This window comes from Sphingobacterium allocomposti (assembly GCF_008124885.1).
Classification (GTDB): domain Bacteria; phylum Bacteroidota; class Bacteroidia; order Sphingobacteriales; family Sphingobacteriaceae; genus Sphingobacterium; species Sphingobacterium allocomposti.
This window is the reverse complement of record NZ_VNHX01000015.1, coordinates 57,672-111,988: the sequence shown is the minus strand read 5'-3', so window position 1 is coordinate 111,988 and position 54,317 is coordinate 57,672. Positions and strand designations below refer to the sequence as shown.

General features: G+C 46.3%; 50 protein-coding genes (1 of these 50 only partly in view). 34 read left to right on the top strand and 16 right to left on the bottom strand.

From position 1 onward, the window contains the following. Positions 1–185 precede the first annotated feature (185 nt). Complete coding sequence (locus BC792_RS18360) at positions 186–977, bottom strand: META domain-containing protein (RefSeq protein ID WP_170250018.1); 792 nt, start codon at positions 975–977, stop codon at positions 186–188. A gap of 519 nt (positions 978–1,496) precedes the next feature. On the opposite strand from BC792_RS18360, the gene BC792_RS11860 reads away from it, so the two are divergent. The 11 genes from BC792_RS11860 (at position 1,497) to BC792_RS11810 (ending at position 14,200) form a co-directional block, all read left to right on the top strand. Further along, positions 1,497–3,497, top strand: a complete 2,001-nt coding sequence (locus BC792_RS11860) for an FUSC family protein (RefSeq protein ID WP_148909225.1) — start codon at positions 1,497–1,499, stop codon at positions 3,495–3,497. A 78-nt stretch (positions 3,498–3,575) separates the two neighbouring features. Next, the gene (gene nuoH, locus BC792_RS11855) at positions 3,576–4,664 is read left to right on the top strand and encodes an NADH-quinone oxidoreductase subunit NuoH (RefSeq protein ID WP_262713450.1); all 1,089 of its coding nucleotides are present in this window, start codon (positions 3,576–3,578) and stop codon (positions 4,662–4,664) included. Then, positions 4,665–5,231: a NuoI/complex I 23 kDa subunit family protein gene (locus tag BC792_RS11850; protein ID WP_148909223.1), complete on the top strand. Its 567-nt coding sequence runs from the start codon at positions 4,665–4,667 to the stop codon at positions 5,229–5,231. A 3-nt stretch (positions 5,232–5,234) separates the two neighbouring features. Further along, positions 5,235–5,777 (top strand): NADH-quinone oxidoreductase subunit J family protein, encoded by a 543-nt coding sequence (locus BC792_RS11845; protein ID WP_148909222.1) that lies wholly within the window; start codon positions 5,235–5,237, stop codon positions 5,775–5,777. After that, positions 5,774–6,079 carry an NADH-quinone oxidoreductase subunit NuoK gene (gene nuoK, locus BC792_RS11840; protein ID WP_148909221.1) on the top strand — a complete coding sequence of 102 codons (306 nt, stop codon included), beginning with the start codon at positions 5,774–5,776 and terminating at the stop codon, positions 6,077–6,079. Before BC792_RS11845 ends, nuoK begins: the two co-directional genes overlap by 4 nt. 1 nt (position 6,080) lies before the next feature. Then, positions 6,081–8,090 (top strand): NADH-quinone oxidoreductase subunit 5 family protein, encoded by a 2,010-nt coding sequence (locus tag BC792_RS11835; RefSeq protein ID WP_148909220.1) that lies wholly within the window; start codon positions 6,081–6,083, stop codon positions 8,088–8,090. A 1-nt stretch (position 8,091) separates the two neighbouring features. Further along, the gene (locus BC792_RS11830) at positions 8,092–9,696 is read left to right on the top strand and encodes a complex I subunit 4 family protein (protein WP_148909219.1); all 1,605 of its coding nucleotides are present in this window, start codon (positions 8,092–8,094) and stop codon (positions 9,694–9,696) included. 16 nt (positions 9,697–9,712) lie between these two features. Further along, positions 9,713–11,176: an NADH-quinone oxidoreductase subunit N gene (locus BC792_RS11825; protein ID WP_148909218.1), complete on the top strand. Its 1,464-nt coding sequence runs from the start codon at positions 9,713–9,715 to the stop codon at positions 11,174–11,176. Positions 11,177–11,242: 66 nt separating this feature from the next. Next, complete coding sequence (locus BC792_RS11820) at positions 11,243–11,848, top strand: DUF4254 domain-containing protein (protein WP_148909217.1); 606 nt, start codon at positions 11,243–11,245, stop codon at positions 11,846–11,848. 167 nt (positions 11,849–12,015) lie between these two features. Beyond that, positions 12,016–13,035: a glycosyltransferase family 9 protein gene (locus BC792_RS11815; protein ID WP_148909216.1), complete on the top strand. Its 1,020-nt coding sequence runs from the start codon at positions 12,016–12,018 to the stop codon at positions 13,033–13,035. Between the two features lie 58 nt (positions 13,036–13,093). Continuing rightward, a complete protein-coding gene (locus BC792_RS11810) occupies positions 13,094–14,200 on the top strand; it encodes a glycosyltransferase family 4 protein (protein WP_148909215.1) in 1,107 nt (368 codons plus the stop codon). On the opposite strand, the gene BC792_RS11805 is transcribed toward BC792_RS11810, so the two are convergent. Next, a complete protein-coding gene (locus BC792_RS11805) occupies positions 14,197–15,135 on the bottom strand; it encodes a glycosyl transferase family 90 (RefSeq protein ID WP_148909214.1) in 939 nt (312 codons plus the stop codon). The genes BC792_RS11810 and BC792_RS11805 overlap by 4 nt on opposite strands. Before the next feature lie 47 nt (positions 15,136–15,182). Then, the gene (locus BC792_RS11800) at positions 15,183–16,244 is read right to left on the bottom strand and encodes a glycosyltransferase family 4 protein (protein WP_148909213.1); all 1,062 of its coding nucleotides are present in this window, start codon (positions 16,242–16,244) and stop codon (positions 15,183–15,185) included. Positions 16,245–16,536: 292 nt separating this feature from the next. Here BC792_RS11800 and BC792_RS11795 point away from each other — a divergent pair, with 292 nt between their 5' ends. The 6 genes from BC792_RS11795 to BC792_RS11770 all read left to right on the top strand — a co-directional run bounded on the left by BC792_RS11795 (position 16,537) and on the right by BC792_RS11770 (position 23,168). Beyond that, positions 16,537–17,319: a glycosyltransferase family 2 protein gene (locus BC792_RS11795; protein ID WP_148909212.1), complete on the top strand. Its 783-nt coding sequence runs from the start codon at positions 16,537–16,539 to the stop codon at positions 17,317–17,319. A 16-nt stretch (positions 17,320–17,335) separates the two neighbouring features. After that, entirely contained in the window at positions 17,336–18,589 is a 1,254-nt protein-coding gene (locus tag BC792_RS11790) for a glycosyltransferase (protein ID WP_148909211.1), read from the top strand. A 52-nt stretch (positions 18,590–18,641) separates the two neighbouring features. Next, positions 18,642–19,940 (top strand): glycosyltransferase, encoded by a 1,299-nt coding sequence (locus tag BC792_RS11785; RefSeq protein ID WP_148909210.1) that lies wholly within the window; start codon positions 18,642–18,644, stop codon positions 19,938–19,940. A gap of 84 nt (positions 19,941–20,024) precedes the next feature. Continuing rightward, complete coding sequence (locus BC792_RS11780) at positions 20,025–20,525, top strand: SixA phosphatase family protein (RefSeq protein WP_148909209.1); 501 nt, start codon at positions 20,025–20,027, stop codon at positions 20,523–20,525. Positions 20,526–20,633: 108 nt separating this feature from the next. Then, on the top strand, positions 20,634–22,655 hold the full coding sequence (locus BC792_RS11775; protein ID WP_148909208.1) for a thioredoxin domain-containing protein: 2,022 nt from the start codon (positions 20,634–20,636) through the stop codon (positions 22,653–22,655). Positions 22,656–22,667: 12 nt separating this feature from the next. Continuing rightward, positions 22,668–23,168 carry an FKBP-type peptidyl-prolyl cis-trans isomerase gene (locus BC792_RS11770; RefSeq protein ID WP_148909207.1) on the top strand — a complete coding sequence of 167 codons (501 nt, stop codon included), beginning with the start codon at positions 22,668–22,670 and terminating at the stop codon, positions 23,166–23,168. Between the two features lie 267 nt (positions 23,169–23,435). Here BC792_RS11770 and mnmC2 read toward each other — a convergent pair whose 3' ends face one another. Beyond that, the gene (mnmC2, locus tag BC792_RS11765) at positions 23,436–24,110 is read right to left on the bottom strand and encodes a tRNA (5-methylaminomethyl-2-thiouridine)(34)-methyltransferase MnmC2 (protein WP_148909206.1); all 675 of its coding nucleotides are present in this window, start codon (positions 24,108–24,110) and stop codon (positions 23,436–23,438) included. A gap of 759 nt (positions 24,111–24,869) precedes the next feature. Here mnmC2 and BC792_RS11760 point away from each other — a divergent pair. Then, positions 24,870–25,721 (top strand): hypothetical protein, encoded by an 852-nt coding sequence (locus BC792_RS11760; RefSeq protein ID WP_148909205.1) that lies wholly within the window; start codon positions 24,870–24,872, stop codon positions 25,719–25,721. 301 nt (positions 25,722–26,022) lie between these two features. Here BC792_RS11760 and BC792_RS11755 read toward each other — a convergent pair whose 3' ends face one another. Beyond that, the gene (locus BC792_RS11755; RefSeq protein WP_148909204.1) at positions 26,023–26,214 is read right to left on the bottom strand and encodes a SymE family type I addiction module toxin; all 192 of its coding nucleotides are present in this window, start codon (positions 26,212–26,214) and stop codon (positions 26,023–26,025) included. A 94-nt stretch (positions 26,215–26,308) separates the two neighbouring features. On the opposite strand from BC792_RS11755, the gene BC792_RS11750 reads away from it, so the two are divergent. From BC792_RS11750 to BC792_RS11725, 6 genes are all read left to right on the top strand, one after another. Further along, positions 26,309–26,527, top strand: coding sequence for a helix-turn-helix domain-containing protein (locus tag BC792_RS11750; RefSeq protein WP_148909203.1), 219 nt, complete (start codon positions 26,309–26,311; stop codon positions 26,525–26,527). Between the two features lie 285 nt (positions 26,528–26,812). Next, positions 26,813–28,048 carry a dicarboxylate/amino acid:cation symporter gene (locus tag BC792_RS11745; RefSeq protein ID WP_148909202.1) on the top strand — a complete coding sequence of 412 codons (1,236 nt, stop codon included), beginning with the start codon at positions 26,813–26,815 and terminating at the stop codon, positions 28,046–28,048. Positions 28,049–28,471: 423 nt separating this feature from the next. Beyond that, the gene (locus BC792_RS11740; protein WP_148909201.1) at positions 28,472–28,891 is read left to right on the top strand and encodes a cytochrome c maturation protein CcmE domain-containing protein; all 420 of its coding nucleotides are present in this window, start codon (positions 28,472–28,474) and stop codon (positions 28,889–28,891) included. Positions 28,892–28,954: 63 nt separating this feature from the next. Next, positions 28,955–31,423 (top strand): cytochrome c biogenesis protein CcsA, encoded by a 2,469-nt coding sequence (gene ccsA, locus BC792_RS11735; RefSeq protein ID WP_148909200.1) that lies wholly within the window; start codon positions 28,955–28,957, stop codon positions 31,421–31,423. Next, on the top strand, positions 31,420–32,187 hold the full coding sequence (locus tag BC792_RS11730; protein WP_148909199.1) for a Rossmann-like and DUF2520 domain-containing protein: 768 nt from the start codon (positions 31,420–31,422) through the stop codon (positions 32,185–32,187). Before ccsA ends, BC792_RS11730 begins: the two co-directional genes overlap by 4 nt. Positions 32,188–32,394: 207 nt before the next feature. Beyond that, a complete protein-coding gene (locus BC792_RS11725) occupies positions 32,395–33,945 on the top strand; it encodes an FMN-binding glutamate synthase family protein (RefSeq protein WP_148909198.1) in 1,551 nt (516 codons plus the stop codon). 137 nt (positions 33,946–34,082) lie between these two features. On the opposite strand, the gene BC792_RS11720 is transcribed toward BC792_RS11725, so the two are convergent. Continuing rightward, the gene (locus BC792_RS11720) at positions 34,083–34,523 is read right to left on the bottom strand and encodes a MarR family winged helix-turn-helix transcriptional regulator (protein ID WP_148909197.1); all 441 of its coding nucleotides are present in this window, start codon (positions 34,521–34,523) and stop codon (positions 34,083–34,085) included. 101 nt (positions 34,524–34,624) lie between these two features. On the opposite strand from BC792_RS11720, the gene BC792_RS11715 reads away from it, so the two are divergent. Next, positions 34,625–34,993 carry a hypothetical protein gene (locus BC792_RS11715; RefSeq protein WP_148909196.1) on the top strand — a complete coding sequence of 123 codons (369 nt, stop codon included), beginning with the start codon at positions 34,625–34,627 and terminating at the stop codon, positions 34,991–34,993. 60 nt (positions 34,994–35,053) lie between these two features. On the opposite strand, the gene BC792_RS11710 is transcribed toward BC792_RS11715, so the two are convergent. Both BC792_RS11710 and BC792_RS11705 read right to left on the bottom strand, forming a co-directional pair. Next, positions 35,054–35,827 (bottom strand): amidohydrolase, encoded by a 774-nt coding sequence (locus tag BC792_RS11710; RefSeq protein WP_148909230.1) that lies wholly within the window; start codon positions 35,825–35,827, stop codon positions 35,054–35,056. A gap of 100 nt (positions 35,828–35,927) precedes the next feature. Continuing rightward, positions 35,928–36,905 (bottom strand): polyprenyl synthetase family protein, encoded by a 978-nt coding sequence (locus BC792_RS11705; RefSeq protein ID WP_148909195.1) that lies wholly within the window; start codon positions 36,903–36,905, stop codon positions 35,928–35,930. Positions 36,906–37,028: 123 nt separating this feature from the next. Between BC792_RS11705 and BC792_RS11700 the strand changes: the two genes are divergently transcribed. Further along, positions 37,029–38,198, top strand: coding sequence for a glycosyltransferase (locus BC792_RS11700; RefSeq protein ID WP_148909194.1), 1,170 nt, complete (start codon positions 37,029–37,031; stop codon positions 38,196–38,198). Next, positions 38,195–38,524, top strand: a complete 330-nt coding sequence (locus BC792_RS11695) for a metal-sulfur cluster assembly factor (protein ID WP_148909193.1) — start codon at positions 38,195–38,197, stop codon at positions 38,522–38,524. Before BC792_RS11700 ends, BC792_RS11695 begins: the two co-directional genes overlap by 4 nt. A 6-nt stretch (positions 38,525–38,530) precedes the next feature. On the opposite strand, the gene BC792_RS11690 is transcribed toward BC792_RS11695, so the two are convergent. Together BC792_RS11690 and BC792_RS11685 are read right to left on the bottom strand one after the other, a co-directional pair. Then, positions 38,531–39,799, bottom strand: coding sequence for a cation:proton antiporter (locus tag BC792_RS11690; protein ID WP_148909192.1), 1,269 nt, complete (start codon positions 39,797–39,799; stop codon positions 38,531–38,533). 4 nt (positions 39,800–39,803) lie between these two features. Further along, positions 39,804–40,283: a cation:proton antiporter regulatory subunit gene (locus BC792_RS11685; protein ID WP_148909191.1), complete on the bottom strand. Its 480-nt coding sequence runs from the start codon at positions 40,281–40,283 to the stop codon at positions 39,804–39,806. A gap of 269 nt (positions 40,284–40,552) precedes the next feature. On the opposite strand from BC792_RS11685, the gene BC792_RS11680 reads away from it, so the two are divergent. Further along, entirely contained in the window at positions 40,553–41,122 is a 570-nt protein-coding gene (locus BC792_RS11680; RefSeq protein ID WP_148909190.1) for a YceI family protein, read from the top strand. Positions 41,123–41,377: 255 nt separating this feature from the next. Here BC792_RS11680 and BC792_RS11675 read toward each other — a convergent pair whose 3' ends face one another. After that, on the bottom strand, positions 41,378–42,217 hold the full coding sequence (locus BC792_RS11675) for an MBL fold metallo-hydrolase (RefSeq protein ID WP_246155016.1): 840 nt from the start codon (positions 42,215–42,217) through the stop codon (positions 41,378–41,380). Between the two features lie 59 nt (positions 42,218–42,276). Here BC792_RS11675 and recJ point away from each other — a divergent pair, with 59 nt between their 5' ends. The 4 genes from recJ to BC792_RS11655 all read left to right on the top strand — a co-directional run bounded on the left by recJ (position 42,277) and on the right by BC792_RS11655 (position 47,536). Then, complete coding sequence (recJ, locus tag BC792_RS11670; RefSeq protein ID WP_148909189.1) at positions 42,277–43,971, top strand: single-stranded-DNA-specific exonuclease RecJ; 1,695 nt, start codon at positions 42,277–42,279, stop codon at positions 43,969–43,971. A 153-nt stretch (positions 43,972–44,124) separates the two neighbouring features. Continuing rightward, the gene (lptB, locus tag BC792_RS11665) at positions 44,125–44,859 is read left to right on the top strand and encodes an LPS export ABC transporter ATP-binding protein (protein WP_148909188.1); all 735 of its coding nucleotides are present in this window, start codon (positions 44,125–44,127) and stop codon (positions 44,857–44,859) included. Positions 44,860–44,883: 24 nt separating this feature from the next. Next, positions 44,884–46,398, top strand: a complete 1,515-nt coding sequence (locus tag BC792_RS11660) for a GH3 auxin-responsive promoter family protein (protein ID WP_148909187.1) — start codon at positions 44,884–44,886, stop codon at positions 46,396–46,398. Positions 46,399–46,468: 70 nt separating this feature from the next. Then, positions 46,469–47,536 carry a branched-chain amino acid aminotransferase gene (locus BC792_RS11655; protein WP_148909186.1) on the top strand — a complete coding sequence of 356 codons (1,068 nt, stop codon included), beginning with the start codon at positions 46,469–46,471 and terminating at the stop codon, positions 47,534–47,536. A gap of 577 nt (positions 47,537–48,113) precedes the next feature. On the opposite strand, the gene miaA is transcribed toward BC792_RS11655, so the two are convergent. The 5 genes from miaA to BC792_RS11630 all read right to left on the bottom strand — a co-directional run bounded on the left by miaA (position 48,114) and on the right by BC792_RS11630 (position 52,957). Next, positions 48,114–49,016, bottom strand: a complete 903-nt coding sequence (gene miaA, locus BC792_RS11650) for a tRNA (adenosine(37)-N6)-dimethylallyltransferase MiaA (RefSeq protein ID WP_148909185.1) — start codon at positions 49,014–49,016, stop codon at positions 48,114–48,116. 242 nt (positions 49,017–49,258) lie between these two features. Continuing rightward, positions 49,259–49,849, bottom strand: a complete 591-nt coding sequence (locus BC792_RS11645) for an IS1096 element passenger TnpR family protein (RefSeq protein WP_148909184.1) — start codon at positions 49,847–49,849, stop codon at positions 49,259–49,261. Between the two features lie 61 nt (positions 49,850–49,910). After that, complete coding sequence (locus BC792_RS11640) at positions 49,911–51,329, bottom strand: CCA tRNA nucleotidyltransferase (RefSeq protein WP_148909183.1); 1,419 nt, start codon at positions 51,327–51,329, stop codon at positions 49,911–49,913. Between the two features lie 170 nt (positions 51,330–51,499). Next, positions 51,500–52,555 carry a 4-hydroxythreonine-4-phosphate dehydrogenase PdxA gene (gene pdxA / locus BC792_RS11635; protein ID WP_148909182.1) on the bottom strand — a complete coding sequence of 352 codons (1,056 nt, stop codon included), beginning with the start codon at positions 52,553–52,555 and terminating at the stop codon, positions 51,500–51,502. Between the two features lie 78 nt (positions 52,556–52,633). Then, positions 52,634–52,957, bottom strand: coding sequence for a hypothetical protein (locus BC792_RS11630; RefSeq protein WP_148909181.1), 324 nt, complete (start codon positions 52,955–52,957; stop codon positions 52,634–52,636). 312 nt (positions 52,958–53,269) lie between these two features. On the opposite strand from BC792_RS11630, the gene rsmA reads away from it, so the two are divergent. Both rsmA and BC792_RS11620 read left to right on the top strand, forming a co-directional pair. Continuing rightward, positions 53,270–54,064, top strand: coding sequence for a 16S rRNA (adenine(1518)-N(6)/adenine(1519)-N(6))-dimethyltransferase RsmA (gene rsmA, locus BC792_RS11625; RefSeq protein ID WP_148909180.1), 795 nt, complete (start codon positions 53,270–53,272; stop codon positions 54,062–54,064). Then, positions 54,039–54,317: the start of an FAD-dependent monooxygenase gene (locus BC792_RS11620; RefSeq protein WP_148909228.1), read on the top strand. It continues 894 nt past the right edge of the window; 279 of the gene's 1,173 nt are visible here — the first part of the coding sequence; it begins with the start codon at positions 54,039–54,041; the stop codon falls past the right edge of the window. Before rsmA ends, BC792_RS11620 begins: the two co-directional genes overlap by 26 nt.

The following is a 54,317-nucleotide window of genomic DNA, read 5'->3' as shown; positions in this document are numbered from 1 at the left end:
CCCTCAGTAAAACAATTAAAAAACAAACTTCCAGAAACCCTTTAAACAAAAATGACCGAGTAAGGGAACACCTATACTCAGTCATTTCTTTAAATATCATTAAAAAATTGAGGCTTTTTCAGTGCCCTCGAGATTTCCGGGACTTTTTTATTGTCTTGTACAATCACAGCGGTTTGTCTTCTCATCTATTTTCTTTGAAAGCGCATTACGGCTGTACCCCCGGCAATAAAGGTCAGCGAGTTCTCCTGTACGTCGAAGGTATCCACTTTTCCCAAAGCACCCATAAAGACGCTTTCCCCATCACCCTGACAGGCCATTTTTGTCATAGCCAACGGAGAAAACTGAATCGTCTGCTCCTTAACCGTCACCTTTCCGGAGAAGTTATTACAACTGCTGTTGCCGGACACGTTACCTAGCCCCGCGTCGAACGTGATCGTCGGCTTCCGTTCCGCGTAAAGCTCGTCGAAACGCTTGCCGTTAGGATCCTGGATGTAATTAAGCTCCCATGTTCCCTGAAGAGCAGCTGCGTCTGCGCTTGCCTCCTCACCGGCCAGTTTGAACTTAGCAATCGCAGCACCGTTCCCTTGCGAAAATATGAGCGTGTCGTTCTCCAGACGATAACGGTCTGCCTTTTCAAACATATGATTTAATCCTCTTTCTGCGGTCATATCCGGACAGGCCATCATTGTAGACATACCTCTGCTAAACTTAACACCGCCATTCTTTGTCCATTCGTATGTGCCACCGATCCCGTTACAACCTCCACTGGCCGAGTAACGTTTATCTTCTTTGCGCAGTTCCAGATAAGGCATTTTCCCGTTCACCCGGTCTGCGACAGGCTTTCCTTCCAGTTCAATTAACTGCCATTTTTTTTCCGTGATATCCGAAGTTGCCTTTTCGGCAACCCGATTCATCGAACAGCTTCCCAACAGCACCAGACCGGCCAGCGCCATAGAACTTAAATTTATTTTTTTCATCCGTTTAAATTATCTAAGAATGTTAAACCTCAACTGTATACATGAGCTCGTTACACCGGGTCTGTTTTTTAGCGACAATGAGGCTATCAGATTTATCACCTGTGTTTGTTTTAGAGTGCCCAAGAGCTCACTTCCTCCGCTTATTCATACCCCTGTGCGGTTTGAATACATCAGGATGGTTTCATCTGCTTAATTGTTATTCATTTAGTGCTAACTTTTAATGGCATTCATGAGGAAACTGCGTTCGGTTAAATCATGTCCTTTTGTTTTACGCCAATTTAGTAATTTTCGTCTGTATTATAATTATTTGATGTCGTATAATCTACTTACGTAATAGAAGGACGCCGTGCTACATGCCGTATAAATAAACTGCATTTCACTATGCTTTTACCTTCGATGACCGCTTAACTCCTCACAAGAAATATGCCATTATTCCAAAATATAATTTTGAACAATCACAAGGAGTAAGAAATTTTATTTTACAAAAATGAATTTTCGTAACTTTGCAAGAAATTCTAGATGAGCATTACGGATTTACATTTGGTTTATCTGCATATTCGCCAATTCTTTGCGAAGGAATCAAGCAGGGACGGGCTACGGAATACACTGGCTATTTGCGTTCCGGCAATACTTCTCTTCTATGCAGCCGAACTGAACATTGCTGTAGCCTTTGCGGTGGGTACGCTACTTTCTTCGTTAACCGATGCTCCCGGCAACAGGGCCGACAAAGCGCAGACCGCATTATGGTGCACGCCACTATTTTTTGTTGCAAGCTCGGCAACAGTTATTACGCTCCACCACGCGATGTGGCTGATGCCCATCCTCTTAATTGTATTCGGCTTTGCCTGCTCGCTGCTATGGGCACTTGGAAGCCGGATGGCCGCCGTCGGCACGCTGACGCTTATTGTCATGAGCTTCACCATCGGGCTGAAGCCCCCGGCTCCCTTCCTGTTTTCAGCATCTTTTCTGGCCGGTACGATCTGGTTCTTTTGCGTGTCGCTGATTCAGGCCTACCTAAAGCCTTATCGCTCGCTACAATATGCTGTCCGTGATGGGTTTGGGGCTCTCGCCGTGCTTTTACGGACGAAAGCCAGATGTTACGACACCAACGTGCCCCTGCCGCAGGTATACCACGAACTGAGCTTGGTTCACATTCAGGTGAGCGAACAACTGGAGGCCGTCCGATCTCTCCTGTTACGGGAACCATCTTTAATTGCCCCGGCAGACGCTACCCCCTCGCAGTGGCTGTCCAGAACGTACAGCCTGATTGACCTCTACGAGCTGCTGATGGCTGTGGACAACGATTATGAAACGATAAGGGAACAGCTAGCCGACACCGGCGCACTACCGATCATCCGGCGGGCGATAAACCTTTTATCCAAAGAAATACAAGCTTGTGATCGTACCGACCATCCGATCAGCAACACCACACAGCGCCGACTGGCACTCCTTTCCTGCTTACAGCGTCTCGACAGCCTGCAGCTGGCCGGACCGCGACACGTGGGCACGTTGATAGCGCCTATCGCAAATCACTTAAAGCACATTCAGAAGATCATCGAAGATATACAGGGCAATCTGTTCCATACGGAATCTCCCGTGGTTCCGCATACGCACTACCAGCATTTCATACCGGCACAGCCAAAAGCCAATGCGTTAAAAAAACAGCTAACCTTACGTTCTCCGATCTTTATCTATTCGTTACGCATGGCACTCTTGTTGGGCTGCGGTGGCCTCATTGGCTACCTGCTGCCCGAATATAAATATGCTTCGTGGATCATACTAACCATCGTCTTGGTCGCCCGCCCGAGCTACAGCAACACGCAGCGACGGAACTATCAGCGCATCGTCGGATCTGTTCTCGGGATCGCTGCTGGTATGACCCTCGCATTTTTCATCGCATCCCCATGGCTCCTGTTGCTCCTGTCTGCCGTAGGCCTATATGGCTTCTTCTTGTTCAATAGGCCGAACTACCTGGTGAGTGTCATATTTATTACGATCACCATCATTCTTTGCCTAAATATCTACGAAGGCAATATCTGGGACATCCTTGGAAGCCGATTGGTCTTTACCTTACTTGGGTCGGCTTTCGCCGTGCTGGGCTGCCTGGCCATACCTGTCAACCAGCGCCGCGTGGTCAGCAGCCTGACAAACACCCTCATAACCGACTTTCAGCGCTACCATCGTAAACTGCAGGAAGCGCTGGAGGGGAAAGCCGTGGATGACTACGAGTTACGGCTGGCACGCAAACATGCACAGACAACCCTGGCTCTATTCTACGATCATGCCGAGCAGCTCCGAAAAGATCTCACACACCGCCGGCAGGTTCGCCTGCATATGAACAGCTTTCAGAGTCTGGCCTATAGGGTGCATGCCCATTTATTAGGCCTCTCGGTCAGCCTGACAAAATCCGCTGTTTCCACGACAGCCCTCGACGAGCTATTGCAGAAACTATCTTTCATAGAAGAACTTCTTAAAGAGCTGCATCATGCTGCACAGCAATTTTCACCCTCTTCAAAATAATCTACCAATTCAGTATATTTATTTAAAAAACTCTTTCTTTTCCACCATTTTCCGTATGTTTGCATCCAATTAAGAATAATTCTAAAAAGTCATTTGACCGAGCTAATCGTCCATATCACCGTGCCTATTGCAATATTTTTATTTATTGCAGGTTTCACATTATTCGCTGTCTATGCCGAGCGCAAAATAGCGGGCTTTGTGCAGGATCGTCTAGGTCCGATGGAGACAGGACGATACGGACTGGTTCAGACGATAGCAGACATCTTAAAACTGCTGCAGAAAGAGTTCATCACACCGTCCGCCGCCGACAAAATCTTGTTTGCAGCCGCTCCCGTAGTGATCTTTTCGGCTGTTTTTATCGGATTCAGCGTTGTGCCATGGGCCCCTGATTTTATACCGGCTAACACCAATACAGGATTGTTCTTTATCATGGCTGTCGTTTCCATTGACGCGATAGGCATCCTGATGGCGGGCTGGGGGTCAAACAACAAGTATTCACTGCTGGGCGCCATAAGAGCAATTGCGCAGATGGTTTCCTACGAGATACCGGTGGGCCTCAGCTTAATTGCAGCGATCATGATTACGCAGACGCTGAATCTAAATGATATTGCCTATTTACAGGGAGTGGAATCGCCCGAACGGATTTTCTTTTTGGGGCTATGGGATGTCACGGATATCGGCGGCATCTTCGCATGGCATATATTTCAGGCACCTCACCTTTTGTTGGTGTATGTGATATTCTTTATCGCCTCGTTGGCCGAATGCAACCGCGCTCCCTTTGATATACCGGAAGCTGAGTCGGAACTGATCGGCGGATTTCATACGGAATATGGAGGAATAAAGTTTGCCTTCCTTTTTTTGGCAGAATACGCCATGATGTTCCTCGTCTCGATACTCGGCGTGGTTGTATTCTTAGGTGGATGGAACACGCCTTTGCCGAATATAGGCAGTTTACGTTTGGCGGATTGGACCACAGGACTCGCATGGGGCCTGTTTTGGACATTGACAAAATCGCTGACGATCATTGGCGTTCAGATGTGGATCAGGTGGACGTTGCCCCGCTTCCGCGCTGACCAGCTGATGACACTTTGTTGGAAGATCTTAATCCCGTTGGCCTTCGTCTGCCTGGCCATATCGGGATTGTGGAGAATCTTGGTAATGTTATAAATTTTGGTACTAAAAACAACTATACAGGGCTTTTTGACGGCCGTTAAAGGAATGCTTTTGACGGTGCGGCACCTTTTTGCCGCACGTAAGTCAAGGGGAACCTTCGATATACGCGACGAGCATTACTTCCAGCAGCAACAAGGCGTTTCCACGGTACAATACCCGAAAGAAAAGATGCCTATTCCGGAAGTCGCCCGATACCAGCTCGATGTGGTGATAGAAGACTGCATCGTCTGTGATCTGTGCGCCAAAGCCTGTCCCGTGGATTGCATCGATATACAGTCGATCAAGTCGCCCGACGTCATCGGAACCACCTCCGATGGCAGCGTGAAGCGCCTATATCCGGCGAAGTTTGATATAGATATGGCAAAGTGTATGTATTGCGGCTTATGTACCGTGGTTTGTCCTACCGAATGTATTACCATGACCGACAACTACGACCGCAGCACATCAAAACTGACAGATCTTATTTACGGATTCTCGGACATGACCGACGCTGAAATAGCTCAGCGAAAGGAGGAGTGGACGAAGTTCCAGGCTGAGAAGGAGGCGGCCAAGAAAAAGTAGGTTATGGAGCAGTTTCTATTTTACGCTTTTGCCGCCATGGCGATCCTTTCTGCCCTCCTATTGGTATCGATACGCAATACCGCGCGGGCACTCTTCCTTTTATTTATCGTGCTTTTCGCAATGGCAGGCTTGTACCTTTTTGCACTGGCCGACTTTGTTGCGATTACACAGATCCTTGTGTACGTCGGTGGTGTGCTCATTTTGCTGATCTTTGCCTTTATGCTTTCCAACAAGGAACTTCTCGCCGACCTGCAGTCGACCTCTCAACGCTTTATGTCCTTGCCCAATTGGCAATCGATGTCGCTCTCGTTGGCATTCCTTGCCGTGTTGGTGTACAGTTTTATAGCCTGGACAAAGGAAGCGCCCGAGTGGATGGCACGCGCACAGGCCGACGGCTCCATATTATCGCCGACAGACGACAACATCCAAACATTGGGTCTTAAGTTTATGACACAATATATACTGCCTTTTGAGATCATCTCCGTTTTTCTGATGATGGCATTGATCGGCGCCGCCCACCTTTCCAGAAGGGAGGGCAGCCGATGATCACACTAACGCATTTTTTGCTGGTCAGCGCATGTATCTTCTGCATTGGTCTATATGCTGTGCTGGCGAAAAGAAACGCCATTATGATCCTCGTCGGAATAGAGCTCATGATCAATGCGTCCATCCTGAACTTTGTAGCCTTCTCCCGCTACGACAAGACGAACTACGGCGGTCAGATTTTTGCCCTTTTTGCCATTGTCCTGGCCGCAGCGGCCGTTGCCGTTGGCCTCGCCATCATACTGAACGTGTACAGGCAGTTTAAGACGATTAATCCCCAAAACATACACGAATTAAAAGACTGACGTGAATGGCTTATTAAACATATCGCCCGTCTATGCGAGCATCCTTGTGGTTATGCTCCCTTTCTTCGGCTTCCTCATGCAGGCTGTCCTGGGGAAGAAATCGAACTCCGGCAATATAGGATTGGCCACGATAATCTTAAGTGTCTGCGTAAGTTTCTTTGCTGTGTTTTTACCCGTATGGAATGGCGCCCCCTTAACCGAACGGATGCATTGGTTCACCGTAGGCGGAAAACCTTTTTATGTCGGTGTTATGCTGAACAACCTCACGGTATTGATGCAACTGATAGTGGGTATTATTGCGCTCCCTGTGCATATTTACTCTCGGGCCTATATGAGGAACGATCCCGGGATACACCGATATTGGATGTTCCTTAGCTTTTTCTGCTTTGCGATGCTGGGCCTCACCATATCAACAAGCCTCCTCCAGCTATACGTCTTTTGGGAGCTTGTCGGCTTTGCATCGTACTTGCTTATCGGCTTTTGGTTCACAAAAGAGTCGGCCGTTCAAGCCAACAAGAAAGCCTTCATTATCAATCGGATTGGCGACATCGGTTTCCTCATAGGCATAGCTTTGGTCTACACCCACTGTGGAACCGTTGATCTTGGCGAACTCTTCGGCCCACAGGGTGTATTCCTTCCGGCGGTGAACGCCGATGGGAGCTGGCTTACGCTCGCCGGGTTGGCATTCTTCCTGGGGGCTATGGCAAAATCTGCCCAGTTTCCGCTACACGTTTGGCTTCCCGACGCAATGGAGGGCCCAACCTCCGTGTCGTCGCTGATCCATGCGGCAACGATGGTTGCTGCCGGTGTCTTTCTGCTTTGTACCATATTCCCCCTTTTTAATGAAACCGTCCTGCTGACAATTGCCATTATCGGCTGTATAACGGCGCTCAGCGCCGCCATCTTTGCTTTGGGGCAATACGATATTAAAAAGATACTGGCCTTCTCAACGATTTCTCAACTTGGTTTTATGATGGTGGGGGTAGGTATCGGTTCCTGGGATACAGCTATGTTCCACCTTGCGACACATGCATTTTTCAAATGTCTTCTCTTCCTCGCAGCGGGCGCTGTCATTCATGAGATGGCACACTTTAAGGCTACCCACCAATTGGATATTGACCCACAGGACCTCCGCAATATGGGCGGTCTCCGGCGCTATCTCCCCACGACGTTTGTCTGCATGACCATAGCATCGCTGGCCCTGGCAGGCTTTCCGCTGACGACAGGTTACCTGTCTAAAGACAGCATCGTCGTCCAGGCTTTTGAGTGGGGCTTCCATCTGGGGGGTATATATCTGCTCATTCCTACGACACTTGCTGCGGTCAGCTTATTGACGGCATTTTATATCGGAAGGTTGTTGTTTAAGACGTTCTTCGGAAAGTTCAAATTCGCGGAAAAGCTGCAAAAAGGCGAACTGCATGACGCCCCCATAGCCATGACGGGACCGATGATCTTCTTGGCTGCATGTTGTCTTTTCCCGACCTGTAGCTTCCATCCCTTCGATTACCATCAAAGTTGGTTACTCGGGGGATTTCACGTGAAAACCGCGTTCGCTGCGGTGGCAGAAATGCATTCCGCCGTTCCACTCGTCCTTACGCTTGGCGCACTTGCCGCATGGGGAGTAGGCTGGCGCTGGTACGTGGCTAAACGGTATCCCCTCAGCAAGAATAACCGATGGGTGAGGTTCGCTACCAGACAGGGCTATTTCAATGAGTTCTATCAATTGCTTTTTGTTAAAGGTACCGAACAGCTTAGCAGAGGCGTGTACGCTTTTGACCACTACGTCGTTGACGGGCTCACTAGAACTTTTTCGGCCGCAACAAGACGTCTGTCGGTTGCTGCACACTGGTTTGACAGACATATGGTAGACGGTCTGGTTAATCTTATTGCAGGCACCACCTACTATGTGGGCCATCTGGTGAGACATGTACAAAATGGACAGCTTCAAAGCTATCTCGGCTTTGCACTGACCGTCGTTGTTTTAGGGATTCTTTATCTGATAATTAAATAGCATGGGCATATTATCCTTATTGATATTTCTACCTTTATTCGTCACACTGCTGATCCTTGTCTTGCCGGAATCGGCGGGCAGAATGTACAAATATCTGGCACTCGGCATTACGGTCATCCAGCTTGGAATATCACTGTACCTATATCAGGTATTTGACGTGTCATCTGCCGGCATCAATCAGGTAAACGGCTATCAGTTTGTGGAGCAGCTACCTTGGATCAGGATGGATCTCGGAAGCATAGGCCTGCTGGAGATCGACTACTTCGTCGGTGTCGACGGTATTTCACTTCCGCTTATCGTCCTGAGCACATTGGTAATGTTAATGGCCATTGGCGCTTCGTGGAATATGACGAAGAGCGGTAAAGGATATTATGCGCTGTTGATGCTACTGAACACCGCCGTAGTGGGTATCTTTTCCGCGTTAGATTTCTTCCTTTTTTATGTATTCTACGAGGTGATGCTATTGCCGCTATACTTCCTCATAGGTATTTGGGGAGGAGAACGGCGCGAATACGCTGCCATTAAATTTTTCATATATACATTGCTGGGCTCGGTATTCATGCTCCTGGTTATTGTCGGACTTTATTTTTCGGTCGTGAATCCGGCAACGGGCGCACATACCTTTAATATGCTCCTTATGATGGATCCGGGCAATTATACGCCGGATTCGTTTTTTGCTTATGCCAATACCTATCACAACGTATTAGGCCTGGAGCCCCGTTTGATAGGCTTTATTATCCTCTTCTTTGCTTTTGCTATCAAAGTGCCGATTGTCCCTCTGCACACGTGGCTGCCCGATGCGCACGTAGAGGCACCGACCCCCGTGTCGATCATTCTGGCAGGTGTTCTCCTTAAAATCGGCGGGTACGGTATCATCCGCGTATGTTATAGTATATTCCCCGATATGGCGGCCCTAACCAACTGGTGGATCGCGCTGATCGGCGTCGTCTCCATCTTATACGGGGCGTTAAATGCACTGGCGCAGAAAGACCTCAAACGGATGATCGCGTATTCTTCAGTATCGCATATGGGCTTCGTCTTACTGGGGATAGCGTCGTTAACAGCTGAGGGAGTTTCGGGCGCAATGTTTCAGATGATATCACACGGCTTTTTAAGTGCCGCACTATTTTTCCTGGTCGGCGTGATTTACGACCGCGTACACGATCGTTATATCTATAATTTCCGTGGTCTAGCCTCGCTTATGCCGAAGTATACAGCGTATGTAGCGATTGCTTTTTTTGCTTCATTAGGCCTGCCCGGCTTTTCGGCTTTTATCGGCGAAGCCTTTGTCATCATAGGCGCTTTTAATGCGGAAAGCATGGCAACAGGCCTCCCCCGCTGGATGGCTATTGGCGGCTCCCTCGGTATCTTGTTGAGTGCCGCTTATTTTCTTTGGACACTGCAGCGGATGTTCTTTGGACAGACGCGCCTTTTTGGCGGTCAGGCCTGGCAATCTGCATTGACGGACCTATCAGCACGCGAGCAGATCGTACTTTTCCCTGCACTTGCCTTGGCATTACTCCTAGGAATCGCGCCATCCTTGATATTCAACAATCTCAACAGCTCTGTGCTTCAATTGATTGATTTAATAAAACCATTTTTATAAGTTCAAACGATCAACAGTGAATCTTTCCATCGCAAATATACTTGACGAAATAATTGCCTCGGTACCGCTCCTTAAGCCCGAGCTGCTGCTTATTGCCGGATTTATCATTTGCATTTTCTGTGCCCTTTTTCTGCAGAAATGGTGGAAAGACAGTGCTTTCGCGGCCTGCCTCGCGACCACGGTCGTCCTGATATACGCTTTAGTGGAGCAGCTGGGTTTATCGGCAACGGGCTTCTCCAATATGTGGCTGGTAGATCCTGTAGGAACGTATGCCCGGCTAATGATTGCCGTCAGCACACTTATCATTGCAATTTTTATACAACAACGCTACCGAGCGCATAACGGCGATGTTTACAGCGTACTCCTGGCGGCGACGCTCGGCATGAACGTATTGGCCGCAACCACCAACTGGCTACTCGCCTTCATCGGGATTGAAATCGTATCAATCGCATCTTATGTTTTAGTTGGTTTCTTTGCAGACAGTAAAAAGCAGGCCGAGGCTGCCATGAAGTATGCCCTGTTCGGATCGGTATGCGCAGCGGTTATGTTATACGGACTGTCCCTCATTTATGGGCTGACCGGCGATCTCGACTTCCGTTCTGCGCAGCATCTGCAGGGGCTGATGACGTCGCCCCAAGCCATGGTTACCATAGCCTTCCTTTTTGTTTTTGTAGGTATCGGCTTTAAGCTGAGTTTTGTCCCTTTTCATATCTGGAGTCCGGACGTCTACCAAGGAGCCCCGACGCCGGTCACTGCCTTTCTCTCTACTATCCCGAAGGTCGCAGCCCTGATCCTGTTTATGCGGTTGTATAAAGCGTGGTCCGCCGGCGGCTTTTACTTTTCCGACCTAATGGTGTGGTTTATGATCACGGTTGCTATCGTCACCATGCTGGTCGGCAATCTCGCCGCCCTACGGCAGAACGACGTCAAACGCATGATGGCCTATTCTTCCATCGGACACACAGGTTTCCTGCTTATGTCGATATCCGCTTATCAGGATACATCCAGCTATATACTGTTCTATATTTTTGCCTATGTCGTCACGAACCTGGCCGCTTTCATCTTCATCGACCATATCGAACAGCGTACCGGCACCACGGAGCTTACCGGTTACGCCGGACTAGGAAAAAAGATGCCGCTCCTTTTTGTGTGCTTTACCGTTGTCGCCGTGTCGCTTATCGGACTCCCCCCAACAATTGGTTTTGTCGGAAAGCTTATGATTTTTTCGGCTGTATTTGACCTTTACGGGGATACACAGGCTACGGCCCTCGTGCTTCTGTTGATCGTTGGTGTGCTGACATCCGTCATATCCTTGTTCTTCTATTTTCGGATCCCCCTATACGCTTTCCTGCGGAATGCCGACAGACAATATATGGAACATCGGGGCTCAGCCATCTTGCCGCTACTCGCCTATGTTTTAACAGCACTCATCATCTTCTTTGGCCTGTTCCCTGACCTGTTATTGCGAATGCTCGGGTAATACCGGCCAGATCTCAAAATAACGGTAGAACCACAGGACAACAAATTTATTTCTATCTTTGCCCTTATGATTAGCGCAACGGCCAATACGATATTTCGACAAGCGATTGAGGATTATCACCAATATGATGATATCGACCGTCCACCTGTCAACCCATACGGACCAGAATCCTTAGAACATTTGCTATATCTCAAATGTTGGATCGACACGGTGCAATGGCATATGGAAGATGTCGTAAGAAACCCGGATATAGACCCTAAGGAGGGGCTCTATTGGAAGCGCCGTATCGACGAGTCTAACCAGCACCGTACGGATACCGTCGAATACATTGATAGCTATTATCTTCAGCTTTTCGCAAACATACAGGCGAAGCCCGATGCCCGCATTAATACAGAAAGTCCGGCGTGGGCTATCGATAGGCTCTCCATATTGGCACTTAAAATCTACCATATGGAAGAGGAAACCAAACGGAATGATGCCGATAAAACACACATCGAAGCATGCCGCTCGAAGTTGGCTATCCTGCTTGAACAACGGAAAGATCTTTCACAAAGTATCGACGAGCTGTTGTCGGATATTCAAAACGGGGATAAATACATGAAGGTCTACAAGCAGATGAAAATGTACAACGATCCTTCGCTAAACCCTGTTCTATACAAAAAGCAGCGGTAAGACCGATCTCCGCCGCATGAAGACGGGGATCACATCTACTACAGAAGAACGGAGCTCGACATTTCAGCACAACGAATGCTTTCGAATTTGACGGAAAATGAATACCGGACGTAATGAGCTCATGAATACCATTGAAAACAAACACGAATGAATAAATAGTTAGACAGATGAAAAAAGCCAGAATATTGGTCACGCGCTTTTCAGCCATGGGCGATGTCGCCATGGTAGCTTCTGTCTTGCGGGAGTTCCGCGCCCAGCATAAGCACGTTGAATTGATTATGGTTAGCCGTGCCCAGTTTGCTGCTTTCTTTGATGATATTCCGGGGCTTACATTTCACCCCATTGATCCGGACGAAAAGCACAAAGGCCCCAAAGGGCTCTGGCGGCTATTCAACGAGCTCAAGAAATACGATATAGACTATGTCGCCGACTTACACAATAACATACGCTCCCGGATACTAACCCTTTTCTTTAAGACGGCCGGCTATCGGCTTGCCATACTAAACAAGGCCCGTGTGCAAAAAAAGGCGCTGATCCGGAAAAAAAACCGGGTGTTCCGGCAGCTCCGCCCCATGGTAGAGCGTTATGCAGATGTTTTCCGGCAGCTTGGATACCCGCTAAAATTGGACCACACCCTAAAAAAGGAGATACGGGCGCTACCGCCGTCCATTGCCGGGGGGTTCGACACCTCCACACGGAATATCGGCATTGCGCCATTTGCGCAACATCCATACAAAGTATGGGCGCCGAAAAACTGGCCAGTGGTATTTCGGGCCTTCCCCAGCTACTCGTTCTATGTATTCGGGGGAGGAAAGCAGGAACGGGAGACTGCGGAAACCTGGGCGACGGAATACGAAAACGTACAAAGCGTCATTGGCATGCTCGACATATCCGATGAACTGAAGCTGATCAGCAATCTGGACCTGATGATCAGCATGGATTCGTCGGGCATGCATATGGCATCATTAGTGGGCACGCGGTGCGTGTCACTGTGGGGAGCAACCCATCCTTATGCCGGCTTTCTCGGCTACGGGCAATCGCCACGGGACTGCATACAGGTTCCGCATCCCAATCGTCCAAGTTCGATTTATGGCAATAAATCGTGTCTCTGCAACGGTATAGAAGCCATCGATTTGATTACGACGGAAATGGTGATCGAGAAAATTAGCGAGGCTGAGGAAGGGTAACGACATCCGACGGCAAGTTTCGAATTATACTTTTTAATTTATATTTTTGAGTTGCTTTATGCGCATAGGCTACGATGCAAAACGGTATTTTCACAATCGATCTGGTTTAGGAAATTATAGCCGCGACTTGATCCGCGCCCTAAGTACATATTATCCGGCAAACGAATACTATCTTTACACACCGAGACCATCGTCCGTGTCGATACCGGAAAGTGCGACGATCCAGCTGCCGCAGCGTGGCTTACTAAACACCTTGCTGCCGTCCGTCTGGCGCAGCAAGAGGATCGTCCAGGATCTAAAGCGCGACGCCGTCGACATCTTTCACGGGTTATCTGGCGAAATTCCGCGCGACCTGTATCACATAAACGTACGATCGGTAGTCAGCATTCACGACTTGATCTTCCTTCGTCATCCGGAGCTCTATAAATGGATTGACCGGTCGATTTACGTCAAAAAGTTTCGGTATGCAGCCCTGCGCGCGGATAAAGTGGTAGCCATAAGTCAGCAGACGAAATCGGATATTATCCACTATTTTAAATTGCCTGAAGAGCGCATAGAAGTGATTTACCAAGGTTGTCATCCGTCTTTCAAGACGGCTAAATCCATGGAGGAACTCGAAGCTGTGCGCAGAAAATACCGGCTTCCAGCTCAGTTTGTCTTAAATGTAGGCTCGATCGAACCCCGAAAAAATGCATTTCAAATAGTCAAAGCCATTGAACAGCTAGACATTCCGTTGGTTATTGTGGGCAAGCAAACGCCGTACGCAGCGCAGATAAGACGTTATATTATCGACAAGAAGCTAGAGCATCGGGTCATCTTCCCTAAAGTCGAGCATATGGAAGATCTCGCAGCGATGTACAGACTTTCCTCCATTTTTGTTTATCCGTCCAGCTATGAAGGTTTTGGCATACCAATAATTGAGGCACTTTTCTCCGGCACGCCGGTTATCACAACCAACAGTGGTGTTTTTCCTGAAGCAGCGGGTCCGTCATCACGCTTTATAGATCCACAGAACGTCGACGAAATCGTCTATGCCATAGACTCCGTGCTTTCCTCTAGCAGCAAACAGAAAGAAATGAAAGAACAAGGTCTTATTTATGCGCAGCAATTTAGCGACCAGGTGTTGGCGGCTCAATGGGCTTCTATATATAAGTCGCTCGGCTAGTTTGTCCTTTCAAAGTACTTCTGCAGTACCAAAAGCGAGATAGCATCCTCACGTTCCTTATGTTTAAACTGCTCGACGTATTGATTGGCATTTCTAACAATAGCTTCAGCAGCGTCTTTGTTCGCGATAAAGAAACGTAATTTGTCCTCCAGATCGCTGTAATCTTCAGCAATACATATGTAATGGTAATCCGGAATAAGCGTTCCCTCCATGAACCATGTTTCGTATCTGGGACGCGGCATAACGGCGATAGAGTTTGACGACATAATCCATTTGAGATTAGTAGCTACATCGTTTCCCTCCAACGCCAATACAAATTTATAGGCCAAATGCTGTTCAATAGATAAAAAGCCTGGATCGGACGACTTCGTTGCTTTTTTTAGGTTGCAGAGGGGGTGGTCTGAATATAGCTCGAAAAAGCGTTTTCGGTGCGGCTGACTAAATCCGCTCCGCCCGACGAGCATATCCCTTTTTGCGCCAAACGGTATATCGTCCCTGACAAAGTTAAAATGCCTGGCTTTGTCCAGGTTTAATATCACTGCGTTGCTATTCGTTGTCGAGATGGGCCGGCTCTTCACTATAGCCGGATAGCGGGGGACATCAACAACATCACCAGGCACAATCTCAAAACGTAATGAAGGATCAAAGAACCGTAGATATTCCATACTGTCAAAATAGTAAACACGGATTTTCTTCGGTATGCGGTATGAGTTTATAGCAATAGCGTCTCCAGACAATAACGTCTTTTCTTCCAGCTTGTTGTAGTAATCAACACGTCCTTTTATATATGGCCATTGTGCCCCCCAATCTTTTGTCAGCTTGGAAGACAGAGCCGAACGCACCCACGATCCCGGCATTGCCTCCCTAAACAATGCCCTTACATAATAAAGAAACTTATTATTTTTGTTTTTTAACAGATACTTCTTAAGATTCATGCCTTCCCAAACCTACATAAAATGCATTGCATTCACGAAATAGACCGCTATAAAATATGCCGGTATGCATTCATATATTCTTTCGCCGTGTGGGACCACTGAAACAGCTGCGCCCTTTTCTTAACTGCGTCCGCACTATGGGCACACAACGCGCCCTGTCCTATTATCCCTCCCAACTCAACAAGGTATAGCGGATCGAAGCTCTCCATATAATGCACCACATCTCCGCCGATTTCGGGCAGCGATGTCGCTGTGGATAGTAAAATATTAGTACCGAAGCTCATAGCCTCCACGACGGGTAGCCCGAAGCCCTCCGATATCGATGGGAAACAAAAAAGATAGCAATATTTTAGCAAATAGTACTTTTCCGCTTCTTCGATAGCTCCAGTAAAAAAAACGCGGTTGAGCACACCTAGCTGTTTTGCTACACCTAATATCTCGTGATAATATTGTTTGTCCACGAGATCACCGCTTATAATCAGGTTTAAATCGTTCTTCGCGATTAAATACGGCAAAGTATGAAAGTTTTTCTTACGGTTTACCGCGCCAATGGAAAAGATAAAAGGTCGTTCGAAGTTTATCCCCGGCCTCTCCGGTTTTGCGGGCAGCAGGGCATCATTGATATTATTACCATTATAGATAACATTCACCATTTTGTCTTTTAAATCGCAAAATTGCTGCAACTCATTTCTTACAAAATTTGAGATGCACACAATGGCCTCCGACTGATCGACATTTTTTTGCAACCTCTTTAGATATGCTCCTTGCTTCTGTTGCTCTTTTTCCCTCAAAAAATTCAAATCGTGTACCGTAAGCACCTTTTTAATGGCGGGGTAATGAGGAATATAATCGGATAGCTGATAGGTCGCATGCCATAATGCCGGCTTGGTCTTAAAATAGTGCCCTATCTTATGCAGTGGATGAACGTGGCGCCTCGCGTTAGCTTTGAATTCGTCGACCACGGAGGGAACGTAAAACCCTAAATCCATACCGTCTTCCCGTTCAAATAAGATAGACAACTCACGCCCTAGATGTAAGCAAAAATGATATAACCCTGTATTCGGATATTTCATCCGTTCGGCGTCAAATAGGATTTTTTTACGAAACATTATTTCGTGTGTTAGTCGTTGGATAAAAAGGAGTTGCTACTTCCCTGCTTTCTTTTGTTAAACAAAAATAGGATCCCCAATTTTACAAAGATTATTCGAAACCAGAAAAGAATAAACAATTTTACTTTTCTTTGTAACGTTCTTGAAACAACAGACGTTATATATGAAAAGCCATTGGCATGGTAAGCTTTAGAAAACGTCTGGCGCGGAAATCAAGAGATCGACACGACAGCTATCGACGTTTTTGGTCGTGGACAATGAAATATAAAAGTTAAATCAGCGAATACAGAGTATGACTGTTAGTTTAATCATATCGACCTACAATTGGCCCGAAGCCTTGGAACTTGTTCTTTTGAGCGTTTCCAAACAAAGCAGGATGCCTGAACATGTCGTTATAGCCGACGACGGTTCCGACTACCGTACGGCCGATGTGGTCGGGAAATTTAAACATTTCTTACCTATAGAACATGTTTGGCACGAAGACAATGGCTTTCAAAAGTCGTTAATCTTAAATAAAGCGTTGAAAACCTGCAAAACGGATTATATCATCGAGATAGACGGCGACATCATTCTACACAAACATTTTGTAAAAGACCATCTTGCCGCTGCACAAAAGGGTTACTTCGTACAGGGAAGCCGAGCAATGATCGGCGAATCATTATCAAAAAAAGCCATTCACAAGAAACAGCTTTCCTTCAGCTGCCTCATGAAAGGTATGACGACGCGTTTTAACGCTATTCGGTTTCCACTCCTTTCGGGAATATTCAAGACAGACCCATATAGCTCGCATAATGTAAAAGGTTGCAATCTGGCCTTTTGGCTAGAAGATTACGTACGTATTAACGGCTACTTTAATGGCTTTACGGGATGGGGATGGGAAGATTACGAATTTGCGGAACGGTTAATAAACTCAGGCGTGAAAAAGAAACGCCTAAAATGGGCGGCTGTGGGTTTTCATATTTTCCACCCGCTTTCGTCCCGGGCTAACTTCAAGCCTAACGAGCTTATCTATAGAGAGACGGTAAGCAACAAGATGTGGCATCGGTCTCCGGGCTTTCAGGAAGTGGCGATCTGAGTAGGCAAACATTCGAATGGAGAAAATTTGTTTTGTTGTTGGCCTATACGGTAAAGAGGTTAATGGAGGCGCTGAAAAGCATTGTAAAATGCTTGCGGAACGAGCTTCTAGTTTATACGATGTCGAAGTATTGACGTCTATAACCGACAACTATATTACATTCAAACCATTTTACGAGGAAGGTGTCACCGTCGAAAACAACGTAACAGTACGCAGATTTAGTACCAATGCATTCGACAGGCAACGGTTTGAACGCGTATATCGAAAAAGTAGATGGGGAAGGAAAATCCGAAAATTCCTATATAAGATCAGAATACTCCGATATATATCGTCGTTGTTTCCCAAGTTTTCGATAGCCTTGCAATCGGAACTAGAGGTGATACGGTCTCACGGTTTGTATTCTCCAGACTTGATACGCTTTCTTATTATCAATCAGGCCAACTACCGCGCCGTATTTTTGCTATCGTATCCCTGTCCCAACTTTTACGACATAATCCAAGCCATCCCTCAGAAGTGTATCCTTATTCCAACCGCCCACGAAGAGGGAGACTTCTTTCGATCCTATCTCTCACACATTTTTACAACAGTGGAACACGTCGCTTTTAATACGGAAGCCGAGAGAGAGCTCTGCCGTAAGATTTTTGGAAACAAAATGGCTTCCGACAGCATTCTAGCAGTGGGCGTCGATAATCCAACTCCCGCCGATAACGGACAGGTTAAGACAAAATTTAATTTACCGGAACAGTATATTCTGTATTGTGGGCGGGTGGCCAAAGAGAAAATTGGAAAGCTGATTGAATGGTTTATCGAATATAAAAATAATACTAATCTACCAGTGAAACTAGTGTTGACAGGGGGAGTTTTTATGCCTAGATGCCAACACCCCGACGTTATCTATACGGGATTCGTTACCGATTCAGAGAGAGTGTCACTCATACAGCTGGCTACGCTAGTCGTCAACCCCTCAGATCGTGAAAGCCTTTCATTGCTACTATTGGAAGCCATGCAGTTGGGAAAGCCTGTGCTAGTTAACGGAAAGTCGGCTGTTTTGAAACAACATTGCATAGATAGCGGCTTCGCGGCTCAATATTACCTATCAAAAACAGACTTCTTAAAAAAGCTTCATCACATACTGACGTTCAAAGAGGCTGAAACAGCGGAAGGTTGCCGGGAAAAGGCCGTCCAGTATATAGAAAAAAATTATTCTTGGGACAGCGTTTTGGAACGACTGAATAGACTCGTTATTCGTATGTCGCATCTTTCTCAATAGTTGTTATTTTTAGATGGAAAAAAATTTTATATAAAAAGTACATATACCACAAATGAAAGAAGAAAGACCAGCGTATGGTGTAAATATCTCAGGTTTTATTAAGGGACAATTTGGTCTGGGTGAGGGAGTTCGGTCCAACATCAGGTCTATAAAATCGGCTAACGTACCCTATTGCGTCAACGATCTGAATATCGATATGCCTAAATATATAGCGAATAGTAACGATATCGACGAGCACTTCAAGGCGACCAACGACTACGCTATCAATTTGGTACAGGCAAATATCGACATCCTGCCACTCGTATTGAAAAACGTAGGTTTAAATTACTTCGAAGGTAAATATAATATTGGTTTTTGGGCTTGGGAATTAGAGAATTTTCCGGAAGAGTCGAAGACGTTCTTCCCGCTTTTCAACGAAATATGGGTTCCCAGCAACTTCTGCGCGGAAGCTATTTCCAAAATTTCGCCTATACCAGTTATCAAATTCATGCATTCCATTGACATTCCAACACCGCGATTTTATCGTAAGACCTTCAATCTTCCCGAGAACAAGTTCATATTTATGACTATGTTTGACTATTATAGCTCAATAGACCGCAAAAACCCTATCGCAGTCGTTGATGCATATACGAAAGCATTTGGGAAAAATAACCCCGACGTGTTGTTGGTAATAAAAAGTTCGATCAGCAAAGAGTTTCCCAACGAAAAAAAGGCTCTCCTCGAAAAAATAGGTGACAACAGCAGCATTATCCTTATCGAAGAAATTTTAGAGCAAGAGTATCTATATAGCCTCATGAACTGCTGCGATTGCTTTGTTTCTTTACATTGCTCAGAAGGATTCGGATTGACCATGGCCGAAGCTATGTACCTTGAAAAACCCGTTATCGGTACAGCGTACTCCTCCAATATGGAGTTTATGAACAATGCCAACAGTTATCTTGTCAATTTTTCTCTTGTCAAGAAATCGGCAAGCTTCAATTACGGGCATGAAGACGACTACTGGGCCGCAGCAGATGTTGATCATGCTGCACAACTGATGACGGATGTTTTTACAAACCCCGAAAAAGCAAAAAAAATCGCAAAGCAGGCAAAACTTGATACAAATAAGATACTTTCTCCGGCAGTAATAGGCGAAAAAATAAAGAATAGAATCGATCTTATTTACAACGAAATCATACCGAATCTATCGGATACTAAAAATAAAGTATCTTTACTGGAGTTCGAAAATATGTTTCTGAAACAGAAGCTTGAGAAGCTTAAAAGTTATACACCTATTAAAATGAAGCTTGCTTTTAAGAACCTCAAAAACAAATTGTCGGGAAAAAACAGAAAATATATATGGGAAGACTAACGACACATGCAAGTACTTTCTTGATGCCGTCCTGTAAATTAAGCCAGCATTACGCATAAAAGCAAATTTTTCTTAAATTTAAAAATGCGAAGGAAAACACTCTACCTCATCCGGCACGCAAAAGCAGAAGACCATGGTCTGAACAAAAAAGACATCGAAAGAGCGTTGATAAAAAAAGGCATCGATCGCGCAACGCTTCTTGCCAGCCGGCTAAAAGAACATATGGCATCCACAGGCGAACAGCCGCTCGTAATATCCTCTACCGCGCGCCGGGCAGCCGAGACCGCTAGGATCTTTTCTGATATCCTCGACATACCACAGGAAGAAATCATATGGGAGCCTACGATTTACGAAGCACATTACCTGCAGTTAATGAAGAGGATAAACGACATCCCGTCACGCTATACGAGCGTATTACTTTTTGGTCACAACCCGGGACTCTCCGACTTGGTCGCATATGTAACAAACCAGCAGGCCCAGTTAAAGACGTCACACGTCGCCTGTCTTCTCCTCGAAGAAGATCTAGATTTCTCCATGCTGTCTGCAAATACCGCCGATCTCCAGTATATTATCACAGAATCGTAAAAACTATCGCCCTCCGGGAACCAAAGAGGCGAAAAATAGTTCGTAGTTGAACATGTCTTATTCGATCTTTTTACGTTACTTTTGAGCTTGACTTCATCATTTTTCCATATGGCCAACCAACTACAATACGAAAACTCGCCTTATCTCAAGCAACACGCCCACAATCCCGTGAACTGGATGCCCTGGGGCGAAGAAGCCTTGGAAAAAGCAAAAGCAGAGAACAAACTGATTGTTGTCAGCATTGGGTACTCCGCCTGCCACTGGTGCCACGTTATGGAGCGGGAAAGCTTTGAGAACGAAGCGATTGCGCAGGTTATGAACAAATTCTTCGTTTCCGTCAAGGTAGACAGAGAGGAGCGTCCCGATATCGATCAGATCTACATGATCGCAGTACAACTTATGACCAACGCGGGGGGATGGCCGCTCAACTGCATATGTCTACCCGACGGGAGACCAATCTACGGCGGCACCTACTTCAGGCCCCATGATTGGCAGCAGGTGCTTTTACAGATTGCCAAAATGTGGGAAGAGACTCCGGAAATGGCACTCGATTATGCTGAGCGGCTCACCGATGGCATCCAACAGGCCGAACGGCTCCCGATTGCTCCTATTGTCGAACAATATACAGAGGCCGACATACGCAGTATCGTTCAGCCGTGGAAGGACAGGTTCGATGAGATCGACGGAGGGTACAGGCGGGAGCCTAAATTCCCATTGCCCAACAACTGGGTATTTTTTCTTCGCTACGCGGCACTGGCCGCCGACCGACCAACCCTCGACCATGTGCACTTTACACTCGAAAAGATTGCCAACGGCGGAATATACGACCATATTGGAGGCGGATTTGCCCGCTACTCTGTCGATGGGCAATGGCATGTCCCCCACTTCGAAAAGATGCTGTATGACAATGCCCAGCTCATTTCTCTTTATAGTGAAGCTTATCAGCAGAAGCCCACGATAAAATATGAGCGTGTGGTGCGCGAAACGATTTCGTGGGCGCAACGCGAAATGCTGGCAGACAATGGCGGGTTTTACGCAGCGCTGGATGCCGACAGCGAAGGCGTCGAAGGCAAGTTCTATACTTTCCATCAGGAAGAGATGATGGAGATACTCGGTCCCGACGCGCCACTTTTTATGGAATACTTTAATATCACCACGGAAGGCAACTGGCACGAAGAAGGAATAAATATTCTTCATGTTGATATGGATGCCGACAAACTTGCTCTCGACACAGGATTCTCAGACGCGGAATGGGAACAGTACCTGAAAGAAATAAAAAGTAGGCTGCTACGCTATAGAGAGCGACGCGTACGCCCAGGTCTTGACCATAAGCAATTAACAGCGTGGAATGCGTTAATGGTAAAAGGACTGGTTGACGCCTACCGCGCATTTGACGACGAGGAATACCTGGAATTGGCGCTTCAAACGGCATCTTTTATTAAGACACACTGCACGGAAGGGCACCGTCTACTTCATCAGCCTGCCGACGCCAATCGCAAAATCCCGGCCTTCCTTGATGACTACGCATTTACGGCTGAAGGCTTTATTGCACTCTACGAAGCAACTTTTTCTGAACAGTGGCTGACCGACGCTAACGCGTTGATAGAAGAAGTCATGGTATCTTTCTACGATGAAAACGACAGAACGTTTTATTACACAGCAAACGATGCTGAACTTTTAATCGCCCGTAAAAGTGAAATAATGGACAACGTTATTCCTTCATCGTCGTCGACGATGGTCAGGGTACTGTACCGTTTAGGAGAGATGCTGGATAACACACGCTACACGCAGGTCGCCGACGGGGTTTTCGCCAATGTGTTTCCCCATATAAAGCAATATGGCTCGGCCTATTCGAACTGGGCAATCCAGCTTTTAGAGCTTGTATATGGGAACAACGAAATCGCCATAACCGGAGAGAGCGCACAGCGCTGGCGCAAAGAACTGGACAAACATTATATTCCGAATAAAATAACAATGGGAGGAACAAAAAGTAACCTACCATTGTTAAAGGATAAAGCAGGTATGGAATCAAAAGCATACCTTTGTCGAAATAAAACATGTAGCTTGCCTCAGGATTCTATTCCGGCTTTGTTACAACTATTGAATGATAACAGGGATCCGTCCCAATAAAATTAAACAAAAATGGCAATTGAAAACAACAACGTTGTTGCGTTAAATTACACTCTTCACACGATTGAAGAAAATGGTGAAAAAACATTCGTGGAAGAAACTACGAACGAAAATCCGCTTACTTTTCTATATGGCGTAGGTATGATGCTGCCTAAGTTTGAGGAAAGCATTTCTGAACTGAATGCCGGAGATAAAACGTCCTTTACGTTGGCACCGAACGATGCCTATGGCGAAAAAGATGAGCGCGCCATTGCACAGCTTCCTGCCGACATGTTCAAAGAGACAGGTCTGCCTCCTGTTGGAGAAGTTCTTCCTTTGCAGGATAACCAAGGAAACCAGTTCCGCGCCGTCGTCGTAGAAGTTACGCCGGAGGCTGTGGTTGCCGATCTTAATCACCCAATGGCCGGAAAGACCCTAAGTTTTGATATTGAGATATTAGCTGTACGTCCGGCAACAGAAGAGGAGTTGGCTCACGGGCATGCACACGGTATTGACGGGCAGTCGGGACACTAACCAGCTGCTTGTATAGTAAGCTGCCCAACGGCCGCTAAATATTTGAGAGACGCGTCATTGCGAAGAAGCACAACGACGCAATGGCGCGTTTCCTATTACGAGTCTGGCTGCGTCAGCCTCACTAGACGTCCCTGACGCCTGCTTCACAGCTAGGGGATTACCTATTTATGGTAATATTACGCCTGTTGGCGCCACCTCAAGGCGCTCTATAAAGTCTTTTTTCATTCGCGCTCAGCTTTGGTCAAGCTCTTTGTACCTTTTTCGGCGCTACCGCCCCCCCTCTTTTATGGCCCGTAACATTTCCCGTTTGCCTGGAGCACCCGGCGCTTTCTCTATAGAAAATCCCAACGCTTTCATGGATCTCTTCAGGTTCCCGGTAATCGCATAGGTAACAAAGACACCCCCCGGGTTTAAAAAGGAACATATGTGTGCCAGCGACTCGTCAGTCCACATCTCCGGCTGATGGATAGCAGCAAAAGCATCAAAATAAACGACATCAAATGTTCTGTCGGAACGGAATGCCAGTAGCTCTTGATGGGCCACAGCTAATGTAACCCCTTCCATAAAATACACATCCTCGCGCAGCGATGTTTCGTAGCACCGTCTAAAAGCGTCCCACGTTTCGCCGGACACAAAGCGGTCGTATCCGGTTTCAAAAATAATGGAAGGCGGCAAAGGATATGCCTCGATTCCGCAATATTGTAGATTTAGGTCGTGCTGCCGAACAAAATCGGCCGACAACAAGAAGTTCAATCCTGTGCCAAACCCTACCTCTAAAACGGACGCCGACGCCTTCCCCTCCTTCTGCAGGTAAAAGTCCAGTCCCGAGTGCAGAAACACATGCCGGCTTTCCTGCAGCGCCCCATGCTTAGAATGATAATGTTCTCCAACTTCGGGATGATATAATGTCGATGAACCGTCTCCGGTAACTACAAACTCCATAGATTATTTTCTAAAGTACATATATGCACGGCAAAACCGCGCTTTGCCCCCAAACTGATTTTCGTCGAAAGCATATATTTATTTTTACAAAAATAGCATAAAAGCCGTTTGGTTCGACAAGTCGCGCGCACGACTGTTACATGTACCAGATAAGATTTGGTATCCCCTGCTCGGTTCGTTTTGTAAAAATTAACTTAAAATTAGCAAAGGCGGGGCTCTTATCTATTAGCAACTTAATTATATTAGCACAGCAATTGAATTAAATAGACATGAACAGAGAACGCCATATCATCTTAGCCGAAGTTATATGACGGCTAAAATACGATACATCTCATGGAAATGGCGTATTTTTTTTGGGGGGGATTGCGGTATCATCTACCTTAAAGGAGATCACATGGCCAAAACCTCTCTTGACGGTAGCTCTGCTTACCAACTTGATGAACCAATCTCTATCGGTGAGGATTAGAGAAACGGTAGTTTTAATGTGATATCCTCACTCATGAATATGGACGTTATCTCCAACAGCAAAATGGACGTGCAACAATATTAAAACGCTTACCTCGGAAATCAACTTTTTAAATTCAGACGCATATGGTCAAGTTCGAATTACTTATTCTGAAACAACAAATTATATTTCTCCCTATAGAGGATAACGATTGCCAAGTGTTGACTAATAGAAATGACACCATGAGGTAGAAGATAAACGGTCGAACTAAATATTACAACACTAAAAACTAGTAATTTTCAAGCACTTCTGTGATGAGAAAAAAAATATCGCTGCTTTTAATCATCTTCTTGTTTTCTATTTGTTCTTCGGTAGGACAATCCGTTGACCAATCGAAAAATATGACCAGCATCCGTATTTCCATAGCGAACACCAGCAACAACCCTCATTTTTCTAAGCAAGAAAAATTGAAGGAAATATGGGGGGTATTCCGAAACGACAAGCTCCATGAAGTACGATTACGCTACCAAGAGCTTGATAGTGAAGCTTGGAACAGTGAATACTACGACATGAATTTTGAGGGCGATCTATATGTATTCAAAAATAAATATAAAAACAGTATTCGCTTCTTAGAACCCAAAATAGATATCCAGCAGATTTATGGAAAGAAAATAGAATGCCCAAACAGTAAACAACTTAAAACAATTATTCGCAAAGATTCTGTGATATTTAATTTTAAACTGGAATGTTTGGGAAACGATATCCAAAGAGACATCCCTGTTCGTACAGACTTGGGAGTACCGGCAAAATATGCCGGCGATTTGAAAAAGCTCTGTTCTGCAATAGAAAAACAGATTGCCGAAATCAGTTCTGTAGCAAATATTGATTCAATTGTTGTTTTTCGTGGCGTAGTTGATGTGAGTGGCGATATGAGTAGTTTGATTCTAGAGGCTGGTGAGCAATCAGTGTTCTCCGATGCTGTAAGATATGCTCTAAATTCTCCACAACGGCCAAAAAAATTGAGAGAGCCTAAATTGTGGGTACCTGCTAGAATAGAAAGGGGGCCAGTGAAATCCAACATTAGGATTTATGCTAGGCTTAATAAAGGCGGAAGCGTTACGGTTTCGACAACTCGTTTACTAGGAACAATTTCTGTTTGGGAATAGTGTAGATCGTACACAGCGATAGGTATTATAAGAACTTAGCTAACAACTATAAATGGATATCATGAAAAAAATAATTTCAATCTCCTATTTCTAAACGCTGCCTGGTCCCACACGGGGAATCTGCTTTTAGCCAACTGATTACTGACTGAAAATACAACCAAATCTCATTTGCGTTTGGCTGTTGTTGTTTTGTTCTGCTTGCAACTAACGAGTTCAGGGCTTGGCAAGGGCGGGGATTTTCGACGAAAATCTCCAACCGAAGCGTTTTCCCCCGCTCTTGCAAAACCCTTGTTAGGCGTGGTTATTTATTTGCTTTGTCGATGGTAATTGTCAACTTGTTTTTCTTTTCTTCTATGTTCACAGTTTGTCCTTCCTTGAATCCTAATCTGTCAAGCCATTTTCCTTCAAGTCTGATTTCAGGAATAGTAGTTGTCATTCCGTAAGCCCTTGCTTGGTGCTTAGTATGAATTTTTAGTTTTCTTGAATTTGTCATCGTCATATAATTATATGACAAATGTAGATATTTATTTTTATTTGTCAATCTTTTATATGACAAAACTGTCAGCAAATTAGCTGACATTTATTCCGTGACTAGAGACAAGTTAAAGAAAGAGTTAGGTAAGCGAATTGTCGAGCTTCGTGAACAAAAGGGTTGGAGTCAGTCCGACTTGGCGAGAGCTTGCAATAAAGACCGTCAGGCTATTGAAAAGCTAGAAAACGGAAAAGTCAACCCGACACTTTATACGTTGCTTGAAATTGCCAACGCCCTAGATATTTCATTGTCTAAGCTGGTTGATTTGTCTTGATTAGTGGACATTCTAGAGTTTAAAATCAACATTTTTTAAATACTCATCAAGTGTAATCTTACTTTCGTCAAGAAGGTCGGTTTTTATATGAACTAAAGTCAGCAATGTCCTGTCAGGGTTCAGGTCGGAATGTTGTTGTTTAGATTTATCTTTCATATAATGGTATACATCAGCCGGATAATAATCGAAGTTGGGCCAACAGCTATCTGCCATTTGCTATCTGCTATCTGCCAACAGCATTTCTTTGAAAATTAGCTTTGAATGTCTACTTTTAGCAAAATTTATATGGGCAAGATTCTCGAAAATTATGGAAGCTTACTTCTTCTGCTCGTGGGCATCACGTTGGGCAGTATCGTTGGTCTATGGCTTCCCAGCTGGGTGGACTACCTGAAACCGCTGGGCGACATTTTCCTTAACTTACTTTTTGTCTCCATCATCCCTTTGCTGTTCTTTGCGATCACCTCGTCGGTAGCCAATATTGAAGGCGAAAATAAGCTTGGCAAAACCATCGGCATTATGGGATCCGTCTTCTTGATCACGATAGTCATCGCCTCGGCCGCCACGGTTATTGCCCTTTACCTTTTTCCCGTAAATGCAGGCATGGCTCCTGCCTCGGCGGTGGCCAATCCGCTCGAAGACAGCGACGCCACCTGGGGCGACCGCATGGTGAGTTTCCTGACCGTCAATGAGTTCAACAACCTGCTATCCAGACAGAGCATACTTGCTTTTGTTATCTTTTCTTTTTTGGTAGGGATCTCTGCTAGGCGGGCGGGAGATAAATCCAAAGCATTCATCGCTTTCACCAATGCCGCTAATGAGGTCATGAAACAGCTTCTTCTCCTCCTTATGAAAGCCGCTCCGATCGGCCTCGGTGCATATTTCGCCTATCAGGTAAAAACGCTGGGGCCTCAGCTCTTTGGCTTCTACGCCAAGCCCATGGCTCTTTACTATACCTTCGGAATTTTCTTCTTTTTGGCATTCTTTACGCTATATGCTTTTATCGCATACGGTAAAAAAGGACCCGCCGTATTTTGGAAAAATAATATCGTCCCTTCTTTAACGGCGCTGACCACATGCAGCAGTTTAGCAACCATGCCGGCAAACCTCGTTGCCGCAAAAAAAATAGGCATCCCGCCGGCCATCGCCAACGTGGTCATTCCCCTCGGAAACACCTTGTATAAGAATGGCTCCGCTATTTCGTCTATTCTCAAAATTTATGTAGCGTTTTCCCTCTTAGGGTGGAACTTTTTCGAAGCCACGACGATTGTGACCGCTATCGGGATCACCGTTCTGGTGACTATCGTTGCCGGAGGGATTCCGAATGGTGGATATATCGGCGAAATGTTGATGATTTCGGTATATAGCCTGCCTGTCGATGCCATCCCGGCTGTTATGATCATCGGTACACTGGTGGATCCACTGGCAACCATGTTGAATGCCACGGGTGATACCATCGCGGCCATGCTAGTAACACGTTTCTCTAAAGAGCCATTCGTTCCACAGGAGGAAGAGCCCGCTTAGCCTTTGTAATATTCTTACCATAATGGTACCGGATAAACTTAGGAAGCTTGCCATCCACCACATAAATTACTGGAAGAGCCCGCTTAGCCTTTGTAATATTCTTACCATAATGGTACCGGATAAACTTAGGAAGCTTGCCATCCACCACATAAATTACTGAAGAACAATCCACTATAATTTCCAATCCGATTAAATAGAACGTTTCTAAATAACAGCAGATACTTGACAAATTGCTCCCTTGTAAAAGCATTTCGTAATTTTGTACTCAAATTTTAAATAGCTGTTCATGCGCGCGTGTATAATGTTAAAAACGCTTTACTGCGCTCCAGCTCAGTTTTAAAAAATAGCATAAGGAATATCCTTCGCGTACGACATGCTTGCCGCTGATTTATACAATGGATATTTTTATTTGGAGATAATACTATGAAGAAAAGTTCCATCATCTTAATCGTAATCATTGCTGTTGCCATCGCTATGATTTTGGTCATCTACACCGATTCAAGCACATACTCCACATTCACGGAGGCTAAGGATAAAAAGACTGAGCTCTATGTAGTGGGTGTGTTGAATAAGGAGAAGGCCTTACACTACGATCCTGTCAAAGATGCAAACCACTTCTCGTTTTACATGTATGACAACGATAGCACCGAGTGCCTCGTCGTGTTCAATGGCTCAAAACCGCAGGACATCGAACGGTCAGAGCAAATCGTCCTGACAGGAAAGATGGAAGGTGATGTCTTTCACGCAAGTAAGATATTGATGAAATGCCCATCAAAATACAATAAAGACCAGGTGGAAGTTATCGAAACGACAGCTTCCTTAGGCAGGCAACCGGTGCTCTAAAAGCGGAGAGCGGAACATATAGAAGTTTGTTGACTTTTACTTTGATTTTTTAATTTATCATACATGGACGTTAACTACGTTGGTGAAAACCTCCTGCCGGGGAAAATCGGGCAGTTTTTTGTTATACTTTCCTTTGGGGCGGCACTCTTATCTTTTATCAGTTATTTCTTTTCGACACGGGAGCCGGAGATTAAATCCTGGAAGACGCTTGGCCGGCTGGGATTTTGGCTGAACGCCGTTTCCGTCGTGTGTATCGGATCGCTGTTATTCTATATTATATACAACCATCTTTTTGAATATCACTACGCTTGGTCCCATTCGTCCAGAACCTTGCCCACCCATTATATCATTTCTTCTTTTTGGGAAGGGCAAGAAGGTAGCTTTTGGTTATGGATGTTCTGGCAGGCCGTGCTAGGCGGAATACTACTCTTTAAAGCCAAAAGCTGGGAATCTCCAGTGATGACTTTTGTTATGCTCTGCCAAACTTTCCTAGGTTCTATGCTTATCGGCGTGGAGATCTTCGGAAGCCGCGTCGGCAGTTCTCCCTTCATCCTCCTGAGAGACGCGCTGAATGCACCGATTTTCAAAGATCCCAACTACCTTTCGATGATTGCCGACGGTAGCGGATTAAATGCCTTACTACAAAACTACTGGATGGTCATACACCCGCCTACCCTGTTTCTAGGCTTCGCCTCTATGATTGTACCTTTCGCCTACGCTGGAGCAGGGCTCTGGACAAAGCGGTACAAAGAGTGGATGACTCCCGGATTGCCGTGGTCGCTTTTCGCTGTCATGATCTTGGGGGCGGGCATCATCATGGGGTCATTCTGGGCATATGAGGCGCTGAACTTCGGCGGCTTCTGGGCATGGGATCCCGTGGAAAACGTGTCTATCATTCCTTGGCTGACACTGATAGCGGCGGTGCACGTCATGCTTGCCTACAAGAATTCCGGACATGGTTTCTTCACGGCTACTTTTCTTGCTTTGATCAGCTTTGTTTTGGTGATCTACGCCTCCTATCTGACAAGAAGTGGCATCCTTGGTGAAACGTCCGTGCACTCCTTTACGAGTTTGGGCATGTCGGGACAGCTTATTGTTTTTAACCTTACATTTCTGGCCGTGATGATCGGGCTGCTGGTATGGCGGTACAGGGAGATGCCTTCTTCGAAACAGGAAGAAGATATCTACTCGCGCGAGTTCTGGCTATTTATCGGAGGACTCGTGTTGACCGTAGCGTGTGTGCAGATGATTGCCACGACGTCAATCCCGGTTTTTAATGCGCTTTTCGGCACAAATGTCGCGCCGCCGGTCGACCCGATACCGCACTACAACAAGTGGCAGGGTGCGTTTGCCGTAGTGGTGATGCTGCTAACCGCCTTCACACAATTTCTTAAATACAAAAAAACAGATTCCCGCAAGTTTTGGGCCTCTACGCTCGCTTCGTTGGTCATTGCCCTGCTTTTGACGGCGGCCATCGTATACTTCACAAAGATATACAGCAATGCCATGTATATCCTGCTCACATTGACGTGTACCTTCTGCCTACTGGCCAATATCCGCATTTTGGGCGATGCGTTAAAGGGTAAGTGGCGCCTGGCCGGCTCGGCGGTATCGCATATCGGATTTGCGTTATTACTCCTAGGAGCGCTGATTGCCGCCGCTACAAACGAGGTTATCTCCATAAATAACTCAGGATATATTCAGGTCGCAGGTTTCGATCAAGTTGAAAAATCTGGGGAAAACCTGTTCTTGACAGAAGGGGAGCCTGTACAGATGGGCGACTACCGCATAACCTATATAGGCGACAGCGTAGCACCACCTAACGTATATTACAAAATAAAATATGAACGGGTCGACGAAGAGACTGGCAAGATAACGGAATCCTTTGTACTTAGTCCGTTTGCCCAAAACAACCCCGACATGGGTGGTTTAATAGGTACACCGGCCACACGGCACTACCTGACCCATGATATTTACACCCTTATTACAGCTGCAGCTTCTGACTCCCAAGCTAAGGCAGCCCATATCCCTGAAGAGGAAAAAACGGGTTACGAAGACTACGACGAACCGGCAACTTATCAAGTGAGTATAGGTGATACCCTCCGTTATCGGAACGGATTTTATGTCGTCGAAGGTGTCAACAAAAACGCAACGCTAAACAATATCCCGAAAGGTCCCGAAGACCTGATCGTCGGCCTGAAAATCAAGGTCGTGTCGGCAGACGGCAAGACATATAATGTGGAACCGATATTCCTGATTAAAGATGGCCACACCTACGACTTCAACAAAGATGTCAGTGAACAAGGGCTGCGCTTCCGCTTCACCAACATTTTGCCAAAAGAAGATAAATTGGAAATCATGCTCTACCAAAAGCCGCTTCCCGAAAAAAAATGGGTGGTTTTCAAGGCTATCAAGTTTCCGTATATCAATTTCTTCTGGGCAGGAACGATAATTATGACGATCGGTTTTATCATGGCGATCTACCGTCGAGTTAAGGATTCGCGGATTGCCAAGCGAAAAGTAAGATCATGAACATCGTTCTTCTAGGCAGCGGAAACATAGCAACACATCTCGGGAGAGCATTCCACGGCCTGGGACATCGCGTCTTACAGGTATTTAGTAGAAATCAGGTCAATGCAATAGCATTGGCCTCCCTGTTGGAAAGCTCTCCTATTACGGCGCTGGGGGATATGGACCAGACAGCTGACCTGTATATCCTCGCCGTTGCCGATCACGCTATTGCTCATGTTGCCCAGCAGCTTCCGTCCTCGCTAAAAGGCATTGTCGTGCATTGTTCGGGAGCAACCGATATATCCCTTTTAAGCCGATTTACGGCTTTTGGCGTGATATACCCGCCACAAAGTATGCACAAACATAGTGAGGTACGCATAGACCAAATTCCGTTCGGCGTAGAAGGTAACGACGCCGGCACCACGGCTCTATTACTTCGACTTGCGCAAACCCTCTCGTCACAAGCTTTTCTATGCGACAGCCGCCAAAGGCTGGCATTGCATACGGCGGCTGTATTTGCGAATAACTTTACAAATGCGCTATATGGTATAAGCTACAACATCCTGACGGCGCATAAACTGTCTTTTGACCTACTCAAACCCATAATCGTTGATACGGCGCTGAAGATACAGCACCATCTTCCCCATGAGGTGCAAACCGGACCCGCCGTGCGGGGCGACTACGAAACTATAGAAAAGCATTTGCAGTTTCTTAGCGAAAATCCGCTTTGGCTCAAAATATATCAACAACTCACCGAAGAAATAACAAGAACAAAAGAATCCTAGCGAATTTCTTGTTAAAAAAATAAATCGTCACCGGATTTCGTTCTTTCTTCCGATTACACCGATAAGTTTCTAATTTTGTACAAACTACACGGTTATGGTTATAAGACCTTCTACACACGTCCCCCTTTTGAATGGCTCGCCTTTTGCTAGCTTATAAAGGCTTATGGCCTCTGAATCCTGAAATAAACAGTATTTTTACATATCATCATGGCAGTTAGAAAACTAATTCTCGCGACAATAGTTATCATCAACCTGATCATCATCTCTTTTGGCATTATCTTTACACCACGTTGGTTCTGGTTACTTCTTATACCATTTCCGCTGATGATTCTGGCCTTTTACAACAGTGTCCAAACAAAACATGCGATTCTGCGTAACTACCCTATTTTGGGTTATTTCCGCTTTTTTTTCGAGAGTATCCGTCCCGAAATGCGACAGTATTTCTGGGAGTCCGATACGGATGGTCGTCCCTTTAACAGACGTCAGCGTTCGATTGTGTACCAACGGGCCAAGAACGAACGGGAGACCGTAGCCTTCGGTATGCAATCCGATCCACAGGCCGTAGGCAATGAATGGGTTGCCCATTCGGTATTTCCCTGCCACATTGAAAATCATGACCTTCGGACGACCGTTGGAAATCACCTTTGTAAGCAGCCGTACAGCCTCAGCGTATTCAATATATCTGCAATGAGCTACGGTGCGTTAAGTAAAACCGCGATCACTGCGCTCAACAAGGGGGCTGCCCTGCAAAATTTTGCCCATAATACGGGTGAAGGTGGAATTAGTCCTTATCATATAAATGGAGGAGATCTTATTTGGCAGATCGGTACGGGGTACTTCGGATGCCGCAATGAAATGGGGATGTTTGATGCGGAGCTATTCGCTGAGAAGGCCACACGGCCGTATGTGAAGATGATCGAGCTTAAGCTTTCCCAAGGCGCCAAGCCCGGGCACGGAGGTATTCTTCCTGCCGCAAAGAATACCCCTGAGGTCGCTGCAATACGTCACGTCGTCCCCGGTACCGATGTCATGTCGCCACCTGCACATAGCGCATTCCATTCGCCCGAGGAGATGATGCATTTTATCCAGAAGCTTCGTGAGCTGTCGGGATATAAGCCTGTCGGATTTAAAATATGTATCGGCGACAAGCAAGAGTTTATCGACATCTGTCATGCCATGTTAACCACGCAGATATTTCCGGACTTCATTGCGATAGACGGGTCCGAAGGCGGTACTGGTGCTGCGCCGCTCGAGTTTACCGATAACATCGGCATGCCGTTATACGATGCGCTTTCTTTTGTAACTACCACTTTAATTAAGTTTGGAGTCAAAAAACATATCAAATTGATCGTATCCAGTAGGATCGTCACCGGTTTTGACCTGTTGAAAGTCATTGCCCTAGGCGCTGACGCCTGTTACAGTGCGCGCGGTATGATGTTTGCCTTAGGATGTATTCAGGCCCTGAAATGCAACGAGGATGTATGCCCCGTCGGTGTCGCCACACAGCGCCCCCATTTGTATAAGGCGCTCGACGTACAGGACAAATATATCCGCGTGGCACAATTTCACCGGAACACGTTACGTGCTACCGTAGAGATCATGGAAGCTTGTGGATTTAAAACATTAGATGACGTGTCGGCTGACAAGTTTTTCCGAAAAGTTGACAACGTGAACACGCTTAGTTTCCAGGAAATCTATTTTAAGGATACGGGCAAGCTGGTTAATAGCCACAGTGCTTTTGAACCTCAGGAAATATAATAATAAGCCAATGGCTGATGGCTATTGGCTCTAAGCTATTTGCTATCTGCTAATGGCTATAAGCTATTCGCTATCAGCTATCAGCTAATGGCTCTAAGCTATCCGCCATCAGCTATCTGCCATCTGCCATCAGCTATCTATTTCAGGTTACTATATAGAACTTCCAGTGTGTTTTTTGCCCTGACCATTTCCTGGTAGTCCAAGCCTTCTAACGCCTGGTCAATTGTACGTCTTGCCTGCCGCAGACACCCTTCCCGAAGCTGCCGCCCCTGCTTCGTCAAAAAAATAAGATTAGAACGCTTATCTTGTTTATCGTTAACACGCATGACAAGCTTGAGCTTCTCCAAATTATTTATTAATCGTGAAACGCTCGGTTTGTCGCGAAACGTCAGGCACGCAAGCTCCTGTTGGGTACGCCCTTCCTCGATCCAAAGATAATACAAAAGGGACCATTGTTCAGACGTTATGCTGATTCCTTCTTCCTTTAAATTTCGCTGTAATCTTCTCGCCAAGGCAGCTGTTGCCTTCCCCGTTAGGAATGAAAAAAACTCGTCGGCATATTCAAAATTTGTAGCCATATTGGTAATATTTAGGTTAGTTGTTTATACAAACAAAATAAAAAACGGTATATAATACAAATAAAATTTGATTTTTCACGTTTTTTGCTAAATTTACGGATATGGAAAACTTCTTACCGGCGTTATTGATTATTGGTGGTATCGTTTATAAAATATACACCGAATTTCAAAAGGAGCAGGAGAAAGCGCGCCAGAGACGGCCGAATGTTCCAACTCCTGAACGCGCGGTCGCACAACAACCTGCGCCGTCCCGTCCATCCGCACCTCTTCCCGACCCGGTAGCTAGACGCGCAGAACAAGCAGAAGTACCACAAGAAGTATGGAAGGAAAGGGGAAAAAGAAAGAAAAGGCTACAGGAAATACCAGCGGTCAAGCCATTGGAGCCCGAGGAGGGCACGGCAGCCCAGCCGGCGTTCGATTTACGTCAGGCTATCATCCAGTCGGCCATTTTAAACCGTCCCCAGTTTTAGCTTCGCTTTGTTCCGGCCGGTTTTCGGATGCTAAAAGCCGTTGCCATCTACACGTCTTTGTTACATGGAAAAGTGGTCGGCATCCTTTAAGAAAGGAAAGTTCTCCCTTGCTTTAAGCAGTTCGGCAGGATGAATGGTAAATGTGTAAAGGTCTTCATCTTCCGGCTTATAGTAAACGACGTCGCCCATTGGGGAGATACACATGGATCCGCCAGAGTAGTAAATCTCATTTCCGTCGTATCCAACGCGGTTTACGCCAATAACATACGCCTGATTTTCTATAGCCCGGGCCGGAATGAGTGCACGCCAATGTGCAGAACGTTTATCCGGCCAGCTTGCCGTATACACCAAAAGGTCGTATGCCCCTCCTAGATTGCGTGACCACACAGGAAAACGCAAATCGTAGCATATCATCGGACACACCTTCCAACCTTTTAATTCCAATACAATCCGCGACTTTCCGGGAGTGAAGACCTTATCTTCGTTGGCCATCCCAAAAAGATGTCGTTTGTCGTAATGGACAAAACTGCCATCAGGCGACATCCAGACAAAGCGGTTGTAATAATGTCCGTCTTCTTCGATAATTAAAGAGCCCGCCACGACACAGCCGTAGGCTTTGGCATGTTCATACATCCAATGCATAGTCCGGCCATTCATTGTTTCCGCACATTTCTCAACGTGCGTAGTAAACCCCGTGTTGAACATTTCGGGCAATAGGATCAAATCCGTTTTTTCCTTTAGTCCGGACAGACGCAAGGAAAGATTATTCAAATTTTTCTCTACGTTTTCCCAAAATAAGTATGCCTGGAATACTGTAATCTTTATCGGCTCCATATCTCCCATTCCCAATCGCTGAATTAAATTGTTTTTTAAAATTGATGTGTGGACAAATTAACAAAAAACTAGTACTTAATCAATTCTTGACAAGATATTCCTACTGAACACGGTTCATCAATGCATCGGCTAACGAAAAAAGAGACTGTTTTCTCTCTTCTTCGAGCCGGATTGCCTTTAGCTTGTCGTAAGCAATAGTCGTAAATTTCTCCTTTTGATATATTGCTAACGCTTGAATATCATATTTAGCGTACAGCGCCTTCATTTTTTCCACTTTTTGCGGCTTAATCTCTCCGTCATCCGCCAATAGATGTTCAAGTTTTCTACGGTCATCACCAAGGATAAGTTCGTGGAGCTTGATATACAGAATAGTCTTTTTGTTTGCGAGGATATCACCTCCTACTTGCTTTCCAAAGGTTTCGGGATCTCCATAAACGTCCAGAATATCGTCCTGCAATTGAAAAGCGATACCGAGGTTCACTCCAAACTCGTAGATCAACGACTGCGCTTCCCGGTCTGCGTCCGCAATGATTGCGCCCATTTGCAGCGCTCCACCCAGCAACACGGAAGTTTTAAGACGTATCATATCGATATACTCCGTCTCGCTGACTTCCCATCGCTTTTCAAAGTCCATGTCGTATTGCTGCCCCTCGCAAACTTCAAGTGCCGTTTTATTAAAGATCTGGAGCAATGCAGGGATCTTATCCGGCGGGCATTTGGCAAGCTCTTCGTAGGCCTTCACCAGAAGAGCGTCGCCCGAAAGTATAGCCACACTGTCGTCCCACTGCTGATGTACCGTGGGACGTCCTCTGCGCAGAGGAGCCTTGTCCATTATATCATCGTGAATTAATGAGAAATTGTGAAAATACTCTATAGCTACGCTGGCCGGCAATGCCGATGTAACCGCGTCTTCACGGAACAGCTCGGCGCCCATCAGGACCAGTAACGGCCGGATCCGCTTACCCGACAGCGACATAATATATCGGATAGGATCGTACAGATTACTTGGGCTATGGGGAAGATTCCTGGCTTCTAAATACTCCTGAAAGACTTTTGCGTACGCTAATTCTTGAAACATAACTTAAAAATGATACGCGAAGATAAGGATTATAATCGTTCTACGCCAAGAGGCGCCAAATCCGATCTTTTACGGCAACACGCTTTACTTCAGAAATAGTATCTTTACAAAAACACCAGTTTCATGCGCGTTTTTATTATACACAATTTCTATCAACATGCCGGAGGAGAAGACGTTGTTTTCCGTCAGGAGGTTGCCGAGCTTTCGAAGCATCACGACGTCCACATCTTCACACGGGAAAACAAACGAGGTTTGAAGGGGATGATGCAGTTCCTGACCTATCCATTCAATTTTTTTGTCAGCCGGAAAATAGCTGCTGCCGCACGGGAGTTTAAGCCCGACGTGGTCCACATCCATAACCTGCATTACGCTATAGGACCATGGTTTATCCGTCCATTGGCCAAGATGGGCATACCGATTGTCCAAACGCTGCACAATTTCCGTCTATTATGTCCCTCTGCCAGTCTGTTCTTTCGCGGCTCTATTTTTACGGCCAGTTTAGATGAAGACTTTCCATGGACAGCTGTACGGCTAGGGGCGCTGGATGGGTCTATATTAAAAACTTTTTTAACGGGCTTTACGTATTGGGTTCACCGAAAGCTGGGGACGTGGGATAGAATCTCCCGCTTCATTGTGCTATCAACATTCGCGAAGTCGATGTTCCAAAAATCAAGCTTCCCCGCGCCGTCCGGTAAATTCGCTGTGCGGCCCAATGCGTTGGATGCCTACCCAAGACAGGAAAAAAGAACGGACAGATTCCTATATATAGGCCGTCTGTCGGAAGAAAAAGGTATCGCGCCTCTCCTAGCCGCTTTTGCCGACCTTCCGTTCACTATTGAGGTGTACGGAACGGGGCCCTTGCAGGATTTTGTAGAGGCGATGTCGAAGCAGAATGGACGCATACATTATCATGGTTTCCAACCACCGGAGGTATTGAGCTTGGCCATCAGCAAGGCCAGCGCACTCATTGTACCTTCGATATGTTACGAAGGGATGCCCATGACCGTGATCGAAGCATTTGCACAAGGAACGCCTGTATTAGCGAGCAACATTGGTATTTTAGCTGAAATGGTCGTACCTTTACATACAGGAATGCATTTCGATCCTTTTGACCAAAGCCATATCCGGGCAACCGTGACGGCATGGGCAGACTTGGGATCAGAGGCGAAAAAAGGAATAGCAGAAAATTGTATAGCTGCTTATAAACGACACTACACACTGGAAAAAAATATGGATCGTTTGGTAGCTATCTACGAAGAGGCAATACACACAAAGAAAAGACAAGCGCAATGAGTATCATAATCATGGATAAGCTAAATCTCGCCAAAGAGATTCAGGCACAACTGGAAACCGTTTATGACCCGGAACTAAGGCCTGCGAATATCGTCGACCTTGGTCTCGTTTACGAGATCATCACGAAAGAAGATGGTACGGCTAAAATCGTCATGACGTTAACGGCGCCGGGCTGTCCGGTCGCAGGGGAGATCATGAACGAGGTACAAGAAAAGGTCGGCAGCATAGCCGGTATAAAGGAGGCTCTGGTAGAGCTTACCTTTGACCCGCCCTGGACAAAAGACATGATGAGCGAAGAAGCGAAGTTGGAACTCGGCTTTTTATAAAGGCCGCTATTGTTCTTCACTTTTTATTTCGGACTTTAATTTGACCGACTCTTCCAATTGTGCCAACGTCTTTTTCGGTTTGGTGGCGGCGTCGTTCTTTCCAAACAACGCGTTCCAGAGATTTCTGGACTCCTTAGTTAGCAAGGGCGAAACCACCGAAAGGATCAATACGTAGACAACAACGAACGATTGTACGACCGGCAGCAGCCCTCCGGCCTTACCGATGTTGGCCATAATAATGGAAAATTCGCCCCGTGCCGAGAGCGTGAATCCTATATCAAAGGAAGATTTGGGCTTTCTTCCCGAAAACCTCGCCGCAAAATAACCGGAGGCAACGTTACCAAGTATGGTAACCAACGCTGCCAACGCTGCCCAGCCTACAGCTCCGCCGAGGGTATACATATCGATGGAAAGGCCAAAGCTGAAGAAAAACATAGCACCGAAAAAATCCCGATAAGGAGATATCATTCCTTCGATCTTTTTGATATACTTCGAATCGGCAAACACCAGTCCTGCCATCAGCGCGCCGATGGCTTCGGCTACGTGGATGGTCTCCGAAAACCCAGCTATAATAAACAGTAAACTAAATACGACCAAGATAAAAAGCTCGGACGACTTATCCTGCAGCAGCCGGTCGATAGACGGCACCAACTTCCTTCCCAGCACGAGGAAAGCTAAAATAAATCCCAATGCCAGCAAAGAGGTCCCTGCGACCGACCAAAACGATGATCCCCCTGTCAGGATCAGTCCGGAGAGGAACGAGATATGCATCGCTATGAAGAGATCGTCGAACATGATCATTCCCATAATGATCTCGGTCTCGGGATTTGCTGTCCGCTTCAGGTCCGTGAGTACCTTTGCGACAATTGCGGTAGAAGAGCTGGTCATCACGCCACACAGCACCATCTTCTCCTTGAACGGCATATCCATCAGCCACCCTATGAGCAGCCCTGCAAGGAAATTCAGCAAGACATAGATAGATCCGCCGGTGACGATCGATTTCCCTGACTTCATCAGCCTCCCAACAGAGAACTCCAGACCTAGATAAAACAAGAGAAAAAGTACGCCCAGCCGCCCCATGAAATCGATAAACGGCTTACTTTCGGCGAACGTCAGATCGACAAGGCCGAACTGTGGTGCATGTTGTCCTAACACCATGCCTATAATAATGAAAAAAGGAATTACAGAAAACCGTAACCGGTCCGCCAATAGGCCCACCGACGCGACCAAAAACACCGCGATTCCGACTTCCAATACCAAGGTTGGTGATAACATAAGCTTAAATTAATATTTCCTTTAACAACTTTATATTTGCTTTTTTACCGGCCACCACCAGTGTTGTCCCCGGCTTAATCACGTATTCCGGCCCTGGGTTAATAAGGGTCTCCTCTTCGCGGATTGCGGCAATAATCGACGCCCCCGTCCGCTGCCGAACACCCAATTCGCCGATACTCTTGTTTACTCCGTCATTCGACTCGCCGACTTTATACCATTCAATGCGCAAATCGTCCAACGCGAATTCAATGGTCTCGAGCGCTTTGGGTTTATAAGATAACCCGCCGATAATGCCCGCAACCTGACGGGACTCTTCATCCGAAAGTGTCATGACACAGTGGGTTTCGCTGTCATCATCTTCAGATCGATACAACTCCCGCTTTCCATCGTCATGGATCACGACCACCATGTTATCGCCCGCTTCGGTCTCGATTTGATATTTTTTCCCAATACCAATCAAGTCACTTTCTCTAACTATAGACATAGCAATTCTTTTTGATTTCGTATGTTGCGTAAATACGCAATGTGTTGTTATACAAACCTAAATAAAATGCGCCGAATTCACAAACACCGTAATATAAAAACTATGGGTAATTCGCGAAAGAGCTCGTTACATCCGCCTTCCATCCGCCTCCCGTCGGCGAACCCTTTTTATAGCCGAAATTACTGAAAAATATTTACAAAAACTTGCTTACCGCCTAGCCTTAATCCCGTCGCAAGGATTATCTTTGTGTATACACTATCCAATATAAAATGAAAAGAACAAGCTTACTGTTTCTATTACTGATCGTTTCGGCGACGGCCGTGCTTGCGCAAAAGGCCACCTATACCGTAGACACTAAAACGACGTCCCTAACGTGGGCTGCGAAGAAAGTAGTTGGAGGCCACGAGGGCACTATCCTACTGCAACAGGGAACAATCCAAGTGGAAAAAGGCAAAATTGTCGGAGGAGAATTCACTGTCGACATGGAATCTTTGGTATGTACCGACGCACCGAAAGTCGCGGGACACCTAAAAAACGAGGACTTCTTTGATGTCTCCACTTACCCAAAAGCTACGTTTGTTATCACTCGTGTCGACTATAAGCAAGCCGTTCCGACGATTACCGGCAACCTGACGATAAAGAACATCACGAAACCCATTTCATTTCCTGCTAGGGTCGTGTCATTAACCGACAAGACGCTCGAGGCCGAAGCGCAGGTCAAAGTGAACAGGCTCGACTTTGACATTAAATATCGCTCGGCAAGTATCTTTTCGGGCCTCGGCGACCGCGCTATCGACGACGAGTTTACGCTGAACATCTTGCTAAAAGGAGCACGATAGCCGCAGGAGCAGAGGACGATCCCAGTGGAGGGAAGAGATGCGAGGTGCGAGACAAATGGAGGACTGCGCACCTCCACCTGTGCATGGGAATCCGATCGCCATCTTTTTGGGATCTGGCGTTGTAAGAATGCATCTAAAAGCCTTCTTTTTTGCTGTCATCCCCAGCCATTTTGGAAAATTGCGCGCTATTCGTCCTTTATACCGTAGACATCCGACCGCTACGGGGTCCTTTTAGTCGACTTCAGATTTATAACCTCATACTTGCCCGACGTCTACAACTTTATGCGTACCGTCCGCCCGTTGCTCCCCACGCCCTATAGCAATACTTTTGGAGTGATAGAAAAGATAAATCCATCCGTCTTCGCGGCCCTCAACCCAATACTGCTGACGCAGATCTCTCGCCAAACGCCCGTCGTAGTCATACTTGGCAATAAAATTTTTGAAGATCTCTTCCGGCTCGGGAAGTACGTCGCCGCCGAAGAAATAATGTTCGCCGCCGCAGCGGATGTGGAATGCTTGATGATACGGTGTATGAGCACCGTTCAAGACGTATGAGATCTGCTTGTTTACGGCCCCTTCACCCTCAACAAGCAGCAGGTTTCCACTACGTTGTAACACATCGAATATTTCTGTTCGATAGGACGAGCTTTCGCCGCTAAACGCGTGCTCCCATTCGCCCCGTTGTATAATGTATTCAGCATTTGGAAAAGCGACCCTTGCGCTACCGTCGCTAAAATCGACCATGCCGCCCGCATGATCTTTGTGCAGGTGCGACATCAAGACATATCGCACATCTGCCGGATCGAAGCCCCGTTTGCGTATGTTATGGTGTATCAGCAGCTCCTCCCCATGGCGGAACCCCAGTCCCGTATCACACAAAATTAAACCATCGTCCCCTACAATCAAAAACGGGTGAACATGTACAAAAATAGATCCTTTCCGTTGTGTCGGATCATCCTTTTTTGGATCGAAAGGAACGAATGCTTTTGATGCATCAACAGAGAACGACCCCTCATATAGAGAATATGCCTGAACCATTTTTATTTCCACTATAAGTATGTAATTCACAAGATCTTCGCTATCCGACCTCGACATTACATTAGGTAAACCAATTTACAAAACGTATATTTACACGTTATTACACGTGCAAAGATATGCAAAAAAGGTGGGTCGTAAAGCCGAAAAATGATGTTAAAAAGATCGACAAACTGCGCAATGAACTGGGGATAAATCCTGTTATTGCAGACTTGCTCTTAAACCGGAACATCAGTACTTTCGAGCAGGCAAAACGTTTTTTCCGCCCTACGCTGGAGATGCTTCATGACCCCTTTTTGATGCGGGACATGGATAAAGCGATTACCCGTATTGAGCGCGCCATCGGCAACAAGGAGAAGATTCTAATTTATGGCGACTACGACGTGGATGGAACCACGGCCGTATCTGTTGTCTACAGTTTCTTCCGCGATTTTCACTCCGGACTGGAGTTTTATATTCCGGACCGTTATCTGGAAGGATATGGCATCTCCACCAAAGGAATAGATTACGCGGCAGAAAACGGTTTTACCCTCATTATAGCCTTGGACTGTGGAATTAAAGCCATTGAGAAGGTCAACTATGCGAAGTCAAAAAACATCGACTTTATAATAGGCGACCATCATCTGCCCGGCGCCACGATTCCCGACGCCATTGCAGTATTGGATCCGAAGCGCCTCGATTGTCCCTACCCCTACAAAGAGCTGTCCGGATGTGGAATCGGCTTTAAGCTGATCCAGGCGTTTATCCAAAAAAATGGAATGGACATACAGCTTGCCTATCAATATCTGGATCTGGTTGCTGTGAGCATCGCTTCCGATATTGTCCCGCTTACAGGTGAAAACCGCATTCTTACACATTTCGGCTTAAAGAAGTTAAATACGAATCCGAGCTGTGGCCTACAGGCTTTAATCAATCTGTCATCCAATAAAACGGGGCAGTTCTCCGTCAACGACATTGTCTTTCAGATTGGTCCGCGCATCAATGCTGCCGGCCGTATAGAACACGCCAGAGATGCTGTTAAGCTCCTCATCTCGAAGTCGCTGCAAGAGGCGAAAGCCTATTCCGCGACGGTAGACGACCAAAACAATCTCAGGAAGGACTTCGACCTCAGGATTACCGAGGAAGCGCTGGAAATTATTAATGGGGACGAACGCTTAAAGCAACGAAAGTCTACCGTGCTGTTCAAAGAAGACTGGCATAAGGGGGTGATCGGCATTGTGGCTTCCCGGCTTACAGAAAAATATTATCGACCTACTGTTATATTGACGCAGACCAACGGGCATATCGCCGGCTCCGCGCGGTCGGTTCTAGGATTTGACCTGTACGAGGCGCTAAGTGAGTGCAGCGACCTGCTCGAGCAGTATGGAGGGCACAAATATGCTGCGGGACTGACTATGCGGCTGGAAAATGTCCCTGCTTTTCAGGAGCGCTTTGAACTGGTTGTCAGCAACAGCATTAAACCGGAAATGTTGCAACAGGAGGTGCTCATCGAGACCGAAATAAGCCTTAGCGGCATTGACGCAAAGTTTTACCGTATCCTCAAGCAATTTGAACCCTTTGGACCTCAAAACGAAGCCCCAATATTGCTGACGCGAGGTGTACGCGGTAACGGCTACATTGTGGGCTCAAATCATATAAAAGTAACGGTTACGCAAGGAGACTCCGCTGCCTTTGAATGTATTGGCTTCGGACTCTCCAGCTATATCGATTATATAAACAGTGGGCAGGCTTTTGATATCTGCTACACCATCGAGGAAAATAACTGGCGCGGCAAGAGGAACTTACAACTAAATATCAAAGCCATCCGTTTTTAATACGCTTTTTGCTGCGGCGTACAGCTGTACGCGAAGAATGGTCGGTATTGCGAACTGTGTCAAAATGAATTTATTTTGCTGTCCTCTGCCATTGAAAGTTTATTTATAGAGGAAATTATATAAGTTTGTGTCAAGAAAGGATAAGAGAAGCACATGATTTTAAAGGCCGAGCATTTAATAAAGAAGTATAAACAGCGTACGGTTGTTAACGATGTTTCTTTCCATGTAGAACAAGGCGAGATTGTAGGACTACTTGGCCCGAATGGAGCGGGCAAAACGACGTCGTTTTACATGATTGTGGGCCTTATAAAACCTAACGATGGACATGTCTTCTTAGATAATCAGGAGATTACACAAGATGCTATGTTTCAGCGGGCACAGAAAGGCATCGGTTATTTGGCACAAGAGGCTTCTGTTTTCCGCAAGCTGTCGGTGGAAAACAATATCCTTGCCGTGCTTGAGATTCATTATCCGAATAAGGAGGAGCGTTTGGCAAAACTAGAGGAGCTGCTTACGGAGTTCAGCTTACATCGCGTCCGGAAGAACCGTGGCGATCTGCTGTCTGGGGGAGAAAGGCGACGTACCGAGATCGCGAGGGCGCTGGCGGCTAATCCGCATTTTATTTTGCTCGACGAACCTTTTGCAGGGGTCGACCCCATAGCGGTAGAAGAAATTCAAACCATTGTATCCAAATTAAAACGCAAAAATATAGGTGTTTTAATCACTGACCACAATGTTCAGGAGACCCTCTCTATAACGGACCGGGCGTATCTTCTGACAGAAGGAAAAATTATGTTAACCGGTACGCCGGAAGAAATAGCCGACAATGAGCTGGCCCGTAAATTCTACCTCGGGCGCCACTTCGAACTTAGAAGGAAAAAATTATAAACTAAGGGATAGCATCTTCACACTATGGAACTACTCAATTCTCTTTTCACGTGGATTATGAAAAAGCGCATTCATCAAATTGAGCTTTTCATGAAATATCCCCATGACGTACAGGAGGAATGGTTCCAAAGCCTGATATCGACGGCCGAGGCTACGGAGTGGGGGAAAAAATACGATTACAACAGCATCCTGACTCCTGCAGAATATAAGAGCCGCGTCCCCATTCAGGACTACGATGATATCAAAGTTTACGTAGATCGTATGATTAAGGGCGAGCAGAATCTCGTGTGGCCGTCCGACATAAAATGGTTTGCCAAGTCGTCGGGTACGACGGCAGACCGCTCTAAATTCATACCTGTAAGCATGGAGGCGCTCGAAGATTGCCACTATCAGGGGGGCAAGGACATGTTGTCCATCTATTGCCATAATAAGCCTGATAACAAGGTGTTTACCGGAAAATCCGTCGTCATCGGCGGCTCTTCGCAGATCAATAATTTTAGTCCCGACTCGTACTATGGCGACTTATCGTCAATTCTTATCCGGAATCTGCCCTTTTGGGCTGAATTTAAGCGGACGCCCAACCTTGAGGTCACTTTAAACCCGAACTTCGAAGAGAAGATCGAACAAATTGCGCAGATCACGGTGAAGGAGAATGTCACCAGTTTAGCCGGTGTCCCAACATGGAATATCGTGATGGCCAAGAGAATTCTGGAGATAACAGGGAAAGATAACCTTCTGGAAGTATGGCCAAACCTCGAGTTCTATGGCCACGGAGGAGTAAGTTTCAAACCCTACCGCGAGCAGTTTAAAGCACTGATTCCGTCGGATAACATGTACTATCTCGAGAACTATAATGCATCCGAAGGTTATTTCGGCTTACAGGACCGGTCGGACTCAGAGGATCTCCTCCTGATGCTCGACTACGGCATTTACTACGAGTTTCTTCCTATGGAACATGCCCATGAAGAGCATCCCAAGACGTTGGGACTCGACGAAGTGGAACTGGGGAAAAACTATGCTTTGATAATTTCTACGAATGCCGGTCTTTGGCGCTATAAGATCGGCGACACGATTAAGTTCACGTCGTTATCTCCTTACCGTTTTCAGATTTCGGGACGTACGAAGCATTATATTAATGCCTTTGGGGAAGAAGTTATCGTAGATAATGCGGAGCAGGCCTTATACACCGCCTGTAAAACCACGCAGGCAATCGTAAAGGACTATACGGCCGGGCCCGTCTACTTCCGTCAGGGACAAGCGGGCGCCCATGAGTGGATCATCGAATTCGAGCGGCTCCCCACAGACATACAGCTATTCTGCGACACGCTGGACAAGACGCTAAGGGAAATAAATTCCGACTACGATGCCAAGCGGTTTAAGGACATGGCGCTCGGAGTTCCTATCGTACATATCGCCGGTAAAGACACTTTCTATCGGTGGATGAAATCCCGGGGAAAGCTCGGTGGGCAGAATAAAGTCCCGCGGTTATCCAACGACCGAACCTATCTGGACGCCCTTCTACATCTGATGAATGGCTGATAAAACCACAACAATCCTTGTAATCTATTGATTCTTTTTTCTAAATTGCACGTTCTTAATTAACAAAGTAATGAGCGAGACGAATACCTTTTCCATTCGCGTAGAGCCAACGAAACACTCAAGACTCTCGCAAGTCGATTTCAACAATCTTAAATTTGGGCAGGCGATGTCTGACCATATGTTGGTAGCTAACTATGAAAACGGAGCATGGACGGACGTCAGCATTGTCCCTTATGGAGACCTGACCGTGAGCCCCTCTATGTCCGCATTACACTATGGCCAGGCCATCTTTGAAGGTATCAAGGGGTACAAATTTGAAGATGGGACGGTCAGTATATTCCGTCCGGACAAAAACTGGGAGCGATTCAACAAGTCGGCCAGACGTTTGCAAATGCCTGACGTTCCTGAAGAAATTTTCATCGGCGGGCTGAAGACGCTATTGGACATAGACCGAAACTGGGTTCCGTCGACGGAAGGGACGTCCTTATATATCAGGCCTTTCATGTTTGGGACCGAAGCCGCACTGGGAGTACATCCTTCTGCTTCCTATAAATTTGTCATTATTACCTGTCCTGTGGGCGCGTATTACAGCAAGCCGATCAGCTTAAAAGTGGAGACCTATTACACGCGGGCAGCTGAAGGCGGCGTGGGATTTTCGAAAAATGCCGGAAACTATGCGCTATCTCTGTATCCCACGCAGCTAGCTAATGAAGAAGGATACGACCAGATTATGTGGACGGATGCGGCAGAGCATAAATACATTGAAGAAGCTGGTACCGCGAATTTAATATTCCGCATTGGTGATACGATCATTACGCCGCATGGCGACACGATTTTACATGGTGTGACAAGAAGAACCATCATTGAACTGGCCGAAAAATGGGGATATAAAGCAGAACAACGCAAAGTGTCTGTGCAAGAACTCATAGAAGGAATAAAGAGTGGAGCTGTTTCTGAAGCATTTGCAGCAGGAACCGCAGCCACAGTAACACATATTTCAAAGATTGGGTTCGAGGGCCAAAACTACGAACTTCCACCCATTGAAGGCCGCGATTTCTCGAACAAAGTGCTTGATTATCTGAATCAGCTTCGTTACGGAAAAATAGAAGATCCGTTTGGCTGGAACTTTATCGTTTAGACATCGAATATTTTAGCAAATGGCTGTTGGCTTATAGCTTACAGCCATTTGCCATCTGCTATTAGCCATTAGCTTCCCTCAACGACTTTACATTTTAGAAGTTAGAAGTGAGAAGTCAGAAATTAGGAGTTAAGGGTTAGTTAGATCTTAACTTTACGAATCAGCAACTCAACGACTTTACAGCTTACAGCCATTTGCCATCTGCTATTAGCCATTAGCTATTAGCCATTAGCTTCCCTCAACGACTTTACATTTTAGAAGTGAGAAGTTAGAAGTCAGAAATTAGGAGTTAAGGGTTAGTTAGATCTCAACTTTACGAATCAGCAACTCAACGACTTTACAGCTTACGGCCATCCGCCATCTGCTATTAGCCATTAGCTTCCCTCAACGACTTTACATTTTAGAAGTTAGAAGTGAGAAGTCAGAAGTCAGAAATTAGGAGTTAAGGGTTAGTTAGATCTTAACTTTACGAATCAGCAACTCAACGACTTTACAGCTTACAGCCATCTGCCATAAGCTATCCGCCATCCGCTATCAGCCTCTCGCTTTACGACTTTACATCTTTACGACTTTTACCTTATGACTCGATGTGCTTTAAGATGCCTTCGATGTCGTCCGGCTGAAACCACGTGGTTCCACCGTATTTTTTAAACCATGTTATCTGACGTTTGGCATAACGCCGTGAGTTTTGCTTTATCTGAGTCACAGCCTCATTCAAAGTATGCTTCCCGTCCAAAAAATCAAAAAGCTCCGCATATCCAACAGTGAGTAGGGCCGGTTTATCACGATAGTCTTTCAGTGTCCGTACTTCGTCCAACAGCCCCGCTTCCATCATCTTATCCACCCGTAGGTTAATGCGTTCGTAGAGTCTCTCCCGCTCCATGTTGAGTCCGACAGCTATAGATTCAAAAGGCCTTTCGGATTGCGCCTTTATACGGAAGGAGGAAAAGGGCTGGCCTGTCGCTTCAAATACTTCCAACGCACGGATTACCCGTTGGGGATTCCGAATATCTGCCGAACCGTAATAGGCAGGATCCACCTCGCTCAAGCGACGCTGCAGCGGCTCAATCCCCTCTCGGGCAAACGTATCGTTTAGAGCCTCGCGGACCGCCGGCGGTGCTTTGGGAAGGTTGTCCAAGCCCTCACATACTGCGCGGATAAAGAGCCCGGATCCTCCCACCATGATTACCCGGTCGTGCTCTTTGAAAAGCGTATGTAATAGGCGCAACGCATCCCGCTCAAAGTCTCCTGCCGAATATTCTTCTTCTATGGAATGGGAGTCGATAAAATGGTGTTTGACTTCTATCAGCTCGGCAGCGTCGGGTTTCGCTGTACCGATGGACATCTCTTTATAAAATTGTCTGGAATCTGCAGAGATGATTTCTGTACGGTAATGTTTGGCTAAGGCAATGGCTAGTGCCGTCTTCCCCACGGCGGTTGGCCCTACTACAACAATCAGTTTTTTTTTCTTTGCGTCCATATGAAGAGATAGAAGTCGTCCGTAACAGTGTCATAGTATCCAGCAGTTGTATGACACTGTATGCGGGCGCACACATGCTAGAAAGAGGGTTACCTAAAAGCATCAGAAGATCCAACAACAATCTGCGTGCAGACGGCTATGCTTCCGGCTGACACCTTACCTGACGATCGTTGCCTTGCAACACCGGAAAAACGGTGTCTTACTTGTGGCAACGGTGTCCGGCTTTTTCCGACGCGGTGTTGCTAATATTCGTCCTCAAACCCATTCGATCCCTGTTTGCTTTCTTCGTCGCTCTCTTCTTCTTCGTCGTCAAACATATCGAATTCTTCCTCTTCGTCCACCCCGTATTCCGTATCATCCGTTGGAACATCGTCTTCATCGTCCTCATCATCGACGCCGCTGGACAATGGAAAATTCGCCGCTCCCATATTTTTAGGTGCTTCGCCTACCGACTTCGATATCAGCGGATACTCCTTACCTTCTTCTTCCTTTAGTATTTTGATAAGCTCAACGTGAAAATCATACGGCCGGTCGAAGTTGTATACATAGTAGAATTTCTGGTGGGGATCATCTATAAACTTACTCAAACGGATATCTTCCATCTTCAACACACCATCACTGATCTTCCGTTCTGTCGGCAACAACGCGATTTCGGTTCCTTTTTTCCATTGGTCGTTACTCACGTAAAACGAGGACGAAACGTCCGACCGGTATCCGGTCGAGCGATGGATAGCCTCGTGCAGTTCCAAAAAGGTACCTCTGGAAGGCATGTCGATCTCACGGTATATATCTTCGTAATCCTCAAAAGTCACTCGAAATCTGTAAATAGCCATTCTTAATATGTGTATAGTTTAGTTTCTATAGAAGTATAAATTTACAATATTTTTTAAAAAATTAAAGCGTTGTCTTACTCTTCCTTTCCAATCCCATCTCCTCTCCCTTGCGTATGACAAAGGCCAGGGCCTCTTCCCGCGTATTGGCGATCTCTCCTTCCAGGATGGCCTCCCGCATCGCATTTTTTATCTTTCCGATGAGTCTTCCAGGCTGCAGATCAAACACATACATTATATCTTCCCCTGATACCGGTGGTTGCCAATTCCGGATTTTATCCCGTTCTTCGACATCCTTCAACTTCTGTTTAACCAATTCGAAATTGTCTCGATATTTTCGCTTTTTATATTCGTTTTTGGTGGTGACATCAGCGTGGCAGAGGAGCATCAACGCGTCAATATCGTCTCCCGCTTCGAATAGTAACCTTCTGACAGCCGAATCCGTTACGATATCCTGTGCCAGTACAATCGGGCGCAGGTGCAGCTGTACCAGCTTCTGCACGAACTTCATTTTATCGTGAAGTGGCAGTTTCAGCTCTGCGAACAGCTTGGGCACCATTTTCGCTCCGCGGTCCTCATGCCCATGGAATGTCCATCCAATACGTTTGTCAAAACGCTTTGTTGCGGGCTTGGCAATATCGTGCATGATGGCCGCCCAACGCAGCCACAGGTCGTCCGACAACAATGCCACATTGTCCAACACCTCCAGCGTGTGGTAAAAGTTGTCCTTGTGTCCTTTACCGTCGATCACCTCGACGCCGTGTAGCTGACACATCGCCGGAAAGATATATTTCAACAACCCCGTATCAAAAAGATAACGGAAACCAATAGAAGGTTTTGCCGATAAGATAATTTTATTGAGTTCGTCAATAATACGCTCCTTTGATATAATTTTTATACGCTCGACGTTGGCGGTAATAGCTTGGATAGCCCGTATGTCGATTTTAAAGTTTAGCTGAGTTGCAAACCGGATGGCGCGCATCATGCGTAGCGGATCGTCGGAGAACGTGATATCCGGATCCAGCGGCGTACGGACAATCCGATTCTGTATATCGTCCAAGCCTCCAAAAGGATCTACCAGTTCGCCGAAATTCGAACTGTTTAAGCCATATGCCATCGCGTTTATCGTGAAATCCCTCCGGTTTTGGTCATCCTCCAGTGTACCATCTTCGACAATGGGCTTTCGGGAATTCGAGCGATATGATTCGCGCCGGGCACCAACGAATTCGATATGGATATTATCGTAGGACAGCATCGCTGTACCAAAATTTTTATAAACGGCTACCTTGGTGTGCAATATCTCTCCCAGCTTGTTTGCGAAGTCAATCCCACTTCCGATAACCACGATGTCGACGTCGTTTTTGAACGGACGTTTCATGATCCTATCGCGTACAAACCCTCCGACCACATAGCATGCAACCTCTTCTTTGTCCGCTAAATCTCTGATTATCTGAAAAATAGGATGTTGTAAATTTTCTCGCATAGCATACTTCTCAAGGCTCAAAACCTATTAAGGGGCAAAAATACAGATTATTTCAGATGTAAACAATGCTTCATCCCCCATCGTAGGGTTCGGTGCCTTACCAATCAGAAAGCCGAAACGGGGCCAGTAGTCGGCCGGGGTTTGATTCGACCTCGGAGAATCCGCCGTACTTAGTCGCGGTCTTTCGTCAACCGGCGGAAGGCTAACGGGTTCTTGGACAACTCTTCCTGTTCGCGACGCCGCTGAACAATATGCACCGCCAAAAAGATCGCTTCCAGGAAAGATTCGTGCGACGCTATACCCTTCCCTGCAATATCGTACCCTGTACCGTGGTCCGGCGACGTGCGCACAAAAGGTAATCCCGCAGTGTAATTGACGCCTTTGCGGGAAGCAATATGTTTGAATGGGATTAAACCCTGATCGTGATACATCGCTAAGACAGCATCGAACTTGGTATACGCATCGCTGGCGAAAAAGCCGTCCGCAGGATAAGGACCGAAACAGAACACGCCCTCCTCATTTGCCTTTTCAATTGCGGGACGCACGACCTCATCATCCTCCGTTCCAATCAATCCGTTGTCGCCCGCATGGGGATTAAGGCCGAGTACCGCAATCTTTGGCTTCTGTACCCAAAAGTCCTTTTTTAAACTCTCATGCATCATGCGCAGCTTCTGGACGATGGCGTCCTGGGAGATTGCCGTGGCTATATCCTTCACCGGAATATGTCCCGTGACAACGCCCACCCTCAGGTCGTCTGCTACCATAAACATCAACACGTCTTCAGCCGCTGTCTTCGCCTGCAGGTATTCGGTATGTCCGGGAAACTGAAATCCCTCCTGTTGTATGTTATGTTTGTTGATCGGTGCTGTTACCAATGCATCTATCTTTCCTGCCTGGAGGTCATCCATCGCCTTCTCCAGCGATAAGAAGGCATATCGCCCGCCGATTTCATTTTGCTCACCCAACGTGATCTTAACGTCTTCCTGCCAGCAGTTGATCATATTCGGCCGTTTCGGATTTGCCTGTTCCGACGAATGGATCACGTTAAAGCTGAAGTCCTGAACACCGATAGCCTTCCGGTGAAAAGATGCAACTTTGGTATTACCATAGACGATTGGCGTAAAATATTCCAAAACACGGTTGTCCATCAATGATTTGATAATAACCTCTAGTCCAATGCCATTTACGTCTCCTATAGTAATACCAATTTTTAGTTTTTCGACCATGTTTATGAAAGCTTTAAACCAAAATTACAAATTTTAGGTTAATAATAAAGCTTTCTGCTCCGTCGGCGCTTCTTTTAATTATTTTTCCGGCAAATACTGCTTATTACCCTTCTTGTCGATGTAAAACCGTTTTTTATCGGCTCCCATGAAAACATCAAATCCGTTGTGCTTTTCTCCGGTAAGTTTTTCGACGGCCGTGGTATCACTCTTTTTCACTTTCTTCGTAAATGCGTTGGAATCGGGAAGCAGCGGATCCGCTTGTCTTGGAGGTGCGACAGGTTTTGTTTTTGCAGGTAGCGGCTTTTTAACCGGCTTCTCCTGTGCGTGTAAAGCACCGACGTGCATTAAGGAAGCAGCTGCTACTATAGCAATCATGCTTCGGAGGTTCGTTAACCTTTTCATGTTCTTTGTATTTAAGTCATACGGAACACACCTCAAAATCGGCTCCACTTCGTACATTTTAAAGGAGAATAAACATATTTTCCGCCTGCGTACCGTAACAATTAAAAACACCCCGTGGTAATTAAAACAAGTCTGCCCCTATCCGCCAACGGTTCCTGTTGCTTTCGCCACTTTGGAGATTTTACATTATGCGTGGCGTCGCTGTCCTCGTGCCGCAAATGGCCCTGGCCGAGGCATTCAGGACCGGGGGTTACTAAGCATCGGGGAAAGTCCCTACCGGGAAAAATGTTATCTTTGCACAAAGAGTCTGATATGAGTACAGTACGCGCGAAGAAACATTTAGGTCAACATTTCTTAAACGACAGAGGGGCCGCCCAAAAAATCGTAGAGTCTTTAGATCCCAGTCTTGGGTTTACGCAGGTCTTGGAGGTTGGCCCCGGTATGGGCGTTCTGTCAGATTTTCTCCTGCAGAAGGAGGCTTATGAAACCTGGTTAATTGATGTCGACGATGAATCAATTGCATACCTCGCGGACAGATACCCGCAGTTAGACCATCGCCTGATACATGGCGACTTCCTCCAGCTCGATTTCTCCCTCCACTTCGGCGACAAGATTGCTGTGATCGGCAACTTCCCTTACAACATTTCTTCGCAGATACTCTTCAAAATACTAGAAGAACGACAGCGGGTGGTGCAAGTGTCAGGCATGTTCCAAAAAGAGGTTGCGGAACGTTGCGTTGCTAAACCCGGCACCAAGGAGTACGGCATACTGAGTGTATTTCTCCAAGCCTATTACGATGTGCAGTACCTGTTTACAGTAAAGGCCGGTGCCTTTAATCCTCCGCCCAAGGTCCTCTCAGGTGTCATTAAGATGACCCGCAACGCACGTGAAGAGTTGAGCTGCGACGAAAAGCTCTTCTGGAGAGTGGTTAAAACCGCCTTCAATCAGCGCAGAAAAACACTGAGAAACGCTCTTTCGGCAGTCCTCCCGAAGGACAGGATGAGCGACAATCCCTTGTACGAACTTCGCGCGGAGCGGTTGTCGGTAGAAGATTTTGTCATGCTAACAAATGAGATTGCCAATGCCGGCCAGCCAAACGATAGATAGTGACTTTGCCATCGTAGGCGGCGGTGTAGCGGGGCTTGCCATGGCCATAGCCCTTCAACAGATTAATAGGGACTTTGCGCTTTTTGAGCAGGCACCGGAACTGAAGGGTATCGGTGCGGGATTTGGCTTGGCAGCCAATGCGATGCGGGCTTTGGACTTACTTGGCCTGCGGACGGAAGTAGAACAGCTGGGGTATTATCTGGATAGCTACCATATTTTAGATCATAAAGGAAGGCTTTTAGTCGCGCCAGAC

Bases quoted from the DNA above. Each gene is read 5' to 3' on its own strand.
- nuoK (WP_148909221.1), top strand. From the start codon at position 5,774: ATGATCACACTAACGCATTTTTTGCTGGTCAGCGCATGTATCTTCTGC.
- BC792_RS11660 (WP_148909187.1), top strand. From the start codon at position 44,884: ATGGAACTACTCAATTCTCTTTTCACGTGGATTATGAAAAAGCGCATT.
- BC792_RS11755 (WP_148909204.1), bottom strand. From the start codon at position 26,214: ATGACAAATTCAAGAAAACTAAAAATTCATACTAAGCACCAAGCAAGG.
- BC792_RS11790 (WP_148909211.1), top strand. From the start codon at position 17,336: ATGGAGAAAATTTGTTTTGTTGTTGGCCTATACGGTAAAGAGGTTAAT.
- BC792_RS11820 (WP_148909217.1), top strand. From the start codon at position 11,243: ATGATTAGCGCAACGGCCAATACGATATTTCGACAAGCGATTGAGGAT.
- BC792_RS11810 (WP_148909215.1), top strand. From the start codon at position 13,094: ATGCGCATAGGCTACGATGCAAAACGGTATTTTCACAATCGATCTGGT.
- BC792_RS11780 (WP_148909209.1), top strand. From the start codon at position 20,025: ATGCGAAGGAAAACACTCTACCTCATCCGGCACGCAAAAGCAGAAGAC.
- BC792_RS11770 (WP_148909207.1), top strand. From the start codon at position 22,668: ATGGCAATTGAAAACAACAACGTTGTTGCGTTAAATTACACTCTTCAC.
- lptB (WP_148909188.1), top strand. From the start codon at position 44,125: ATGATTTTAAAGGCCGAGCATTTAATAAAGAAGTATAAACAGCGTACG.
- BC792_RS11860 (WP_148909225.1), top strand. From the start codon at position 1,497: ATGAGCATTACGGATTTACATTTGGTTTATCTGCATATTCGCCAATTC.
- recJ (WP_148909189.1), top strand. From the start codon at position 42,277: ATGCAAAAAAGGTGGGTCGTAAAGCCGAAAAATGATGTTAAAAAGATC.
- BC792_RS11645 (WP_148909184.1), bottom strand. From the start codon at position 49,849: ATGGCTATTTACAGATTTCGAGTGACTTTTGAGGATTACGAAGATATA.
- BC792_RS11815 (WP_148909216.1), top strand. From the start codon at position 12,016: ATGAAAAAAGCCAGAATATTGGTCACGCGCTTTTCAGCCATGGGCGAT.
- BC792_RS11655 (WP_148909186.1), top strand. From the start codon at position 46,469: ATGAGCGAGACGAATACCTTTTCCATTCGCGTAGAGCCAACGAAACAC.
- BC792_RS11805 (WP_148909214.1), bottom strand. From the start codon at position 15,135: ATGAATCTTAAGAAGTATCTGTTAAAAAACAAAAATAATAAGTTTCTT.
- BC792_RS11705 (WP_148909195.1), bottom strand. From the start codon at position 36,905: ATGTTTCAAGAATTAGCGTACGCAAAAGTCTTTCAGGAGTATTTAGAA.
- BC792_RS11675 (WP_246155016.1), bottom strand. From the start codon at position 42,217: ATGTCGAGGTCGGATAGCGAAGATCTTGTGAATTACATACTTATAGTG.
- rsmA (WP_148909180.1), top strand. From the start codon at position 53,270: ATGAGTACAGTACGCGCGAAGAAACATTTAGGTCAACATTTCTTAAAC.
- BC792_RS11630 (WP_148909181.1), bottom strand. From the start codon at position 52,957: ATGAAAAGGTTAACGAACCTCCGAAGCATGATTGCTATAGTAGCAGCT.
- BC792_RS11695 (WP_148909193.1), top strand. From the start codon at position 38,195: ATGAGTATCATAATCATGGATAAGCTAAATCTCGCCAAAGAGATTCAG.
- BC792_RS11715 (WP_148909196.1), top strand. From the start codon at position 34,625: ATGGAAAACTTCTTACCGGCGTTATTGATTATTGGTGGTATCGTTTAT.
- BC792_RS11775 (WP_148909208.1), top strand. From the start codon at position 20,634: ATGGCCAACCAACTACAATACGAAAACTCGCCTTATCTCAAGCAACAC.
- BC792_RS11730 (WP_148909199.1), top strand. From the start codon at position 31,420: ATGAACATCGTTCTTCTAGGCAGCGGAAACATAGCAACACATCTCGGG.
- BC792_RS11740 (WP_148909201.1), top strand. From the start codon at position 28,472: ATGAAGAAAAGTTCCATCATCTTAATCGTAATCATTGCTGTTGCCATC.
- mnmC2 (WP_148909206.1), bottom strand. From the start codon at position 24,110: ATGGAGTTTGTAGTTACCGGAGACGGTTCATCGACATTATATCATCCC.
- BC792_RS11785 (WP_148909210.1), top strand. From the start codon at position 18,642: ATGAAAGAAGAAAGACCAGCGTATGGTGTAAATATCTCAGGTTTTATT.
- pdxA (WP_148909182.1), bottom strand. From the start codon at position 52,555: ATGGTCGAAAAACTAAAAATTGGTATTACTATAGGAGACGTAAATGGC.
- BC792_RS11745 (WP_148909202.1), top strand. From the start codon at position 26,813: ATGGGCAAGATTCTCGAAAATTATGGAAGCTTACTTCTTCTGCTCGTG.
- BC792_RS11640 (WP_148909183.1), bottom strand. From the start codon at position 51,329: ATGCGAGAAAATTTACAACATCCTATTTTTCAGATAATCAGAGATTTA.
- miaA (WP_148909185.1), bottom strand. From the start codon at position 49,016: ATGGACGCAAAGAAAAAAAAACTGATTGTTGTAGTAGGGCCAACCGCC.
- BC792_RS11710 (WP_148909230.1), bottom strand. From the start codon at position 35,827: ATGGAGCCGATAAAGATTACAGTATTCCAGGCATACTTATTTTGGGAA.
- BC792_RS11700 (WP_148909194.1), top strand. From the start codon at position 37,029: ATGCGCGTTTTTATTATACACAATTTCTATCAACATGCCGGAGGAGAA.
- BC792_RS11725 (WP_148909198.1), top strand. From the start codon at position 32,395: ATGGCAGTTAGAAAACTAATTCTCGCGACAATAGTTATCATCAACCTG.
- BC792_RS11685 (WP_148909191.1), bottom strand. From the start codon at position 40,283: ATGTCTATAGTTAGAGAAAGTGACTTGATTGGTATTGGGAAAAAATAT.
- BC792_RS11680 (WP_148909190.1), top strand. From the start codon at position 40,553: ATGAAAAGAACAAGCTTACTGTTTCTATTACTGATCGTTTCGGCGACG.
- BC792_RS11845 (WP_148909222.1), top strand. From the start codon at position 5,235: ATGGAGCAGTTTCTATTTTACGCTTTTGCCGCCATGGCGATCCTTTCT.
- ccsA (WP_148909200.1), top strand. From the start codon at position 28,955: ATGGACGTTAACTACGTTGGTGAAAACCTCCTGCCGGGGAAAATCGGG.
- BC792_RS11690 (WP_148909192.1), bottom strand. From the start codon at position 39,799: ATGTTATCACCAACCTTGGTATTGGAAGTCGGAATCGCGGTGTTTTTG.
- BC792_RS11760 (WP_148909205.1), top strand. From the start codon at position 24,870: ATGAGAAAAAAAATATCGCTGCTTTTAATCATCTTCTTGTTTTCTATT.
- BC792_RS18360 (WP_170250018.1), bottom strand. From the start codon at position 977: ATGAAAAAAATAAATTTAAGTTCTATGGCGCTGGCCGGTCTGGTGCTG.
- BC792_RS11720 (WP_148909197.1), bottom strand. From the start codon at position 34,523: ATGGCTACAAATTTTGAATATGCCGACGAGTTTTTTTCATTCCTAACG.
- BC792_RS11795 (WP_148909212.1), top strand. From the start codon at position 16,537: ATGACTGTTAGTTTAATCATATCGACCTACAATTGGCCCGAAGCCTTG.
- BC792_RS11830 (WP_148909219.1), top strand. From the start codon at position 8,092: ATGGGCATATTATCCTTATTGATATTTCTACCTTTATTCGTCACACTG.
- BC792_RS11800 (WP_148909213.1), bottom strand. From the start codon at position 16,244: ATGTTTCGTAAAAAAATCCTATTTGACGCCGAACGGATGAAATATCCG.